Source organism: Streptomyces sp. NPDC050504, assembly GCF_044458065.1.
Lineage (GTDB): Bacteria > Actinomycetota > Actinomycetes > Streptomycetales > Streptomycetaceae > Streptomyces.
This window is the reverse complement of record NZ_JBITHO010000004.1, coordinates 230,017-285,622: the sequence shown is the minus strand read 5'-3', so window position 1 is coordinate 285,622 and position 55,606 is coordinate 230,017. Positions and strand designations below refer to the sequence as shown.

52 protein-coding genes (1 of these 52 cut by a window edge) are annotated in these 55,606 nt (G+C 71.9%); 24 read left to right on the top strand and 28 right to left on the bottom strand.

The genetic code is table 11. The annotated features are described in order from the left end of the window. Positions 1-96, top strand: partial view of an ATP-binding protein gene (locus tag ACIBNE_RS16580; protein WP_399272029.1) — the 3' end only. Its footprint begins 2,652 nt before the window's first position; 96 of the gene's 2,748 nt are visible here — the last part of the coding sequence; the start codon falls outside the window, past its left edge; the stop codon is at positions 94-96. A 69-nt stretch (positions 97-165) separates the two neighbouring features. On the opposite strand, the gene nucS is transcribed toward ACIBNE_RS16580, so the two are convergent. Next, a complete protein-coding gene (gene nucS, locus ACIBNE_RS16575; RefSeq protein ID WP_399272027.1) occupies positions 166-828 on the bottom strand; it encodes an endonuclease NucS in 663 nt (220 codons plus the stop codon). A gap of 211 nt (positions 829-1,039) precedes the next feature. On the opposite strand from nucS, the gene ACIBNE_RS16570 reads away from it, so the two are divergent. Then, positions 1,040-1,432 (top strand): SCO5389 family protein, encoded by a 393-nt coding sequence (locus tag ACIBNE_RS16570; protein ID WP_005311822.1) that lies wholly within the window; start codon positions 1,040-1,042, stop codon positions 1,430-1,432. 169 nt (positions 1,433-1,601) lie between these two features. On the opposite strand, the gene ACIBNE_RS16565 is transcribed toward ACIBNE_RS16570, so the two are convergent. Beyond that, complete coding sequence (locus ACIBNE_RS16565; RefSeq protein WP_399272025.1) at positions 1,602-2,636, bottom strand: LLM class flavin-dependent oxidoreductase; 1,035 nt, start codon at positions 2,634-2,636, stop codon at positions 1,602-1,604. A gap of 225 nt (positions 2,637-2,861) precedes the next feature. On the opposite strand from ACIBNE_RS16565, the gene ACIBNE_RS16560 reads away from it, so the two are divergent. Then, positions 2,862-3,191 (top strand): ATP/GTP-binding protein, encoded by a 330-nt coding sequence (locus ACIBNE_RS16560; protein ID WP_399272024.1) that lies wholly within the window; start codon positions 2,862-2,864, stop codon positions 3,189-3,191. Positions 3,192-3,210: 19 nt separating this feature from the next. Here ACIBNE_RS16560 and ACIBNE_RS16555 read toward each other — a convergent pair whose 3' ends face one another. The 7 genes from ACIBNE_RS16555 to mce all read right to left on the bottom strand — a co-directional run bounded on the left by ACIBNE_RS16555 (position 3,211) and on the right by mce (position 13,334). Beyond that, a complete protein-coding gene (locus ACIBNE_RS16555) occupies positions 3,211-4,065 on the bottom strand; it encodes an ABC transporter permease subunit (protein WP_399272022.1) in 855 nt (284 codons plus the stop codon). Beyond that, positions 4,062-5,228, bottom strand: a complete 1,167-nt coding sequence (locus ACIBNE_RS16550) for an ABC transporter ATP-binding protein (protein ID WP_399272020.1) — start codon at positions 5,226-5,228, stop codon at positions 4,062-4,064. Before ACIBNE_RS16550 ends, ACIBNE_RS16555 begins: the two co-directional genes overlap by 4 nt. A 155-nt stretch (positions 5,229-5,383) precedes the next feature. Further along, entirely contained in the window at positions 5,384-6,163 is a 780-nt protein-coding gene (locus ACIBNE_RS16545; RefSeq protein ID WP_399272018.1) for an ABC transporter permease, read from the bottom strand. Positions 6,164-6,166: 3 nt separating this feature from the next. Then, positions 6,167-7,159, bottom strand: a complete 993-nt coding sequence (locus tag ACIBNE_RS16540) for an ABC transporter ATP-binding protein (RefSeq protein WP_399272016.1) — start codon at positions 7,157-7,159, stop codon at positions 6,167-6,169. A gap of 287 nt (positions 7,160-7,446) precedes the next feature. Next, entirely contained in the window at positions 7,447-8,385 is a 939-nt protein-coding gene (locus ACIBNE_RS16535; protein WP_399272014.1) for a cellulose-binding protein, read from the bottom strand. A gap of 125 nt (positions 8,386-8,510) precedes the next feature. Next, on the bottom strand, positions 8,511-12,632 hold the full coding sequence (scy, locus tag ACIBNE_RS16530) for a polarized growth protein Scy (RefSeq protein ID WP_399272012.1): 4,122 nt from the start codon (positions 12,630-12,632) through the stop codon (positions 8,511-8,513). 264 nt (positions 12,633-12,896) lie between these two features. Continuing rightward, a complete protein-coding gene (mce, locus tag ACIBNE_RS16525) occupies positions 12,897-13,334 on the bottom strand; it encodes a methylmalonyl-CoA epimerase (protein WP_399272010.1) in 438 nt (145 codons plus the stop codon). Between the two features lie 139 nt (positions 13,335-13,473). Here mce and ACIBNE_RS16520 point away from each other — a divergent pair, with 139 nt between their 5' ends. Both ACIBNE_RS16520 and meaB read left to right on the top strand, forming a co-directional pair. Continuing rightward, positions 13,474-14,676 (top strand): acetyl-CoA C-acetyltransferase, encoded by a 1,203-nt coding sequence (locus ACIBNE_RS16520; protein ID WP_399272008.1) that lies wholly within the window; start codon positions 13,474-13,476, stop codon positions 14,674-14,676. 30 nt (positions 14,677-14,706) lie between these two features. Continuing rightward, a complete protein-coding gene (gene meaB / locus ACIBNE_RS16515) occupies positions 14,707-15,663 on the top strand; it encodes a methylmalonyl Co-A mutase-associated GTPase MeaB (protein WP_399272006.1) in 957 nt (318 codons plus the stop codon). Positions 15,664-15,688: 25 nt separating this feature from the next. Here meaB and ACIBNE_RS16510 read toward each other — a convergent pair whose 3' ends face one another. Then, on the bottom strand, positions 15,689-15,877 hold the full coding sequence (locus ACIBNE_RS16510) for a hypothetical protein (protein WP_399272004.1): 189 nt from the start codon (positions 15,875-15,877) through the stop codon (positions 15,689-15,691). Between the two features lie 134 nt (positions 15,878-16,011). After that, the gene (locus ACIBNE_RS16505; protein ID WP_399272002.1) at positions 16,012-16,560 is read right to left on the bottom strand and encodes a PepSY domain-containing protein; all 549 of its coding nucleotides are present in this window, start codon (positions 16,558-16,560) and stop codon (positions 16,012-16,014) included. A gap of 83 nt (positions 16,561-16,643) precedes the next feature. On the opposite strand from ACIBNE_RS16505, the gene ACIBNE_RS16500 reads away from it, so the two are divergent. Both ACIBNE_RS16500 and ACIBNE_RS16495 read left to right on the top strand, forming a co-directional pair. Then, on the top strand, positions 16,644-17,306 hold the full coding sequence (locus ACIBNE_RS16500; RefSeq protein WP_399272000.1) for a response regulator transcription factor: 663 nt from the start codon (positions 16,644-16,646) through the stop codon (positions 17,304-17,306). Then, positions 17,306-18,769, top strand: a complete 1,464-nt coding sequence (locus tag ACIBNE_RS16495) for an ATP-binding protein (protein ID WP_399271999.1) — start codon at positions 17,306-17,308, stop codon at positions 18,767-18,769. The genes ACIBNE_RS16500 and ACIBNE_RS16495 overlap by 1 nt, the downstream gene beginning before the upstream one ends. 191 nt (positions 18,770-18,960) lie before the next feature. On the opposite strand, the gene ACIBNE_RS16490 is transcribed toward ACIBNE_RS16495, so the two are convergent. The 3 genes from ACIBNE_RS16490 to ACIBNE_RS16480 all read right to left on the bottom strand — a co-directional run bounded on the left by ACIBNE_RS16490 (position 18,961) and on the right by ACIBNE_RS16480 (position 23,214). After that, complete coding sequence (locus tag ACIBNE_RS16490) at positions 18,961-20,922, bottom strand: galactose oxidase-like domain-containing protein (protein ID WP_399271997.1); 1,962 nt, start codon at positions 20,920-20,922, stop codon at positions 18,961-18,963. A 3-nt stretch (positions 20,923-20,925) separates the two neighbouring features. Continuing rightward, a complete protein-coding gene (locus ACIBNE_RS16485; protein ID WP_399271995.1) occupies positions 20,926-22,677 on the bottom strand; it encodes a glycosyltransferase family 2 protein in 1,752 nt (583 codons plus the stop codon). 189 nt (positions 22,678-22,866) lie between these two features. Continuing rightward, positions 22,867-23,214, bottom strand: coding sequence for a DUF3817 domain-containing protein (locus ACIBNE_RS16480; protein ID WP_399271993.1), 348 nt, complete (start codon positions 23,212-23,214; stop codon positions 22,867-22,869). Between the two features lie 201 nt (positions 23,215-23,415). On the opposite strand from ACIBNE_RS16480, the gene ACIBNE_RS16475 reads away from it, so the two are divergent. The 4 genes from ACIBNE_RS16475 (at position 23,416) to ACIBNE_RS16460 (ending at position 26,140) form a co-directional block, all read left to right on the top strand. Next, a complete protein-coding gene (locus ACIBNE_RS16475) occupies positions 23,416-24,048 on the top strand; it encodes an AIM24 family protein (RefSeq protein WP_399272941.1) in 633 nt (210 codons plus the stop codon). Then, complete coding sequence (locus ACIBNE_RS16470; RefSeq protein WP_399271991.1) at positions 24,048-24,698, top strand: AIM24 family protein; 651 nt, start codon at positions 24,048-24,050, stop codon at positions 24,696-24,698. The genes ACIBNE_RS16475 and ACIBNE_RS16470 overlap by 1 nt, the downstream gene beginning before the upstream one ends. After that, complete coding sequence (locus ACIBNE_RS16465) at positions 24,695-25,480, top strand: AIM24 family protein (RefSeq protein ID WP_399271989.1); 786 nt, start codon at positions 24,695-24,697, stop codon at positions 25,478-25,480. Before ACIBNE_RS16470 ends, ACIBNE_RS16465 begins: the two co-directional genes overlap by 4 nt. 156 nt (positions 25,481-25,636) lie before the next feature. Next, positions 25,637-26,140, top strand: coding sequence for a MarR family winged helix-turn-helix transcriptional regulator (locus ACIBNE_RS16460; RefSeq protein WP_399271987.1), 504 nt, complete (start codon positions 25,637-25,639; stop codon positions 26,138-26,140). Between the two features lie 54 nt (positions 26,141-26,194). Here the strand turns inward: ACIBNE_RS16460 and ACIBNE_RS16455 are convergent, their stop codons facing one another. Continuing rightward, the gene (locus tag ACIBNE_RS16455; RefSeq protein ID WP_399271985.1) at positions 26,195-27,217 is read right to left on the bottom strand and encodes a glycoside hydrolase family 6 protein; all 1,023 of its coding nucleotides are present in this window, start codon (positions 27,215-27,217) and stop codon (positions 26,195-26,197) included. Between the two features lie 146 nt (positions 27,218-27,363). Here ACIBNE_RS16455 and ACIBNE_RS16450 point away from each other — a divergent pair, with 146 nt between their 5' ends. From ACIBNE_RS16450 to ACIBNE_RS16440, 3 genes are all read left to right on the top strand, one after another. Continuing rightward, complete coding sequence (locus tag ACIBNE_RS16450) at positions 27,364-27,873, top strand: MarR family winged helix-turn-helix transcriptional regulator (protein WP_399271983.1); 510 nt, start codon at positions 27,364-27,366, stop codon at positions 27,871-27,873. A gap of 55 nt (positions 27,874-27,928) precedes the next feature. Continuing rightward, positions 27,929-28,258 carry a DUF3817 domain-containing protein gene (locus tag ACIBNE_RS16445; protein WP_399271981.1) on the top strand — a complete coding sequence of 110 codons (330 nt, stop codon included), beginning with the start codon at positions 27,929-27,931 and terminating at the stop codon, positions 28,256-28,258. Between the two features lie 75 nt (positions 28,259-28,333). Further along, complete coding sequence (locus tag ACIBNE_RS16440; RefSeq protein ID WP_399271979.1) at positions 28,334-30,034, top strand: methylmalonyl-CoA mutase; 1,701 nt, start codon at positions 28,334-28,336, stop codon at positions 30,032-30,034. Positions 30,035-30,109: 75 nt separating this feature from the next. Here the strand turns inward: ACIBNE_RS16440 and ACIBNE_RS16435 are convergent, their stop codons facing one another. Further along, positions 30,110-30,694: a helix-turn-helix domain-containing protein gene (locus tag ACIBNE_RS16435; RefSeq protein ID WP_399271976.1), complete on the bottom strand. Its 585-nt coding sequence runs from the start codon at positions 30,692-30,694 to the stop codon at positions 30,110-30,112. Positions 30,695-30,774: 80 nt separating this feature from the next. Here ACIBNE_RS16435 and ACIBNE_RS16430 point away from each other — a divergent pair, with 80 nt between their 5' ends. Continuing rightward, a complete protein-coding gene (locus ACIBNE_RS16430; RefSeq protein WP_399271974.1) occupies positions 30,775-31,188 on the top strand; it encodes a VOC family protein in 414 nt (137 codons plus the stop codon). A gap of 18 nt (positions 31,189-31,206) precedes the next feature. On the opposite strand, the gene ACIBNE_RS16425 is transcribed toward ACIBNE_RS16430, so the two are convergent. Next, positions 31,207-31,872, bottom strand: coding sequence for a TetR/AcrR family transcriptional regulator (locus ACIBNE_RS16425; protein WP_399271972.1), 666 nt, complete (start codon positions 31,870-31,872; stop codon positions 31,207-31,209). 262 nt (positions 31,873-32,134) lie between these two features. Here ACIBNE_RS16425 and ACIBNE_RS16420 point away from each other — a divergent pair, with 262 nt between their 5' ends. The 4 genes from ACIBNE_RS16420 to ACIBNE_RS16405 all read left to right on the top strand — a co-directional run bounded on the left by ACIBNE_RS16420 (position 32,135) and on the right by ACIBNE_RS16405 (position 36,519). Next, entirely contained in the window at positions 32,135-33,106 is a 972-nt protein-coding gene (locus ACIBNE_RS16420; RefSeq protein WP_399271970.1) for a tetratricopeptide repeat protein, read from the top strand. 669 nt (positions 33,107-33,775) lie between these two features. Next, entirely contained in the window at positions 33,776-34,408 is a 633-nt protein-coding gene (locus tag ACIBNE_RS16415) for a DUF6230 family protein (RefSeq protein ID WP_399271969.1), read from the top strand. Positions 34,409-34,505: 97 nt separating this feature from the next. Beyond that, positions 34,506-35,132, top strand: a complete 627-nt coding sequence (locus tag ACIBNE_RS16410; protein ID WP_399271967.1) for a DUF6114 domain-containing protein — start codon at positions 34,506-34,508, stop codon at positions 35,130-35,132. Then, on the top strand, positions 35,122-36,519 hold the full coding sequence (locus ACIBNE_RS16405) for a hypothetical protein (RefSeq protein ID WP_399272939.1): 1,398 nt from the start codon (positions 35,122-35,124) through the stop codon (positions 36,517-36,519). Before ACIBNE_RS16410 ends, ACIBNE_RS16405 begins: the two co-directional genes overlap by 11 nt. Before the next feature lie 78 nt (positions 36,520-36,597). On the opposite strand, the gene pyk is transcribed toward ACIBNE_RS16405, so the two are convergent. The 3 genes from pyk to pta form a co-directional block, all read right to left on the bottom strand. Continuing rightward, a complete protein-coding gene (gene pyk, locus ACIBNE_RS16400) occupies positions 36,598-38,025 on the bottom strand; it encodes a pyruvate kinase (RefSeq protein WP_399271965.1) in 1,428 nt (475 codons plus the stop codon). Between the two features lie 74 nt (positions 38,026-38,099). Continuing rightward, complete coding sequence (locus ACIBNE_RS16395; RefSeq protein WP_399271963.1) at positions 38,100-39,347, bottom strand: acetate kinase; 1,248 nt, start codon at positions 39,345-39,347, stop codon at positions 38,100-38,102. Next, a complete protein-coding gene (gene pta, locus ACIBNE_RS16390; RefSeq protein ID WP_399271961.1) occupies positions 39,344-41,419 on the bottom strand; it encodes a phosphate acetyltransferase in 2,076 nt (691 codons plus the stop codon). Before pta ends, ACIBNE_RS16395 begins: the two co-directional genes overlap by 4 nt. A gap of 331 nt (positions 41,420-41,750) precedes the next feature. On the opposite strand from pta, the gene ACIBNE_RS16385 reads away from it, so the two are divergent. Beyond that, the gene (locus ACIBNE_RS16385; protein WP_399271959.1) at positions 41,751-42,776 is read left to right on the top strand and encodes an ATP-dependent 6-phosphofructokinase; all 1,026 of its coding nucleotides are present in this window, start codon (positions 41,751-41,753) and stop codon (positions 42,774-42,776) included. 266 nt (positions 42,777-43,042) lie between these two features. On the opposite strand, the gene ACIBNE_RS16380 is transcribed toward ACIBNE_RS16385, so the two are convergent. Continuing rightward, complete coding sequence (locus tag ACIBNE_RS16380; protein ID WP_399271957.1) at positions 43,043-43,741, bottom strand: XRE family transcriptional regulator; 699 nt, start codon at positions 43,739-43,741, stop codon at positions 43,043-43,045. A gap of 582 nt (positions 43,742-44,323) precedes the next feature. Here ACIBNE_RS16380 and ACIBNE_RS16375 point away from each other — a divergent pair. Beyond that, positions 44,324-44,548: a hypothetical protein gene (locus ACIBNE_RS16375; RefSeq protein ID WP_399271955.1), complete on the top strand. Its 225-nt coding sequence runs from the start codon at positions 44,324-44,326 to the stop codon at positions 44,546-44,548. Between the two features lie 7 nt (positions 44,549-44,555). On the opposite strand, the gene ACIBNE_RS16370 is transcribed toward ACIBNE_RS16375, so the two are convergent. The 5 genes from ACIBNE_RS16370 to ACIBNE_RS16350 all read right to left on the bottom strand — a co-directional run bounded on the left by ACIBNE_RS16370 (position 44,556) and on the right by ACIBNE_RS16350 (position 50,324). After that, positions 44,556-45,386 carry a carbohydrate ABC transporter permease gene (locus ACIBNE_RS16370; RefSeq protein WP_399271952.1) on the bottom strand — a complete coding sequence of 277 codons (831 nt, stop codon included), beginning with the start codon at positions 45,384-45,386 and terminating at the stop codon, positions 44,556-44,558. A gap of 2 nt (positions 45,387-45,388) precedes the next feature. Then, complete coding sequence (locus ACIBNE_RS16365) at positions 45,389-46,291, bottom strand: carbohydrate ABC transporter permease (protein ID WP_399271950.1); 903 nt, start codon at positions 46,289-46,291, stop codon at positions 45,389-45,391. Beyond that, positions 46,288-47,703, bottom strand: a complete 1,416-nt coding sequence (locus ACIBNE_RS16360; RefSeq protein ID WP_399271948.1) for an extracellular solute-binding protein — start codon at positions 47,701-47,703, stop codon at positions 46,288-46,290. Before ACIBNE_RS16360 ends, ACIBNE_RS16365 begins: the two co-directional genes overlap by 4 nt. A 126-nt stretch (positions 47,704-47,829) precedes the next feature. Beyond that, positions 47,830-48,546 (bottom strand): response regulator, encoded by a 717-nt coding sequence (locus ACIBNE_RS16355; RefSeq protein ID WP_399271946.1) that lies wholly within the window; start codon positions 48,544-48,546, stop codon positions 47,830-47,832. Further along, entirely contained in the window at positions 48,543-50,324 is a 1,782-nt protein-coding gene (locus ACIBNE_RS16350; RefSeq protein ID WP_399271945.1) for an ATP-binding protein, read from the bottom strand. The genes ACIBNE_RS16355 and ACIBNE_RS16350 overlap by 4 nt, the downstream gene beginning before the upstream one ends. Positions 50,325-50,448: 124 nt before the next feature. Between ACIBNE_RS16350 and ACIBNE_RS16345 the strand changes: the two genes are divergently transcribed. After that, positions 50,449-51,801 (top strand): cation:dicarboxylate symporter family transporter, encoded by a 1,353-nt coding sequence (locus ACIBNE_RS16345; RefSeq protein WP_399271943.1) that lies wholly within the window; start codon positions 50,449-50,451, stop codon positions 51,799-51,801. Between the two features lie 396 nt (positions 51,802-52,197). On the opposite strand, the gene ACIBNE_RS16340 is transcribed toward ACIBNE_RS16345, so the two are convergent. Further along, entirely contained in the window at positions 52,198-53,052 is an 855-nt protein-coding gene (locus ACIBNE_RS16340; protein ID WP_399271941.1) for an NUDIX domain-containing protein, read from the bottom strand. A gap of 111 nt (positions 53,053-53,163) precedes the next feature. Beyond that, positions 53,164-53,625 carry a hypothetical protein gene (locus ACIBNE_RS16335; protein WP_399271939.1) on the bottom strand — a complete coding sequence of 154 codons (462 nt, stop codon included), beginning with the start codon at positions 53,623-53,625 and terminating at the stop codon, positions 53,164-53,166. 182 nt (positions 53,626-53,807) lie between these two features. Between ACIBNE_RS16335 and ACIBNE_RS16330 the strand changes: the two genes are divergently transcribed. Next, positions 53,808-54,911, top strand: a complete 1,104-nt coding sequence (locus ACIBNE_RS16330; protein ID WP_399271937.1) for a helix-turn-helix domain-containing protein — start codon at positions 53,808-53,810, stop codon at positions 54,909-54,911. 12 nt (positions 54,912-54,923) lie between these two features. Next, positions 54,924-55,496, top strand: a complete 573-nt coding sequence (locus ACIBNE_RS16325; RefSeq protein ID WP_399271936.1) for an HD family hydrolase — start codon at positions 54,924-54,926, stop codon at positions 55,494-55,496. The last annotated feature ends 110 nt before the right edge of the window (positions 55,497-55,606 follow it).

Genomic DNA, 55,606 nt, shown 5'->3' with positions numbered 1-55,606 from the left:
GCGAGCACGGCGAGCGCGGGCGGTACGACCACGGGCCCGAGCAGTCCCGGCGCCAGCAGCAGCTCAGCCAGGACGGGCCCGACCACGGCGGCCTGACACGGACGACGAACGGCCCCGGTCCCGCTCAGCGAGCGGGACCGGGGCCGTCCCCGTACGGAAACCGCGTCAGAACAGCCGCAGCTTGTCGTCCTCGATGCCGCGCAGCGCGTCGTAGTCCAGCACCGTGCAGCCGATGCCCCGGTCCGTCGCCAGGACCCGCGCCTGCGGCTTGATCTCCTGCGCGGCGAAGACGCCCCTGACCGGCGCCAGGTGCGGATCGCGGTTCAGCAGCTCCAGATAGCGGGTCAGCTGCTCCACGCCGTCGATCTCGCCGCGCCGCTTGATCTCCACGGCCACCGTCCCGCCGTCGGCGTCGCGGCAGAGGATGTCCACGGGGCCGATGGCGGTGGGATATTCCCGGCGGATGAGCGTGTAGCCCTCGCCAAGTGTCTCGATCCTGTCGGCCAGGAGCTCCTGGAGGTGGGCTTCCACGCCGTCCTTGATGAGACCGGGGTCGACGCCCAGCTCGTGCGAGGAGTCGTGGAGGATCTCCTCCATCGTGATGATCAGCTTCTCGCCCGCCTTGTTCACCACCGTCCAGACGCTGTCGTCGCCCTCCTTGAGCGTGCAGGGCGGCGACATCCAGTTGAGCGGTTTGTAAGCCCTGTCGTCCGCGTGAATCGAGACGCTGCCGTCCGCTTTCACCAGGATGAGGCGGGGAGCGGAGGGCAGATGGGCGGTGAGCCGACCCGCGTAGTCCACGGAGCAGCGGGCAATGACAAGGCGCATGGTCGACAACGCTACTCGACGGCCGGGCGTCCGCGCGATTCGCCCCGTAAGGGCCCGTTCGTTATTGGCCGGTTGTGGTTCCAATCTCCTGGTGCATGCCAGACAGCGCGCTTACCGTGGAAGCAGGAGGTCGCCGCTCGTGCACTCTGCGTCGTCGTCCTCTTTCCCTGCCCGTAAGGCCCCGCTCCCCGGGGCCGCGAGAGGAGAACCCATGTCGCTCGACGTCTCACCGGCGCTGTTGGAACAGGCCGAGCGAGGCGAGGTCGACGAAGCTGCCTTCGTCGACTGCGTCCGGACCTCCCTGCCGTACGCATGGGAGATGATCAGCTCTCTGGTGGCTCAGCTGAAGGTCGACGGCGGCGAGTTCGCCGACAACCAGACGCCTCCGCCGGACGAGCAGGCGCGCGGCCAGCTGCTGCGCGCGCTTGCCAGCGACGCGATCCGCGGTGCGCTCCAGCGGCACTTCGGAGTGCGTCTGGCGTTCCAGAACTGCCACCGCGTCGCGGTGTTCCCGCTGGACCCGTCGGTAGACGAACGCCTGGCCCGCTTCACTTCCATCAGGGGCCAACTGCTCAACCAGTCGCCCGAACTGCGCGACTGCTGACGCCTTTTGCCGCCGCGTCGCATCGCGGGAGGTGCGACTGATGCCGGGGCGACGGCACTGACCGCTCCAAGGCCCCGCCGGAGGCGCGAACGCCGCGCCGCGGGACGGCGGGGCCGACGGTCCTCGGGGCGCCCGGTACGACGGGCGCCCCGGCGGACCGCCCGACCGCTCAGCACAGCAGCGGCAGCACCTCGGCGCCGATCCGGCGCACGTTCTCCTCGGTCGCGGACAGCTCGCCCGAACCCTCCATCAGCAGCGCGAAGCGACTGATGCCCGTGCGCTCGGCCGTCGTCGCGATGCGGTCGGCGGCCAGTCGCGGCGGCCCCACCGGGTGCAGCCCGCACAGCAGCTCCGTGTACGCCACCGGATCGCGCATCGCGCGGTGCCTGCCGTCGACCGTCACATGGGCGTCGAGCCCCTGCTTCAGCCACCCCGGCATCGCCTTCACCAGCGTCTGCGCCGCGTCGGCCGCCCGGTCCGCGATCTGCGCCACGCCCGCCGACACGTGCCCCGGGTCCGCCACGAGCTCCGCCGGATGGCCCGCGGCCCGCGCCTCGGCCCGCCACAGCGCGACCATCTCCGCCTTGTCGTCGTCCCCGCAGTGCATCCCGAGGAGCATCGGCAGACCGTGCGCGGCCGCCAGCTTCACGCTCCCGGCCGAGGTGCACGCCACGACGACCTCGGGGCCGCCGGACAGCTCCTCGTCCAGCAGCTCGTCCGCCCTCGGCACGACCGCCACCTCGCGGAAGGCGTACCGCTCGCCGTCCGCCGCCACCCTGGGCTCGCGCAGCCAGCGCAGCAGCACGTCCAACGACTCGGGGAAGCCGCGCTCGTACGCCTCGATGCCCGCGCCGAACACCTCCAGGTCGACCCACGGGCCGCCGCGCCCCACGCCGAGCGAGAACCGGCCGCCGCTGGTCACGTGCAGCAGCGCGGCCTGCTCGCCGAGCGCCACCGGATGCTGGGTGGACAGCACGCTGACCGCCGTCCCCACCCTGATCCGGCGCGTGCGGCCCAGCAGCAGCGCCGCCAGCGTCACCGCCGAGGGACACACGCCGTACGGCACGAAGTGGTGCTCGGCCAGCCAGACGGAGTCCAGGCCGGCCTCCTCCGCCACTTCCGTGGTGCGCACTGCTCGATGCAGTGCCTCTCCCTGTCCCTGGCCGGGAAACTGGGCCGCCAGTACAAAAGCTCCTACGCGCATCGCCTCATGCCCTCCTCGCAGCCGACGCGGCTACCCCCTTACCGGCATCAACGTCTGACACGTGCCAAAGGCACGGTCCACCCGCGAAGTTGTTGTGATTGTCCGGTAACGGCCCCCCGTACCGGCCACGGTCTCATGCCGTGCGGGACGACTACCCGTGCCGAATGGCCCTACGCTGTTCGGGAAGTGCCCGTTCAGCCCCGTTAAGCCCCCGTGAGGTGTCACGTGTCCCCGCGCCGCAACCGACCCAAGGACGGCGACAGCCGCGCCGACGCAGCGAGCGACACGGGGGACCGCTACGGCGGTTTCGGCCAGCGCGAGAGCTGGCAGGGGGAGGAGTGGTCGGTGCGCCACGTCGCGGGCGCGAGCTCCATCGGCAAGCGCTACCGCTGCCCCGGCTGCGACCAGGAGATCCCCTCGGGCGTCCCGCACGTGGTGGCCTGGCCGGAGTACGGCGGCGTCGACGACCGCAGGCACTGGCACAAGGCGTGCTGGAACGCGAAGGACCGCCGCACCACGCGGGTGCAGCGGTCCCGTAACGCGCCGAAGTTCTGACCGCCCGGCGGGGCGGGCCCTACACGTCGCGCTTGGCCAGCAGGGCGAAGGCGGCGGCGACGGCGACGGCCGTGACGACGGCCAGCACCGCGAACTGCGCGCCGCCCTCGGCGCCCTCCTCCATGGCCAGGCCGTAGATCGTGGAGATCGAGTTGGGCACGTTGTACTCCGCCATCTTCTCGCCGACCTTGGCGGTGGACTCCGAGATGCTCAGGAACCCGGCCATGATCGGCGGGAGCAGGACCACGCCGAGCATCGCGGTGATCGCGCCCGCCGAGTGCCGCAGCATCGAACCGACCGCGACGGCCAGCAGACCCAGCGTCGAGATGTAGGCGGGAGCCGCGAGCACCGCGCGCGCCCAGTCGCCGCCGGTCAGCTCCGGGACCTCGGGGCCGCTGTGCATCCCGGACGAGGCGAGCACCACCAGCGCCACGCCCGCCGCGGTCACCACGAACGCGAGGACGAAGAAGACCAGCATCTTCGCCGCGAGCACGCGCCAGCGCTGCGGGCACGCGGTGAGCGTGGTGCGGATCATGCCGGTGCCGTACTCCGACGACACCACCAGCACGCCGAGCGTGATCACGCAGATCTGGCCGAGCATCAGTCCGAACACGCCGGGGACGCTGACCGGGGTGTCCAGGTAGTCGGAGTCGGCCGTCTGGGCGGCGACCAGCAGGCCGATGCCGATCTCCAGCAGGAGCAGCACGCTCAGCGTCCAGGTCGTGGAACGGACCGACTTGATCTTCGTCCACTCGGAGGCGAGCGCGTGGCCCAGGTGCGTCGAGCGGACCGGGATCGGCGAGACGTACCCGGCGTGCTGCGGGGCGAACTCGGGCGCTGCCGCCGGTGCCTGCGGCGGGTAAGGGGTGCTCATCGGGCGTCCTCGGGCTTGGTCAGGTCGGCGGGCGCGGCCGCCGGAGGCTGCGGGGCGGCGGCCGGCGCCGCCGGTGCCTGCTGCGGCGCGGCCGCGTACGGGTTCTGGCCGGGTACGGTGCCGGGCGGCGGGCCCGCTCCGGGCGGCGGCGGGGCGTACCAGTTCTGCTGGGGCGCCTGGAAGTCGGGTCCGGGGCCCTGCGGGTGGCCGCCGGGGTGCGGCTGCTGGAGCCCGGCGCGCTGGTCGGCGGTGGAGCGGTAGTCCACGGCGCCCTGCGTCATCCGCATGTACGCCTCCTCCAGCGACGCCTGGTGCGGGGACAGCTCCCAGAGCCGTACGTCCGCGTCGTGCGCCAGGTCGCTGATCTTCGGCAGCGGCAGACCGGTCACGCGCAGCGCGCCGTCCGGCTCCGGCATGACCTGGCCGCCCGCCTCGGTGAGCGCGGCGGACAGCTTCTCGCGCTGCGCGGGCTCGGTCTGCGGGGTGCGCACCCGGGCGAAGTCCGCGGAGTTCGTCGAGATGAAGTCCTTGACGCTCATGTCGGCCATCAGCTGGCCGCGGCCGATCACGACGAGGTGGTCGGCGGTGAGCGCCATCTCGCTCATGAGGTGCGAGGAGACGAAGACCGTACGGCCCTCGGACGCCAGCTTCTTCATGAGGTTGCGGACCCAGAGGATGCCCTCGGGGTCGAGGCCGTTGACCGGCTCGTCGAAGAGCAGCACCTGCGGGTCGCCGAGCAGCGCGGCGGCGATGCCCAGACGCTGCCCCATGCCCAGCGAGAAGCCCTTGGAGCGCTTCTTCGCGACCTCCTGGAGGCCGACGACCCCCAGCACCTCGTCGACCCGGGCGGCCGGGATGCCGGAGAGCTGGGCGAGCGAGAGCAGGTGGTTGCGGGCGCTGCGGCCGCCGTGCACGGCCTTGGCGTCGAGCAGCGCGCCGACCTGGCGCGGCGCGTTCGGCAGCTGGGCGAAGGGCCGCCCGCCGATCGTGACGCTGCCCGACGTCGGCTGGTCGAGGCCGAGGATCATGCGCATGGTGGTGGACTTGCCCGCGCCGTTGGGGCCCAGGAAGCCGGTGACGGCACCGGGCCGCACGCGGAAGGAAAGGTTGTACACGGCCGTCTTGGCGCCGTAGCGCTTGGTCAGGCCGACTGCCTCGATCATTCTCCAGAGCCCCATCGACTGATGTCGTCGTCGGGGCCCACGCCAGTCAGCCGTACGCCCCCGTAAGAGTTAGGAGGATAACCAGCCCTTGACGGTTCCGGCCAAACCGCGCGGGAGGCCGGGGCGGCGGACCGGAGGGAGCGCGGGCGGGCGGCTCAGGCGTCGCGCTTCTTCAGCACGAGGCAGCCGCCCAGCAGCGCGAGCGCCACCCAGCCCACCATGATCGCCAGACCGCCCCAGGGGCCGTACGGCGCCGGGTCCGAGCCCATCGCGTCCGGCACCACCTGCATGATCTTCGAGCCCGCCTGGTCGGGGAAGTAGCGCGCGACGTCCTTGGCGCCCGGGACCGCCGAGAGGATCTGCGAGATCAGGAAGAAGAACGGCATCAGGATGCCGAGCGACAGCATCGAGCTGCGCAGCATCGTGGCGACGCCCATCGAGAAGACCGCGATCAGCGCCATGTAGAGGCCCGCGCCGACGACCGCCCGCAGGACGTTCGGCTCGCCGATGCCCACCCGGTGGTCGCCCAGCAGCGCCTGACCGAGGAAGAAGGAGAGGAAGCTGGTCGCGAGGCCGACCGCCAGCGCGAGGCCGCCGGCCACCGCGACCTTGCTGAACAGGAACGTGGCGCGCTGCGGCACCGCGGCGAGCGAGGTGCGGATCATGCCGGAGGTGTACTCCGTGCCGACCACCAGCACCCCGAAGACCACCATCGCGAGCTGGCCCAGCATCATCCCCGAGAAGCTCACCAGCGTCGGGTCGAAGGTGAGCTGCTCCTCCTTGGAGAGGTCGTCGAACGTCGACTTCATCAGCGCGCAGAGCGCGGCGCTCATCGCGACGGTCACCACGAAGGCGCTGACCAGGGTCCAGACGGTCGAGGAGACCGTACGGATCTTGGTCCACTCCGACTGGAGGACGGCCGGTACGGATGCCATGGGTCAGGCCCCCTCGTTCTTCTGCTCGGCCCGGTAGCTCTGGCCCCACTGCGGGCCGGGTGCGGCGGCGGTGGGCGCCGCGCCGGAGGGCGTGCTGTGCGCGTGGTACTCGACCGAGCCCGCCGTCATCTGCATGAACGCCTCTTCGAGCGAGGCCTGCTGGGGGCTCAGCTCGTGCAGCACGATCTGGTGCTGCGCGGCGAGCTCGCCCAGCTGCTCGGTGGAGGCGCCGTCGATCTCCAGCGTGCCGTTGCCCGCCTCGACGGCGACGAGGCCGCTCTGGTGCAGGACGTCGCGCAACCGCTCTTGTTGCGGGGAGCGCAACCGCACGTAACTACGGGAGTTCTGGCGAATGAATTCGGCCATGGATGTATCGGCCAGGAGTCTTCCCTGGCCAATCACGATGAGATGGTCGGCGGTGAGCGCCATTTCACTCATCAGATGACTGGAAACGAAGATCGTCCGGCCTTCCGCGGCAAGTGCCTTCATCAGATTGCGGATCCAGTGAATTCCCTCTGGGTCCAGACCATTGACGGGTTCGTCGAACATCAGGATCTCGGGATCGCCCAGCAGCGCGGATGCGATTCCCAGGCGCTGGCCCATGCCGAGGGAGAAGCCCTTGGACTTCTTGCGCGCGACGGCGGTGAGGCCGACCGTGTCCAGGACCTCGTCGACCCGGGCCGCCGGGATGCGGTTGCTCTGCGCGAGGCACAGGAGGTTGTTGTACGCGCTGCGGCCGCCGTGCATGGACTTCGCGTCCAGCAGCGCGCCGATGTACTTGAGCGGCTCGGCCAGGTCGCGGTAGCGCTTGCCGTCGATGCGGACCTCGCCGTGCGTGGGGGTGTCCAGATCGAGCATCATGCGCATGGTGGTGGACTTGCCCGCGCCGTTGGGGCCGAGGAAGCCCGTCACCACACCGGGTCTCACCCGGAACGAGAGGTGGTCGACCGCGGTCTTGGCACCGTAGCGCTTGGTCAGGCCGTCGAGCTCGATCATGCGGTCACGTTAAGACGGAGCGCGGGCGCTCGCCACCGGGGCGGGGCGGCGGGGTGGGCCGGGGCGCGCACCTGTGCTTGACGGCCCCGTCCAGCTCAGGCCACCCAGGGGCGCGGGGAACTGCGCGAGCAATTGGATACCGGCCCGCGCCTGCCCCACGCACCCCGAGCGGGCTCGCCACAAGGCACCCCGCCCGGCCCCCGCCCCGCCCCCGCCTCGCGCACGCGAAAGGGCGCCCGCCCGGTCTCCCGGGCGGGCGCCCTCCTCACGACGTACGCGGCAAGCGGTCAGCGCGTCTGCTGCGCCGGCACCCCGCGCGAGATCGGCTCGTCGTCCGCGGGCGTACCCGCCGCCGCGACCGCCGCACCGGTGAGCGTCGCGAGCATCTCGCGGACGTTCGTCAGCTGCGCGTTGATCGAGTCGCGACGGTTCGTCAGCGCCGCCAGCTCGCGCTCCGATTCCGAACGGATGCGGTCGGCCTTGGCGTTCGCGTCGGCCACGATGTCCTCGGCCTGGCGCTGCGCGGTCTCCACCGTCTGGCGCGCCCGGCGCTCCGCGTCGGTCCGCAGCTTCTCGGCCTCCAGGCGGAGCTGCTCCGCGCGGTGCTCGATCTCCGCGAGGCGCTTCTCGGCCTTGGCCTGACGCGAGGCCAGGTCGCGCTCCGACTGCTCGCGCCGCTTGGCGAGGTTCGTCTCGAAGTCCGCGGCGGCCTGGGCCGCCTTCGCGCGGGTCTCCTCGAAGAGCGCGTCGGCCTCCTCGCGCTTCGACTGCGCGTCCTTCTGCGCCTCGGCCCGCAGCGTCTGGGCGTCGCCCTTGGCCTTCTCGACGATCCGGACGCCCTCGTCCTCGGCCTTCGCCTTGCGCTCCGCCGAGAACGACTCGGCGTCGTTGCGCACCTGCTGGGCCGCCGACTCGGCGAGCTCGCGGTGCTGCTCGGCGGCGCGACGGGCCTCCTCGCGCAGGTCCTTCGCCTCCTCCTCGGCGAGACGGAGGATCTTCTCGACGCGCGCGCCGAGCCCGGCGTACGACGGCTCCGCGTCGCTGACCTGGGCCTGGGCGTTCTGCGTTTCGAGGTGCAGCTCCTCGATGCGCTTTTCCAGAGAGGTGATTCGGGCCAGAGCACTGTCACGGTCGGCGACGAGCTTGGTAATGCGGTCGTCCACCTGACCGCGGTCGTATCCACGCCGCACGAGCTCGAAGCCGAAGGGGGAGGAAGTGTCGCTCATGGGGTTCCTGGGTTCCTGTCGAATGAAGACCGGGCTGAGGTGTTAGGGGGAATCCTAGGGGCCAAAGCGGCGTGTCATCGAGCGTATGCCCGTTTGATCTGGAGAATGTCCAGCCTTTTGAGTGGCTAGCCCTCGGAGGACTTGCCACTCGAACGAGTTCCCCCCGCTCCTGCCCCGGCCTTGACGCCGCTGTCCTTGCCGCCGCCGCTGGACGGGGCCTCAAAAGACTCCAACGCCTCAAGTACGTCCTGGACACGGGAGATTTCGGCCTGGATGTCCTCGCGCCTGCGTACGAGCACGTCCAGTTCCTTGCGGCCCTCCGCGATCATCCGGTCCGCCTCGCGCGCCGCGTCGGACCTGATGGTCTCGGCCTCGCCGACCAGCTTGGCCTTCTTCTGCTCGGCCTCCTTGAGCAGCGCCTCCGCCTTCTTCACCGCGGCGATGCGCACCTTGCTCGCCTCGGTCGAGGCCTCCGACACCAACTGCTTGGCCTTGGCCTCCGCCTCGGCCTGCTGCTCGGTCGCCGCCTTCACCAGCGCGTCGCACCGCTCGCCCGCCGTGCGCATCTGCTCGGCGGACTCCCGGCGCGCACGCTCGTGCAGCTCCTCGATCTCGGCCGTGATGCGGTCCCGCTGCTCCTCGGAGCGCTCCCTTATGGCGGTCGCGTCCCGGCGCGCGCCGACCAGCAGCTCGTCGGCGTCCGTACGGGCCTTCTCCACCAGGGAGTTGCCCTCGACCTTGGCCTCGGCCGCGATCCGCTCGGCCTCCTTGCGGGCCGCGCCGACCATCGTGTCGGCCTGCTCCTCGGCCTCGGTGGCCGCGCGCAGCGCCTCCTCCTGGGCCTTGGCGACCAGTTGGTCGGCCTGCTCGGCGGCGTCCGCGCGCCGCTTCGCCGCGGCCTCGCGCGCCTCGTCGAGCGCGCGGTCCGCCTCGTCGCGCGCCTGCGCGCGCATCTCCTCGGCCGCCGCCTCGGCGGCCGCCTTGAGCTTCTCGGACTCCGTACGGATCCGTTCGGCCGCCTGCTGCGCGGAGCCGACGGTCTCGGCGGCGTCCGCCCGCAGCCGCTCCGCCTCGCCCGTCGCGTCCGACACCAGCCGCTCGGCCTCGCCGCTCGCCTCCGTGACCAGCTGGTCGGCCTGCTCGGCAGCGTCCGCGCGCCGCTTGTCGGCGGCCTTGCGGGCCTCGTCGAGGGTGCGCTCCGACTCGGTGCGGGCCTCGTCGAGCGTGCGCTCGGACTCGGTGCGCGCCTCGGTGAGCGTGCGCTCGGACTCCGTACGCGCCTCGGTGAGCGTCCGCTCGGCCTCGGCACGCGCCTCGCCCAGCGTGCGGTCCGCCTCCGCGCGGGCCTCGCCGAGCACCTGCTCGCCGTCCGCGCGGGCCTCCGCGCGCAGCCGCTCGGCCTCCGCCTCGCCGTCCGCCTTGACCTGCTCGGCCGCGACCTTGACGGCCTCGGCCTCGGTGTCGATCCGCTCCGCCTCGCCGCGCGCCTCGCCGATCAGCAGATCGGCCTGGGCGGCGGCGTCCGAGCGGATGCGGTTGGCGTCCTCGCGGGCCTCCGCGCGGGCCCGCGCCGCGTCCTGCTCGGCCGACGCGATGGCGTCGGACGCCTCGGTACGGATCCGCTGGGCGTACTCCGCGGTGTCCGTACGGACCCGCTCCGACTCGGCGATCGCGTCCCCGACGGTCCGCTCCGCGAGCGCCTTCGCGGCGTCCGACTCCTCCTGGGAGCGCGCGCGGATCCGCGCCGCGTCCTCGGCGGCCTTCTCCCGCTCCGCGTGCGCCTCGGAGCGGACCCGGTCCGCCTCCTCCTGCGCCTCGGTCGTCGTGCGCTCCGCGGCGTGCTCGGCCGCCGAGCGCAGCCCGGCGATCTCCTGCTCGGCCTGCTCGTGCAGCCCGGCCACCGCGTCCCGTACCGACTGGGCCTTCGCCTCGGCGGCCGAGACCAGCTCCTGCGCCCTGCGGTCCGCCTCCTCGACCAGGCGCTGCGCCTCGGCCTGCGCCTCCTCGACCCGCTTGCGGGCCGACGCCAGCAGCTCCTCGCTCTGCTCGTGGGCCTGCGCCCGCTCCTGCTCGGCGTCCGCGCGCGCGGCGGTCAGCAGCTCCTCGGCCTCCCTGCGGCGCCGGTTCGCCTCCTCCTGCGCGGCGGCCAGCGCCTCCTGCGCCTCGGCGCCCACCCGCTCGGCCGCGGCCGCGGCCTCCGCGCGGACCCGGTCGGCCGACTCCTGCGCCTCGGTGCGCAGCCGCTCCGCCTCCGCGGCGGCCTCGCCCCGCAGCCGTACCGCGACGGCCTCCGCCTCGGCCCTGGACTGCGCGGCCTCCGCGGCCGCGTCCGCGCGCAGCCGCTCCGCCTCGGTCTCGGCCTGCTCGGCCAGCACGCGCAGCCGCTCGGCGGACTCGGCGCGCTGGCGCTCCGTCTCGTCGGCGGCCTCCTGGCGCATCGCCCCGGCCTCGCTGCGGGCGTCGGACAGCGCCTGGTCGGCGGACTTCAGGCGGGCGTCGGCCTCGCCGTGCAGCCGGGTCAGCTCCTCGGCGGCCTCCGTACGGCGGGCCTCGACGGCCCGCTCGGTCTCCTCGCGCAGCGCGGCGGCGGCCTCCTCGGCGGCCGTCCGCACCGCCTCGGCCTGCTCCTCGGACTCGACGCGCAGCGCGTCGGCCTCGGCGCGGGTGCGCTCCAGGGTCTCCTCGGCCTGCTTGCGCAGCTGGGCGGCGCGCTCGGCGGCCTCCGTGCGGACCCGCTCGCTCTCGGCGCCGGCGGCGGTGCGCTGCTCGTCGGCGTCGGTGCGGGCCTTCGTCAGCAGCTCCTCGGCGGTACGGGCCGCCTCCTCGATCTGCTGGACCGCCTCGCGCCTGGCCTCGCCCCTGATGCGCTCGCCCTCGGCGACCGCCTCGGCGCGCAGCTGCTCGGCCTCGCCGCGCAGCCGCCGCGCCTCCTCCTGGAGCTCGACGGTCTTGGCGCGGTACTCCTTGGTGTCGTCCTTCGCCGCGCCCTTGAGCGCGTCCGCCTGCTCCTCGGCCTCGGCGCGCAGCCGCTCGATCTCCGCCTCGGCCTCGCGGCGGATCCGCTCGGCCTCCTCGGACGCCTTGCGGGTGGTCTCCCGGGCGTCGTCGGACGCCTTGGTCAGGATCTCCTCGGCGCTGCGGGCCGCCTTGGCGAGCTGCGCCGCCGAGTCCTCGGCGGCCGCCGTACGGGCGTTCTCGCCGGCCTCCGTGACCAGCCGCTCCGCCTCCGCGCCGGCGTCGGCGAGCTTCTGCTCGGCCTCCGCCTTGAGCGCCTCGGCCTCCTTGGTGGCCTCGCCGACCAGCCGGGCGATCTCCGACTTGGCGGTGCGGGTGCGCTGCTCGTTCGTCGACTCGGCCGTCGCCAGCTGCTTGGCCGCGCTCTCCTTGGCCTCCGCGAGGAGCTTCTCGGCCTCGGCGCGGGACTCGCGCAGCCGGGTGTCGGCCTCCTGGACGCGCTGCTCGGCGGCGCGGCTCAGCTCGGCGGCCTGCTGGCGGGCCTGGTCGGACTCGGCGGTGGTCGTGGAGCGCAGCTGCTCGGCGTGGGCCGTGGCCTCCTGCGCCTGCGTGGAGGCGGCGGCCAGCAGCCGCTCGGCGTCCTTGCGGGCGCGCAGCAGCGTCGCCTCGGCCTCGGCGCGGGCGCCCTCCGCCTCCGACGCCATGCGCTGACGGGTCTCCTCGGCGACCCGGGTCGCCTCGGCGCGGGCCGCGGCCAGGGACTGCTCGGCCTCGGCGCGGGACTCCTCCATGAGGCGGCGGGCCTGCGCCTCGGTGCGGGCGCGCAGCTGCTCGGCCCAGGCGACGTTCTCGTTGACGTGCGCCTCGACGGTCTGCCTGCGCTCGTTCAGCTCCTGGTCCAGGCGCTGGCGGCGCTGCACCGCCTCGTTGTGCAGCTCGGTCTGGAGCCGCGCCTGGTGCTCGGCGTGCTCCTGGAGGATGCGCTGCGTCTGGGCGCGGGCCTCGCGCAGTTCGCGCTCGGCGTCGCTGCGCAGCTGATCGGCCTGGATCTGGGCGTTGCGCAGCATCTGTTCGGCCTGGTAGCCGATGTCCGCGCTGTCGTACGCGGGCCGCGCCGCGATCGTGCGGCGCGCCTCGTGGAGCTTGGCGCGCAACACTTCGACCTGGTAACCGAGGTCCTCGGCGTGCTGGACGGCCTTCTCCCGCTCGGTCCTCAGCCGGTCCATCTCGGCCTCGAACCGCGAGAGATGGTCGTCAGCCGGCTGGCTCTCCTGGCGTTCGTAGCCCCGCACTGCGCGGTCCCATCCGTCCCCTGGTCGCGAACTCTTCCCGTACAAGCACCGTCCCTGGCGCGGACGGCCCCCCGGGAATGGTGTCAGATCCTCAGATCCCGTGACTGGCCCCGGCCCGGAAGCGCCCACTCTACCGGCCCGGGTATGCGGAGGTCAGTGCTCCGGGTCAGCCGGGAGGAGCGGCCCTTCCTTGTACCCCGCCACATCCCGGGTAACCCACTTTCGCGACTGGTTTCCGGCCAGATTCCGGCCGATCGGCACCGTTCAGTGCTGAGCGGGCTCCTGCGCGGACGTCACCAGCTCGGTCAGCACGCCGTGGCAGTCCTTGGGGTGCAGGAAGGTGATGCGCGAGCCCATCGAGCCGGTGCGCGGCTCGTCGTACAGGACCCGCACGCCCTTTCCGCGGATGTCCGCCGCCTCGGCGTCGACGTCCGCCGTGCCGAAGGCGATGTGGTGCACGCCCTCGCCGTTCTTGGCCAGCCACTTGCCGACCGCCGAGTCCTCCCTGGTGGGCTCCAGGAGCTGGAGGTAGGAGGCCCCGCCGTCGGAGGTCTCGTTGATCTTGAGCATGGCCTCCCGCACGCCCTGCTCCTCGTTGACCTCGGTGTGGAACACCTCGAAGCCGTACGTGGCCCGGTAGAACTCGACGGTCGCGTCGAGGTCCCTGCAGGCGATTCCGATGTGGTCGATGCGCGTCAGCATGCTGCCAGTGCAGCGCTCCGAGGGGTGGTTACGCAACGTGCGCGCGATCACACCGGCTGGCCGGTGACGGGGCCAGTACCGCTCAGTACATTCTGGTTAACCCTCATTCACTTCTCCCAGCCAAGGGGCCGTGACGCGTATGTCTGGCATTTCTGGAACCACGTCCGTGATCGTCGCCGGTGCCCGTACCCCCATGGGGCGGCTGCTCGGCTCCCTCAAGTCCTTCTCCGGCGCCGAGCTGGGCGGCATCGCCATCAAGGCCGCGCTGGACCGGGCCGGCATCGGCGGCGACCAGGTGGACTACGTGATCATGGGGCAGGTGCTCCAGGCGGGCGCGGGCCAGATCCCGGCGCGCCAGGCCGCCGTCAAGGCAGGCATCCCGATGAGCGTCCCGGCGCTCACGATCAACAAGGTGTGTCTCTCCGGCCTCGACGCCATCGCGCTCGCCGACCAGCTGATCCGCGCCGGTGAGTTCGACGTGGTGGTCGCGGGCGGCCAGGAGTCCATGACCAACGCGCCCCACCTGCTGCCGAAGTCCCGCGAGGGCTACAAGTACGGCGCGATCGAGATGCTCGACTCGATGGCGCACGACGGTCTGACCGACGCCTTCGACGGCGTCGCGATGGGCGAGTCGACCGAGAAGCACAACGCCCGCCTGGGCATCGGCCGCGCCGCGCAGGACGAGATCGCCGCCGCGTCCCACCAGCGGGCCGCCGCCGCGCAGAAGAACGGCGTCTTCGAGGCCGAGATCACCCCCGTGGAGATCCCGCAGCGCAAGGGCGAGCCGGTGGTCTTCGCCAAGGACGAGGGCATCCGCGCCGAGACGACCGTCGAGTCGCTGGGCAAGCTGCGGCCCGCGTTCGCCAAGGACGGCACGATCACCGCGGGCTCCGCCTCGCAGATCTCCGACGGCGCCGCGGCGGTCGTGGTGATGTCCAAGGCCAAGGCCGAGGAGCTGGGCCTGGAGTGGATCGCCGAGATCGGCGCGCACGGCAACGTCGCGGGCCCGGACAACTCCCTCCAGTCGCAGCCGTCCAACGCGATCGCGCACGCCGTGCGCAAGGAGGGCATCGCGGTCGAGGACCTCGACCTCATCGAGATCAACGAGGCGTTCGCCGCGGTCGCCGTGCAGTCAATGAAGGACCTCGGGGTCTCCCCGGAAAAGGTGAACGTCAACGGCGGCGCGATTGCCCTCGGCCACCCGATCGGCATGTCGGGCGCGCGGCTCGTGCTGCACCTGGCGCTGGAGCTGAAGCGGCGCGGCGGCGGCGTGGGCGCCGCGGCGCTGTGCGGCGGCGGCGGGCAGGGCGACGCGCTGATCGTGCGCGTACCGGGCAAGTAAGTTTCGTACCGCTGACCGAACGGAGCTGTGATGGTGGACGTCCCCCAGCTGGTGGCCCAGGCCCGGGAAGGGCGGCCGCGCGCCGTCGCCCGGCTGATCTCGCTGGTGGAGGGGGCGTCCCCGCAGCTCCGTGAGGTGATGGCGGCGCTGGCGCCGCTGACCGGCGGGGCGTACGTGGTGGGGCTCACCGGGTCGCCGGGCGTCGGCAAGTCGACGTCGACGTCCGCGCTGGTCGGCGCCTACCGGCGGGCCGGGAAGCGGGTCGGCGTCCTGGCCGTCGACCCCTCGTCGCCCTTCTCCGGCGGCGCGCTGCTCGGCGACCGGATCCGGATGGCCGACCACGCGTCCGACCCCGGCGTCTACATCCGCTCGATGGCCACCCGCGGCCACCTCGGCGGGCTCGCCTGGGCGGCCCCGCAGGCGATCCGCGTGCTGGACGCGGCGGGCTGCGACGTGGTGCTCGTCGAGACGGTCGGCGTCGGCCAGTCCGAGGTCGAGATCGCCTCCCAGGCCGACACCTCGGTGGTGCTGCTCGCGCCCGGCATGGGCGACGGGATCCAGGCGGCGAAGGCCGGGATCCTGGAGATCGGCGACGTGTACGTGGTCAACAAGGCGGACCGGGACGGCGCGGACGCGACCGCGCGCGAGCTGAACCACATGCTGGGCCTGGGCGAGTCCCGGGGACCCGGCGACTGGCGCCCGCCCATCGTGAAGACCGTCGCGGCCAGGGGCGAGGGCATCGACGAGGTCGTCGAGGCGCTGGAGAAGCACCGGGCGTGGATGGAGGAGCACGGGGTGCTCGCGGAGCGCCGGCGCGCGCGCTCCGCGCGGGAGGTCGAGACGATCGCGATCACCGCGCTGCGCGAGCGCATCGGCGACCTGAGCGGTGACCGCCGCCTGGACGCGCTCGCCGAACGGATCGTGGCGGGCGACCTCGACCCGTACGCGGCGGCGGACGAGCTGGTCGCGGGGGTCACGGAGGGGTAGGCGGGGGCCGCCCCCGCGGTGCCCCTCACGTGATGACGCGCCCCGGCTCGTCGGACGCGGGGGACGGCCCCCAGCTCCGGTCGCTGTACTCGTGGTGGTGCTTCCCCGGGTGGTCGGAGCGGCGCGTGCAGAACACGGTGGGGCGGTGCGGATGGAGCTCCGCGCAGCGCGTGACCGCGGACTCGGGGTAGTTCGTCACCGTCGTCAGTCGCATGCCGCGCTCCGTTCTCCGGGGGCGGCAGGGCCCGCCCGTACAACCAGCGGTGCCCACGGAGGCCCGGGTCAGACGGCGGGCCCCCGTCGACCACCCGACCGGACGCACGGGAGGGGATGCGTTCGACCTCGGCGTCAGTCGTCGGTGTCAGCGCCGTCGTCGTCGGCCTGCCGCGCCGGGGCGGCCTTGCCCGTGGCCGCGTCCACCCGCACCTCGTGCTCCTTGCCGCTGCCGGTCCTCAGCTCCACCTCCCAGACCCCGTCCTCCAGCTCGGCCGACGTCGCCCTGTCCTTCGTCGCCCGCTCGGCCCTGGCCACCGCCTCGGCGAGGGTGACCTTCGGGGCGGCGGGCGCCGCGGCGTCGCCGGAGCGCTGCTCCTCGTGGTCGCGCACGACCTCCGTGCCCTTCGCGTCGACCGTCACCTCGTGCCACGTGCCGTCCTTCGCGTAGACGTCGACCTCCCACTCGCCGCCCTCGCCGTCGTCGTCCAGCTCCGCCCCCGCGACCGTGCCGGGGACCTTCGAGAGTGCCGTTTCCACGGCCTTGTTCGCCGTGGCGCCCGCCAGGGGCCGCGGGGCGGGGGCCCCGTCGTGGGTGAGGGCGAACGCCGTGGCGGCGCCGCCGCCCACCAGTACCGCCGTCGCCGTCGCGATCGCCAGGTTGCGCTTCGTGGGTTTCTTCATGCCCCCACTCTCGGGCGGCGACGCTGAACCCAGGCTGAAAGCGCCTGAAGGCCTCTTCAGGTTCCATTTGGGACCCTGGCCCCATGCGCCTGTTGATCGTGGAGGACGAGAAGCGTCTGGCCACCGCCCTCGCCAAGGGCCTCACCGCCGAGGGGTACGCCGTCGACGTCGTGCACGACGGCCTGGAGGGGCTGCACCGCTCCGGGACCGTTCCCTACGACCTCGTCGTCCTCGACATCATGCTGCCCGGCATGAACGGCTACCGGGTGTGCGCCGCGCTGCGGGCCGCGGGGAACGACGTGCCGATCCTGATGCTCACCGCCAAGGACGGCGAGTACGACGAGGCCGAAGGGCTCGACACCGGGGCCGACGACTACCTGACCAAGCCGTTCTCGTACGTCGTGCTCGTCGCGCGGATCAAGGCGCTGCTGCGGCGGCGCGGCGCCACCGCGTCGCCCGTGCTGCGGGTGGGGGAGCTGACGCTCGACACCGCGGCCCGGCGCGTCCACGTGGGGGAGACCGAAGTCGTCCTCACCACCAAGGAGTTCGCCGTGCTCGAACAGCTCGCCCTGCGGCCCGGCGCGGTCGTCAGCAAGGCGGAGGTCCTGGAGCACGTCTGGGACTTCGCGTACGACGGCGATCCCAACATCGTCGAGGTGTACGTCAGCACCCTGCGCCGCAAGCTCGGCGCCGGGCTGATCCACACCGTGCGCGGCGCCGGGTACCGGCTGGCGGGGCGGCGCTGATGCGGTCCGTACGGGCGCGGGCCGCGCTCGGGGCGACCGTCGTGGTGGCCGTGGCGCTCGTGGCGGCGGGGCTCGCGGTCCTGCGGGTGCTGCACACCAACCTCATCGACCAGGCGGACCTCCAGGCCGAGGTCACCGCGCGGAGCGTCGCCTCGCAGGTCGCCCTCGACGTCCCGTACGGGGAGCTGCGGCTGCCCGACGACGAGAACCACCCCGTGCAGGTCGTGGGGGCCGACGGGCGGGTGGTCGCGGTCAGCGAGGACCTGGAGCGGATCTCGGGGACGGGGAGCGGGAGCGTGCGGGCGGTGCGGCCGGCCCCGGAGGAGCGGGAAGGGCCGGGGCGGGGCGGCGACGGGGAGGAGGACGGGGACGGCGACGAGCCCGAGCGGGGGCAGGTCGACGGGGGCGCGCCCGGCTTCTCCTCGGGGACCGCCACCGTCGACGGCGACAGCGCGGACTACCGCTTCGCCGCGGTGCGCGCGACGGACGAGGACGGGCGGACCGTCACCGTGTACGCGGGCGCCCCGCTCGCCACCGAGCAGGGCGCCGTCGCGACCGTGCGCGAGGCGATGCTCGTCGGGCTGCCCGTGCTGCTCGTGGTCGTCGCCGGGGTGACCTGGCTCGTCACCCGGCGCGCGCTGCGGCCCGTCGAGGGCATCAGGCGCGAGATGGCGGCGATCACCGCGTCGGAGGACCTGAGCCGGCGGGTGCCCGAGCCGGGGTCGCGGGACGAGGTCGCGCGGCTCGCCCGTACGACCAACGAGACGCTCGCCGCGCTTGAGGCGTCCGTGGAGCGGCAGCGGCGGTTCGTCGCGGACGCCTCGCACGAACTGCGCAGCCCGATCGCCTCCTTGCGGACGCAGCTCGAAGTGGGCGCCGCGCACCCGGAGTTGCTGGACGTTCCGGGCGCGGTCGAGGACACCGTACGGCTCCAGCGCCTCGCCGCCGACCTGCTGCTGCTCGCCCGGCTGGACGCGGGGGAGGGCGGCGGGCGCGGGGCGTCGGAGCGGGTGGACCTGGGGGAGCTGGTCGCGGACGTGCTCGCGCAGCGGGCGGCGGGGCCGGGGCCCGGTTCGGGCGAACGGGTCCCGGTGACCGCCGAGTTGGCGGACGGCGTGGAGGTGACCGGCTCGCGGAACCAGCTCGCGCGGGTGCTCGGCAACCTCGTGGACAACGCGCAGCGCCATGCGCGCGGCTCCGTCGTGGTGACGGTGCGCGCGGGGCGCGGTGGGGGCGGCGGCGTGCTGGTGGTGGAGGACGACGGGGGCGGGGTGCCCGAGGGGGAGCGGGAGCGGATCTTCGAGCGGTTCGTGCGGCTCGACGACGCGCGGAGCCGGGACGAGGGGGGCGCGGGGCTCGGGCTGGCGATCGCCCGGGACGTCGTGCGGCGACACGGGGGGACGCTGGGGGCGGGGGCGTCGGAGCGGCTCGGCGGGGCGCGGTTCGTGGTGACGCTGAGGTAGGGGGGTGCGCGAGGGGGGTACGTCCGCGTCGGGGCGCCGTTGCCCGGGGGCGCCGCCTTTCGCCTGCGGCGGGCTGCACCCCACCCCGCCCCTTCCCGAAACCCTGCCGGGGGCGTTCAAAAGATCGCGCAGTTCCCCGCGCCCCTAAAAGGGGGCGCGGGGAACTGCGCGAGGGTGGGGCACACCCCGCCCTACTCCACCCGCACCCACTTCGCCACCGACGGAGTCCCCTCCTCGTCGACCGCGAACAGCATGTACCAGCCCGGCGGCACCAGCGCCCGGTCGTCCGGGGCCGTCACCGTCACCGCGTTCGCGCTCTTCTCCAGGTCCAGTTCGATCGAGCGCTGTTCCACGTCCGTCGTGTGCGTGACCGCGCTCGGCCGCATCAGGCGGGCCTTCACGATCCGCGCCGCGTCCTTCGTGCGGAACGTCGCCCTGCCCTTCTGGTCGAACTCCTCGGGGCCGTCGCCCAGGACCGGCCGCTCGTCCTCGTCGCCCCGGTGGAGGTAGGGCGGCGTGAAGACCTCCACGCGCTGCTCGAACGTGCCGAGCTTCGTGTTGTCCGCGTCGTCGAACAGCGGGTCCGAGCCGAACGTCGCGACCCGCCCGTCGGGCAGCAGCAGCGCCTCGGAGTGGTAGTTGCGCCCGATCGTCGGCTCGGCCGCCGCGCGGAAGTCGTTGGTCTTCGGGTCGTAGAACTGCGCCTCCAGGACGTCGCTGCCGCCGCGCCCCCGGTAGTCGCTGGAGCCGCCGCTGGTGAACACCGTGTCGTCGGGCATCAGCACGCTGCTGAGGTAGCGGGTGGCGCCCTGCGGCAGGTCGGGGCCGGTCTTGAAGACGGGCGTGTCCGCCTTGAGGTCGACGATCGCGGTGCGCGCCGTCGCCTTCGCGGACTCGCCGACCCCGCCGCCGCCCAGCACCATCACCTTCTGGTCCTGCGCGGGCGGCAGGATCAGCGAGGCGGAGGTCTCCAGCTGGTCGGTGTCGGTGAGGCCCTTGACCTTCTGGAAGGTGTTCTTCTCGATGTCCCACAGGCCGGGGTCGCGGCCCTTGGTGGCGGGGCCGTAGCCCGCGTTGGAGCCGGTGTAGAAGAGCTTGCCGCTCTGGGTGAGGAAGAGCGCGGGGTACGTGGGGAAGTAGCGGAAGGGGCCCTTGGTCCACTTCTTGCTCCCGGGGTCGTAGACCTCGTTGTCGCCGGGCACGACGTCGCCGACGTCGTTGAGGCCGGACACGGCGAGGACCCTGCCGTCCTCCAGCGTGGTGAGCGTGGGGTACCAGCGGGCGTCCTTCATCGGGGCGACCGGGACGTACTTCTCGGCCTTCGGGTCGAACTCGTACGCCGCCTTGATGCCCTGGAAGTCCTGCTTCTCGGTGGTGATCTTCTGGGCGAGGCCGTAGACGTTGTCGGCCGCCTCGCCCTTCAGCCCCTCGATCTCGTACTGCGCGGCCTCGGTCGTCAGGGCTTCGGGGCCCTCCTTGACGGCCTCGACGAAGACCCGCGCCTCGGACGCGGTGACCTTGGTCTTCCAGGGGCGCATCTGGCCGCTGGCGAAGTACGAGATCTCGAACTCGCGCTTCGCCTTGGGGACGGTGACGTCGAACTTGGAGGCGTACTCGACGCCGGAGGGGGAGCGGAAGACCGTGCCCTTCTTGAGGGTGTAGGACCGGTCGGGCGACTCGTTCTTCACGCGCATGCCGCCGCCCGCGCGCGTCACCTCGCCGTCCAGGACCTCGTAGCGGGCCGTGCCGCCCGCCACCAGGAGGCGTCCGTCGGGGAGTTGGGTGTGCCCCGAGCAGAAGAAGTCCTCGGGGGTGGGGATCTTCTTGAAGGTGTTCTTCGCCGGGTCCCACAGGACCGTGTCGAAGGTGCCCGCGTCGAACTTCTCCTGGTCGTTGCCCGATCCGGCGATCAGGAGCACCTTGCCGGTGTGCAGCAGCGCCGCGTGCATGGCGTTGAGCCGGAAGCCCTCGGGCACGTCCAGCTCGTCCCACGAGCCGCGGTCGGCCTTGTAGCCGGGCTGGTCGATCTTGTACGCGTGGTACTTCTCCTCGGCGAAGGAGAGCGCGGCCGGGGCGTTGAGCGCCGCGAGGACGACCACGGCGCCGCCGCCGAGGAGGGTCTTCTTCATCCGCTTGGAAGGCCGGTAGCCCATGGGTCAGTTGCCTCCGGTCGTCGTGGCGAAGGCCGGTTCGGCCTCCTCGCTCGCTGCTGCCGCCGCCGCGCGTCTGGCCCGGCTCCTGCCGCGCACCGACGTGCAGCACCACACCGCGATCGGGGAGAGCGCGATGACCAGGGCGAGCACGGCCCAGGTGCGCATGGCGACGTGGGTGTGGCCGTAGTGCACCGACGCGACGAGCGAGGCGATCAGCACGGCGGCCCAGAAGAGGTGGATGCGGAAGGTCAGCAGCCGGTCGGGGCTGGCCTGGCCGCCCTTGGGGGTGACCACGAAGCGTCCCCTGGTGCGCAACAGGGCCGAGCCGAGCGACTTCAGGTAGATCGGCGCGGACAGCGCGGACATGCCCATGCCCGCGATGCCGCCCGAGCCCTCGGGCTCGTGGGGGGAGACGTTGTGCCGCCTGTTCCAGAGGTAGAGGCCGATCTGGAGGGCGGCGGCGTCGCTGTAGAGCATCAGCCAGAGGGACGCGGAGACCTCGGTGCCGGACGCGCCGAACCAGAGGAAAAGCACGCAACTGAGGATGCCGAGCAGCCAGTTGACGGCCGTCATCGGGTAGTAGGCCAGCATCAGCGTGTAGTTGAAGAGCCGGCCGGGCGGCACCCTGAACGGCGCCTTCCAGTACTGCTTGAACAGCGTCTCGTACGTGCCCCTGGACCAGCGCAGCTGCTGGGTGAAGAAGTCGGTCCAGGAGGCCGGGCCCTCGCCGACCGCCAGTACGTCGGGCGTGTAGACGGAGCGCCAGAAGTGGCCGGTCTTCGGGTTCTTCCTGCGGTGCAGCTCGAAGCCGGTGGCCATGTCCTCCGTGATGGAGTCGTAGAGCCCGCCGATCTGCTTGAGCGCGTCGATGCGCACCACGTTGTTGGTGCCGACGAACATCGGCGCGTGGTAGCGGTTGCCCGCGCGCTGGATCAGCGCGTGGAAGAGGAACTGCTGGGACTCGGCGGCCTTGGTGACGGCCGCCGTGTAGTTGCCGTAGACCTGCGGGCCGACGACGAAGGCGGTGTCGGGGTCGCGGAAGTAGCCCATCATCCGCTCCAGGAAGTTCGGGAGCGGGACGTGGTCGGTGTCGACGGAGGCGAAGAAGTCGTAGTCGTCGCCGTGCATCGCGAGCCAGGCGTTGTAGTTGCCGTGCTTGGTGCGGGCCTTGTGGGCGCCCTTCTTGCGGTTCCACTCGGGGACGCCCTTGCGGGTGAAGTGGCGCACGCCCAGCTCCGCGCAGAGCGCCTTGGCGCCGTCGTCGTCGCCCTCGTCGAGCAGCCACACGTCGAGCGGTCCGGTGTGCCGGATCCGTACGGCCCCCTCCAGGGTGGCGCGGACCATGGAGATCGGTTCCTTGCCCGGGACGTACGTGGTGAGGAAGGCGACCTTGGTGCCGGGCTCGGCCGTCACGGGTATCGGGTCGCGGGCCACCAGCGTGGCGTGCGCCACCGAGACGACGTTCACGACCATGAAGAACATGATCAGCCCGATCGAGCAGAGCATCACGGTGTCGAGCGCGACCAGCCACCGGGCGCCGCCCTCGCGGGTGGTCCAGTGGGTGGGCCAGACCAGGTACGCCAGCAGCAGCCCCGCGAGCACGGGGGCGAGCAGGCCCAGCAGGACGGCCCGTATTCGATGGGGTTCGACCGAGAGGAGACTGCGGTAGCGCACCTTGTAGGCCTTCTCGTCGGGCTCCGTGAGCGGGCCTGCGAGGTGGCTGTAGGCGTCGTAGTCATAGCCCTCGGGCGGCACGTGTCCTCCAGGGTTGAACAGGTCGATATCACCACAAAAGTGGACATTCGACGGCGTGTCGACCCGGAGTCGGCCGTGCGGGGGGTTTCGGCGGGGCCCGTCGCGGAGGGTGGCGGGGCGCGCGGACGCGCGGGAGCCCCCGGACCGGTGCGGTCCGGGGGCTCCCGGGGAGTGCGGGTGCGGGGCGGGTCAGCCCGTCTTCACCGTGCCCTCGCGGCGCGCGCGGCCCGCGATGACCGCGTCCTCGGCGGCGCGCTTCAGCTTGCGCTCCGCGTAGAAGCCGCCGAAGGGCAGCACGGACAGGACGAAGTACAGGGCGGCGGTCTTCAGGTCCCACTTGGTGCGGTTCCAGGCGTCCGCCCACAGCAGCACGTACAGGATGAAGAGGATGCCGTGGATCATGCCCATCACCGGCACCGCGTTGAAGTCGGTGGTCCGCTTGAGCACCGAGCAGACGATCAGCAGCAGGAACGAGACGGCCTCGGGGGCGGAGACCAGGCGGAGTCGGTGGAGGGCGGAGGCGGTCTTGATGTCCACGAGGCAGGCACCTTCGTCGGGGGCTGGCGGGGCGGCGCGGCCGGGGAACGGCCGGGCGATCTTGTGAACGCATGCACAAGCGTCGATCCATTGTGGCACCGGGCTTTTCCGGATCTTTACCCGGGTCGGCGTCGGGTCGGCCACGATCGCCCAGGGGCTCTGTTCCGTGCCGATTTCGGCGGCTAACGTCGCTCCGTGGCAATGTTCCGGCTCCAAGGGAGCAAGGTGCTCGCCGTCGACATGACGGGCGACGCCGTGAAGGCGAAGAACGGCTCCATGGTCGCGTACGACGGCCAGATGTCGTTCAAGAAGATGACCGGCGGCGGTGAGGGCATACGCGGCATGGTGACCCGGCGCCTCACCGGGGAGCAGATGGCCGTGATGGAGGTGAAGGGGCAGGGCACCTGCTTCTTCGCCGACCGCGCGAGCGAGATCAGCCTCGTCGCGCTGCACGGCGACAAGCTCTACGTGGAGGCGAGCAACCTGCTGTGCGCCGACGCCGCGCTGCGCACCGGCACCACCTTCACCGGGGTGCGCGGCGGCGCGAGCGGCAACGGCCTGTTCACCACCACCGTCGAGGGCACGGGCCAGGTGGCGATCATGTCCGACGGCCAGGCGATCGCGCTGCGCGTGACCCCGCAGTACCCGCTCTCCGTCGACCCCGGCGCGTACGTCGCGCACCAGGGCAACCTCCAGCAGCACTTCCAGTCGGGCGTCACCTTCCGCACCCTCATCGGCGAGGGCTCGGGCGAGGCGTTCCAGATCCGCTTCGAGGGCGACGGCGTGGTGTACGTCCAGCCCAGCGAGCGCAACACCATCGGCGGTGACGTCTGATGCCGTTCACCGAGGTCAACTCCCGGATGGTCAGCGCGACCCTCGTACCGGGACAGAAGATGTTCAGCCAGCGCGGCGCGATGCTGGCCTACCAGGGCGACGTCTCCTTCACCCCCAACATCCAGGGCGGCCAGGGCGGCGTCATGTCGATGATCGGCCGCCGCGTGGCGAACGAGGCGACGCCGCTGATGACGGTCGAGGGCAGCGGCACGGTGATGTTCGGCCACGGCGGCCACCACATCCACGTCGTGAGCATGGCCGGGGACACCCTCTACGTCGAGGCCGACCGGCTGCTCGCCTTCGACGGCACCCTCCAGCAGGGCACCATGTTCATGGGCTCGCAGGGCGGGGTCATGGGCATGGTGCGCGGCCAGGTCACGGGACAGGGCCTGTTCACCACCACCCTCAAGGGCCACGGCGCGGTCGCCGTCATGGCGCACGGCGGCGTCGTCGAACTGCCCATCCACCCCGGCCGCCCGATCCACGTCGACCCGCAGGCGTACGTGGCACACCGCGGCGACGTCCGGAACAAGCTCTCCACCGCGCTCGGCTGGCGCGACATGGTGGGCCGCGGCTCGGGCGAGGCGTTCCAGCTGGAGCTGAGCGGCAGCGGCACGGTGTACGTCCAGGCGTCGGAGGAGAAGCTGTGAGCACGCCCGTGATCTTCGACCCGATGACGCTGCCGAGCGACGACAACGTCAATCCGTACGCCTTCTGCGTGGAGCTCAAGGGCTCCCAGTGGTTCCTGCAGAAGGGCAAGATGATCGCCTACTACGGCTCCATCGAGTTCAACGGCATCGGCCACGGCCGCTTCGACCGGCTGCTGCGCACCTCCTTCCACTCCCCGCTGCACGCCAGCGACTGGGTGGTGGCCGAGGGCAGCGGCAAGATGCTGCTCGCGGACCGGGCGTTCGACGTGAACTCCTACGACCTGGAGGACGGCAACCTCACCATCCGCTCCGGCAACCTCCTCGCGTACCAGCCCTCGCTGGCGCTCAAGCAGTCGATCGTGCCGGGCTTCCTGACGCTGATCGGCACCGGCAAGTTCGTCGCCGCCTCCAACGGGCCCGTCGTCTTCATGGAGCCGCCGATCCGGGTCGACCCGCAGGCGCTGGTCGGCTGGGCCGACTGTCCCTCGCCCTGTCACCACTACGACCACGGCTACATGACGGGCGTGCTCGGCGGGCTGCGCGCGATGACCGGGTTCGGCGGACAGTCCGGCGAGGAGCACCAGTTCGAGTTCGTCGGGGCGGGCACGGTCCTGCTCCAGTCGACCGAGGCGCTGCTGGCCGAGGCGGACACGGGCGCGGTGCCGCACCAGGCGGGCGTGCCGGGCGGCGGCGCGGGCGGCCAGGCGCGGCCGGGCCAGCCCGCGGGCGCGCCCCGGCTGCCGGGCCAGCTCGGGGACCTCCAGCGGCGCTTCGGTTTGTGAGCGGTAGTCTGCGGAGTGTGACGCCGAACGCCCGTGCCGTGCCGGCTCGGGCGTACGAGGGGTGCTCCCGCGCGACGAGGCGCGGGGCGTCCCGGGTGCCGGGCGTCACACTCCCCCGTATAGTCCGGATTTCAACTTCTTAGGTAGAATCCACATATGGAGACTGAGACGGCGACTCTTCCCCAGGCCTCCCCCGAGGGAGCCCCCTGGCTGACCGATGCCGAGCAGTGCGCGTGGCGGACGCACCTGGACGTCAACCGGCTGCTGATGTACCAGCTGGAGAAGGACCTCCAGCCGTTCGGGCTGACCAACAACGACTACGAGATCCTCGTCAACCTCTCCGAGGCCGACGACCACCGGCTGCGGATGAGCGACCTCGCCGCGGCCACGCTCCAGTCCAAGAGCAGGCTCTCGCACCAGATCACCCGCATGGAGAACGCGGGACTGGTCCGCCGCGAGCACTGCGAGTCCGACCGGCGGGGGCTGTACGCGGTGCTCACCGACCTCGGCATGGAGACCATGCGCAAGGTCGCGCCGCACCACGTCGCCTCCGTGCGCCGGCACTTCATCGACCTGCTCACCCCCGAGGCGCTGGCCCACCTGCGCGCCTCGCTCACCCCCGTCGCCGAACACCTGAGGTCCCAGCGCGGCAAGCCCTGAGCCGGGCGGGGCCCGCGGGCCCGGGGGTCCGTGGGTCCGGGGGTCCGGGGGGGGCTACGCCTTGGCCCTGCGGGCCAGGCCCAGCGCGTAGTCCGGCCACCACGTCCCCGCGTCGGGCCCGCCCCGGCACGGGCCGTCCGAGTCTCCCGGGCGCTTGATCCAGAGGTACGAGTCGAGCAGCGCGTCGCCCGTCGAGGTCGTCGGCGGGGTGCCCAGTGCCCGCCCCGGCGGGTTGCACCACGCCTGCTGCCGGTCGCCCGGCAGCGGCCCGTCGCCGTTGCGGCTGGTGTCGACCACGAAGTGGACCCGCCCGCCGAGCAGCCCGGAGAGCCGGGTGCCGTACGCCTTCACCGCCTCCGTCCGCTGGAAGTTCGAGACGTTCAGCGAGAAGCCGTCGGCCTTCGCCACGCCCGCCCGCTTCAGCGGCTCCACCAGCTTGCCCGGGTCGTCGATCCACGCCGGGTTCCCCGCGTCCAGGTACACCTTGGTCCGCGGGTTCGCCTTCAGCGTCCCGATCGCCTCCGCGAGCAGCCGCTCGCGCTCCGCGTGGTGCTGCGCGGGCGTGCAGCCGTCCACGATGTGCGAGACCGCGTCCGGCTCCAGGACCACCGTCGCGGGCGCGTCCCCGATCGCCGCCGCGAACTCCCCGACCCAGGCCCGGTAGGCCGCCGCGTCGTGCGCGCCGCCCGCCGAGTAGAGGCCGCAGTCGCGGTGCGGGATGTTGTACGCGACCAGCAGCACCGTCCGCCCGTCGGGTGCCGCGCCCCGCACCGCCTTCTCGATCCCGGGCCCCGGCCTGTCGCCCGCCGGCCAGTCCGCGACCGGGCGCGTGGAGATGCGCCGCAGCGCCTTCGCGTCGGCGGTGCGGCCCTGCGCCTCCCACGCCCGCACCTGTCGGGCCGCGTCGCTCTCCGGGTCCACCCAGTACGGCGAACCCGCGCTGGGCGCGGCGGGCTCGGGGTTCGACCCCGGGGGAGCGGACGACGACGAGCCGCCGGAGCAGGCCGCGGTCAGGGCGGCGCAGGCGGCGAGCGAAGCGGCGATGAGCGTGCGGGTCAGCGTTCTGCGGCCGGGCATCCGGTCCCCTCGGGCACTGGGTGACGTACGGAACCGCTCAATCGTCACATGCCGGGCAATTCGCCACGGGTCGCGACACCGGCCAGTGCGATGCCGAGCGGCGAGAAGGGGCTGACCAGCATATGACCAGTGGGTAAGGTCTACGCGTGCCGAAGCCCCTCAGTCTCCCGTTCGACCCCATCGCCCGCGCCGACGAGCTCTGGCAGCGGCGCTGGGGCCCCGTGCCCTCCATGGCGGCGATCACCTCCATCATGCGCGCGCAGCAGATCCTGCTCGCGGAGGTGGACGCGGTCGTCAAGCCGTACGGACTGACCTTCGCGCGGTACGAGGCGCTGGTGCTGCTCACCTTCTCCAAGGCGGGCGAGCTGCCGATGTCGAAGATCGGCGAGCGGCTGATGGTGCACCCCACGTCCGTCACCAACACCGTCGACCGGCTGGTGCGGTCGGGCCTGGTCGCCAAGCGGCCCAACCCCAACGACGGGCGCGGCACGCTCGCCTCCATCACCGACAAGGGCCGCGAGGTGGTGGAGAGCGCCACCCGCGAGCTGATGGCGATGGACTTCGGGCTGGGCGCGTACGACGCGGAGGAGTGCGCGGAGATCTTCGCGATGCTCAGACCGCTGCGGGTGGCGGCCGAGGACTTCGAGGAGTCGTAGCGCGCGACCGGGCCCGCGCGAAGATCGCCCGGAGTGCCCGGTTACGCTCGAAGCCATGAAAGAGAATGTGCTGACCCGTTACCGGGCCATGGCCTACGTCACCGCCGTCTGGCTGCTCGTCTTCACCGTCGCCATCATCGCGAAGTACGCCTTCAAGGTCGGCGACACGATGCTGATCTCCCAGATCCACGGTGTGCTCTTCATCATCTACGTGGTCTTCGCCTTCGACCTCGGCTCCAAGGCGAAGTGGCCGTTCGGCAAGCTGCTGTGGGTCCTCGCGGCGGGCTGCATCCCCGTGGCCAGCTTCTTCGTCGAGCCGAAGATCACCCGCGAGACCCGAGCGCTGATCGCGGGCAAGGCGGACCCGGCGGCCGCCCAGGCGTGACCCCACCGCCGCGCCCTGCGGGGCGCGGCGGTCGGCCATCGACATTTACTAGGACGTCCTAGTAAATTCGATTGCATGGACGCCGACGCGATCGACGAGGGCCGCCAGCGCTGGCAGGCCCGTTACGACAAGGCCCGCAAGCGGGACGCGGACTTCACCACGCTCTCCGGGGACCCGGTCGAGCCGGTCTACGGGCCCAGGCCCGGCGACACGTACGAGGGCTTCGAGCGGATCGGCTGGCCGGGCGAGTACCCCTTCACGCGCGGCCTCTACCCGACCGGATACCGGGGCAGGACCTGGACCATCCGCCAGTTCGCCGGCTTCGGCAACGCCGAGCAGACGAACGAGCGCTACAAGATGATCCTGGCCGCGGGCGGCGGCGGCCTCTCCGTCGCCTTCGACATGCCGACCCTGATGGGCCGCGACTCCGACGACCCGCGCTCGCTCGGCGAGGTCGGCCACTGCGGCGTCGCCATCGACTCCGCCGCCGACATGGAGGTCCTGTTCAAGGACATCCCGCTCGGCGACGTCACGACGTCGATGACGATCTCGGGCCCCGCCGTGCCCGCCTTCTGCATGTACCTGGTCGCGGCCGAGCGCCAGGGCGTGGACCCGGCGGTGCTCAACGGCACGCTCCAGACCGACATCTTCAAGGAGTACATCGCGCAGAAGGAGTGGCTCTTCCAGCCCGAGCCGCACCTGCGCCTCATCGGCGACCTGATGGAGCACTGCGCCAAGGGCATCCCGGCCTACAAGCCGCTCTCCGTCTCCGGCTACCACATCCGCGAGGCCGGGGCGACGGCCGCGCAGGAACTGGCGTACACCCTGGCCGACGGCTTCGGCTACGTCGAGCTTGGCCTCAGCCGCGGCCTGGACGTCGACGTCTTCGCCCCCGGCCTCTCCTTCTTCTTCGACGCGCACCTCGACTTCTTCGAGGAGATCGCCAAGTTCCGCGCCGCGCGCCGGATCTGGGCGCGCTGGCTCAAGGAGGTGTACGGCGCGAAGACCGACAAGGCGCAGTGGCTCCGCTTCCACACGCAGACGGCGGGCGTCTCGCTCACCGCCCAGCAGCCCTACAACAACGTGGTGCGCACGGCGGTCGAGGCGCTGGCCGCGGTCCTCGGCGGCACCAACTCGCTGCACACCAACGCCCTCGACGAGACCCTGGCGCTCCCCAGCGAGCAGGCCGCCGAGATCGCGCTGCGCACGCAGCAGGTGCTGATGGAGGAGACCGGCGTCGCCAACGTCGCCGACCCGCTGGGCGGCGCCTGGTACGTCGAGCAGCTCACCGACCGCATCGAGGCGGACGCGGAGAAGATCTTCGACCAGATCAAGGAGCGCGGACTGCGCGCCCACCCGGACGGCAAGCACCCGATCGGGCCGATCACCTCGGGCATCCTGCGGGGCATCGAGGACGGCTGGTTCACCGGCGAGATCGCCGAGTCGGCGTTCCAGTACCAGCAGTCGCTGGAGAAGGGCGACAAGCGGGTCGTCGGCGTCAACGTCCACCACGGCTCGGTCACCGGCGACCTGGAGATCCTGCGGGTCAGCCACGAGGTGGAGACCGAGCAGGTGCGGGTGCTCGCCGAGCGCAAGGCCGGGCGCGACGACGCGAAGGTGCGCGCCTCGCTGGACGCGATGCTCGCCGCCGCGCGGGACGGCTCCAACATGATCGAGCCGATGCTGGACGCGGTGCGCGCGGAGGCCACGATGGGCGAGATCTGCAACGTGCTGCGGGACGAGTGGGGCACGTACACCGAGCCGCCCGGCTTCTAGCCGTACGACGGCGGGAGGGGCGGGACCCGCACGGGTCCCGCCCCTCTCCTCCGTTCAGGCCCGCAGCGACTGCGTTCAGGCCCGCAGCGACTCCAGCAGACGTCCCAGCGCGGCCCTGGTGTCCGCCAGGTCCCGCCCGGGGTCCTCGGACTCCGCGAGCCACAGCGCCGCCTCGTTCATCGCGCCCGACAGCAGCCGCGCCAGCGGGGCCACCGGCTGCGGGGCGAGCGTGCCCTCCCGCACCAGCTCCGTGAGCGCGTCGGCCAGGTGGCGGGCCGACGCCTCCTCGTCCAGGGCGCGCCACCGCGCCCAGCCCAGCACGGCGGGGCCGTCGAGCAGCATGATCCGCCGTACGTCGGGCGCGGTGGCCGCGGCCAGGAACGCCCCGCAGCCCGCGACGAGCCCGTCCCACGCGCCCGCCTCCGCGTCCGCCGCCCCGGCGACCCGCTCGCCCACCTCCCGCTGCACCTCGGCCAGTACGGCGCCGAACAGCTCGGCCTTGCCCGCGAAGTGGTGGTAGAGCGCGCCCTTGGTGACCCCGGCGGCGGCGACGACCTCCGCGAGGCCCACCGCCCCGTACCCCCGGTCGGCGAAGAGCTCCCTGCTGACGCGCAGCAGGGTCCGCCTGGTCCGCTCGCGCTGCTCGGCCCTGCTGGTCATGGCACGCCCCTCCATTGACATACCGATGGTATGCGAACTACGTTCTTTCGCATACCGATGGTACGCGAAGGAGTCTCGCCATGCTGCTGACCAGCTTCTATCCCGTGATCTGCACACCGGAGATCGCGGCGTCCAAGGACTTCTACACCTCGCTGCTCGGCTTCGACGTGACCTTCGAGGCCGACTGGTACGTGAGCCTGAAGCGCACCGGACCCCTCCCGTACGAGCTGGCGCTGCTCGACCACACCCACCCGACGCTCCCGGCGGCGTACCGCAGGCCGGTGGCGGGGCTGCTGCTCAACTTCGAGGTCGAGGACGTCGACGCCGAGTGGGAGCGGCTGGTCGTCCGGGGCGGCCTCCCGGCCGAACTGGAGATCCGCACCGAGGACTTCGGGCAGCGCCACTTCATCGTCGCCGACCCCTCGGGCGTCCTGATCGACGTCATCACCCCCACCGAACCGGTCGGCGGGTTCGCCGCGCAGTACGTGTCCTAGCCCTGCGCGGTACGCGTCCTAGCTCTGCGCCGCCGCGCCCAGGCCCGCCAGCAGCAGGACCGTGAAGCGGCGGGCCCACTCCTCGTCCACCGGCTCCGCGCTCACCAGCGCCCGGTGGACCACCGCGCCCGCGATCACGTCGAAGATCAGGTCCGCGGTGCGGGCCGCCGACTGCTCGTCCGCCTCCGGCGGCAGCTCGCCGCGCGCCTGGGCGCGCTCCCGGCCCGTCAGCACCAGGCGCTTCTGCCGGTCGACGATCGACACCCTGATGCGCTCGCGCAGCGCCTCGTCGTGCGTGGACTCGGCGACCACCGCCATCAGTGCCGTCTTGGTCTCGGGGCGGCCCAGCAGCGCCGCGAACTGGAGCACCACGCTCTCGATGTCGGCCGTGAGCGAGCCGCGGTCGGTCAGCTCCAGCTCGTCGAAGAGGACCGCGACGGCGTCCACGACCAGCTCGTTCTTGGACGGCCAGCGGCGGTACAGGGTCGTCTTGGCCACCCCCGCGCGCGTCGCCACGTCGCCCATCGTCAGCCTGGACCAGCCGAGTTCGACCAGGGCCTCCCTGGTCGCCTCCAGGATCGCGCTGTCGGCCGCGGCGCTGCGCGGCCGCCCGGGACGGGACGCGGCCCCGGCGGCGTCGAGGCCGGTGGGGCCGGTGGGGTCAGAGGGGTGGTGGCTCGGCATGGACGAGACCATACCGGCCAGTAGGTGATCGGGATCACCGGGGAAATCTCACACGGGCGGCCGTCGATGAAGTTACGCTACGACTCGTAGCGAAAGGCTTCGAACAGCCTCAGCGACAACCACAGGCACCGGGTGGGGACCCGGAGCCGCACTCAGGTCCTCCTCGGGACCCGGCCCCCGCGGTCCGACCCGCATGCCCCGCAATCCGGCGGGGGGTGACGGACGGGCGCGGTTCGCACACGGCTTGGGGGAGGATGTACCCATGCAGCCTAGGAACATGTCCATGAGCGGCGTCGTCGACCTCGCCGCTGTGAAGGCCGCCAACGAGGCCAAGGCCAAGGCGGAGCAGGCCCGTGCGGAGTCCGCCCGCAACGGCGGCGGCGGCGCGGTGGCGCCCTCCGCCCTGGTGATCGACGTCGACGAGACCGGTCTTGAGCGCGACGTCCTCCAGCGCTCGACCGAGGTGCCCGTCGTCATCGTCTTCTGGGCCGACGCGAGCGAGCCTTCCAAGCAGCTGACCGAACTCCTGGAGCGGCTGGCCGTCGAGGCCAACGGCCGCTTCGTGCTGGCCCGTGCCGACGTCGCCGCCAACCAGCTGCTGGCGCAGCAGTTCGGCGTGCGCGGCATTCCCGAGGTCTTCGCCGTGGTGGCCGGCCAGGCCCTGCCGCTGCTCCCGGGCCCGGCCCCCGAGCAGCAGGTCCGCGAGGTGCTCGGCCAGCTGGTCCAGGTCGCTGAGGAGCGCTTCGGCCTCACCGGCATCACCGTCGACCCGGACGCGGCGGGCGAGGCGGCCGGACCCGCCCCGGTCCCCGCGGGGCCGTACGACGCGCTGCTCGAAGCGGCCGTCGTGGCGCTCGACGCCAACGACTTCCCCGGTGCCATCCAGGCGTACGAGAACGTGCTGGCCGACGACCCGGGCAACACGGAGGCGAAGCTGGGTCTGGCCCAGGCCGAACTCCTCTCCCGCGTAAGGGACATGGACCCGCAGCAGGTGCGGGCGGAGGCCGCGGCGAACCCGGCCGACGTGCGCGCCCAGATCGCCGCCGCCGACCTCGACCTGGTCGGCGGCCACGTCGAGGACGCGTTCGGACGGCTCGTCGAGACCGTGCGCAGGACCGTCGGCGACGACCGGAACGCGGCGCGGGTGCGACTGCTCGAACTCTTCGAGGTCATCGGCCCCGACGACCCCCGGGTCGCGGCGGCGCGCGGTGCGCTGGCGAGGGTTCTGTTCTGATCCGTACGCCTTCGTCCGGTACGGGCCCCGCCCGTACCGGATGACCTTTGTGCCGAGGTGACAACACGGCCGTGGCGCCCCCAGGGGCACCACGGCCGATTTGGCGACACGGCGACAATAACTCCCCCTGCTTTACCAAATCTTGATAAAGCCAAGCCCTGTTACTCGCAGTAAATCGAGGGCAGGGTTCTGTCCATTTCTGGGCGACAATCACCCCTTTCTCCGCACCGGTCGGCTACACCCTGTGTGCACGCGCGGCGCCGCCCGGCCGCGCCTCGGTTATCGGGCCGTTACTAGCGAGTAACGAACCCCCTTGTGCACCGGCCCGTAATGCACCACGATCGGCCACGCTCGGTCCAATACCGCTTCAGCCCGGCAGCCAGCCGCGCCGCGGCCTTTGGGTCCCCACCGAGTGAGTCGGCGGCAGAGGCGCCGGCTGCGGACAGGGGGGTTCCTGCTGAACCGCAGGGCCTGTCCGGCAGGTTGTGCGTGATGCGTGTCAGGCGCGACCAGTGGTTGTCGCTCGGGGGTGATCGCCGGTGGATTCGGGCGCGGTTCGCGCCCGTGTGTCCCGGGCGCTCTCCTTCCCGAGGACGTAGCACTTCTCCCATCCCAGGACGGGTCCCCGCGACCCGGACCGGAGATGTACGTCCGAGAAGGAGGAAACTCATGGAGTCCCAGGTTCGTGGCGGGACCAGATGGAAGCGGTTCGCCGTCGTCATGGTGCCGAGCGTGGTCGCGACGGCCGCGGTCGGCGTGGCGATAGCACAGGGCGCGCTGGCCGCGTCGTTCAGCGTCTCCGGCCAGAGCTTCAAGGTCAGCGCCGACATGCTCGACGGCACGGGCTTCGTCCAGTACGGCGGCATCGCCGAGGGCACCGACCTCAAGGGCAACAAGGCTGCCCACCCGGTCGCGGTCTCGGGGTTCAAGACGGCCAAGATCTACGGCATGTGCCAGTCGGTCGTCACGCCGAACGTGCCGTTCTTCGGCAACGTCACGCTCCAGCTCAACGCGGGCGGCGGCGGCAAGCCGGTGGTCGGTGAGAACCTCTACCTCGACGTCGAGGACCTCGACGCCGACGCGGAGTTCACCAACCTCGACATCGGTGTCGCGGCGGGCAAGGCCGACAAGGGCCCCGGCATCCAGAAGGGCACCGAGGCCAACCCGTACGGCTTCGCTCAGCAGGCCGACCGTGCCGTGCTGACCGACGTGCGGCAGAAGGCGTGGTCGACCACGGCCGGCACCTTCAAGCTCAGCGGCCTGAGCATGCGCCTGCACAAGGGCGTCAAGGAGTGCTACTAAGCACTCCCCGGCGGGCGGGGCACGGCCGAGGCCGGCTCCGCCCGCTCCCTCTCCCTTTCTTCTGTACAGCAACACCGGTTCCAGGGAGCTGTTTTCCATGAGCGTGAGTGTCAGCGCCCACTCGTCCGGCAACGACCACGGATTCCACCACTGGCGAGCGCGCTTCCGCGCCTGGCGTGGCACCCGGCCGTTCTGGGCCGGCCTCTTCGCCGTCAACGGCGGCGGCTGGATCATCTGGTTCGCGTACTCCGACATCAAGTTCGGGCAGCTCGCCATGAACATGGGGACGACCGGCGGCGCGGGTGCGCTGATCATCGGGGTGCTGCTGGTGACCCTCGGCCTGACGATGTGGTACCAGCAGGCCGTACGCATCTTCGCGGGCGTGGCCTCGATCCTGCTCGGCATCGTCTCGATCCCCTCGTCGAACCTGGGCGGCTTCTTCATCGGCTTCGTCTCCGCACTGATCGGCGGAGGCCTGGCCATCGCCTGGGCGCCGGGCAAGCCGGTCCCGGCGGCCGGGGGCCAGGCCGATCCGGCCGCCGCGATCCCCGCGCCGTCGCCCGCCGCCGATGCCAAGGCCGCGGCCTGGGACGACGCGATGCGGACCATGCCACTGGCACGTACCGAGCCCGCGCCGCCGCGGCCCGGACACGCCCCGGAGCCGGGGGCGAACGCAACGGACACTTCTTTTGACGCCGATGGCGGGAGGAACAGTGCGGGGTGACGAGGCTCGGACGAACGAGGACGAGGGACGCGGCGCCCGTGTGAGAAGAGGGCCGCGGCACGCGGCACCCCGCAAGTCCCTGCTGGCCAAGTTCCAGATGCCGGCGAGCAAGGCGCTCGCGCTGGCCGCGATGCCCACGGCGGTCTTCGTCGGGATGAGCCTCACCCCCAAGCTCGCGATCGCCGACGAGCCGGGCAAGGCGGCCGCGGGGCCGTGCGTCACCCGCGAGGACGTTCCCGACCCGGACGCGTCGAAGGCCCCGGACGGGAAGAAGCCGGACGAGAAGCCCACCGAGAAGCCCGACGCGGACAAGGGCGACGGGGCTGGGAAGCCGGAGGAGAAGCCGACCACCGCTCCCTCGGCCGGTGCGACCGGCGACGCGGCGAAGCCCGCCGAGAAGCCCGCTGCCGGTACGGGGGCCAAGGCCCCGGGGACCGACAAGGCCGCGCCGACGCCCACGCCGACGAAGAGCGTCAACCCGCTGGACCCGCTGGGTGTCGGCGACGCGATCAAGGACTTCCTCACCGGCGGCAAGGGCGAGGAGCCGACGCCCGACCCGAAGGAGACGGCGCCCGTCCCCGCGGACACCACGAAGCCCACCGAGCCCGCCGGGCCGAAGCCCGGCACGGACGACAAGGCCGACGACGGCAAGGCCGACGACGGCAAGGCCGACGACGGCAAGGGCGGGGAGTCGGGCACGGCGGAGAAGGACGCCGAGGCCGAGCGGAAGAAGGCGGCCGAGCGGAAGAAGGCCGAGGAAGAGAAGAAGGCCGAGGAGAAGAAGGCCGACGAGGAGAAGAAGGCCGAGGACGAGAAGGCCGACGACGAGCCCCTGACCGAGGCCGAGAAGGTCAAGAAGGCCATCAAGGACGAGGCCGCCAAGCGCGGCATCGAGGTCGAGGAGTTCGAGGAGGGCTCCCCGCCCTGCGTCGACGCGGAGGGCGTCGAGCAGGGCATACCCGACCTGCCCGACGACCCCTGGATCCTGCACTCCTCGCAGCTGACCCTGCGCGGCCTCGACTACGAGGGCAAGGTCAAGGTCAGGACGGGCAGCGGCAAGGTCAAGGAAGTCCTGAAGTTCACCGCGAAGGAGACGGACATCCACGACCTCCACCAGACGGTCGCGGGTCCGGGCGACAACACGACGCACGTCCAGGCGCGCAAGGGCTCCAATTCGACCATCCGCAACGGCACGGTGACGATGTACACGGAGTCGCTGAAGGGCAACCTCTTCGGCATCTTCCCGGTCGTGTTCAGCCCCGCGAGCCCGCCCCCGCTCAACGTGCCGATCGCGATGTTCACCGAGGTGACCGTGGTCCAGGCGGGCCAGTTCGGCGGCACGCTCACGGTCCCGGGCCTGCACAACTACCTCACCCGCGGCAGGTAGTCCCACCGACCCTTCCGGGAGCCGCACGCGAAGGAGCCCCGGGCCGATGGCCCGGGGCTCCTTCGCGCGTGCCGTGCGTCAGGCGGTTTCGCCGCCCAGGTGGTGGACGCGGACCATGTTGGTGGTGCCGGGGATGCCGGGGGGCGAGCCGGCGGTGATGACCATGGTGTCGCCCTCGTTGTAGCGCTGGAGCTTCAGCAGCTCCGCGTCGACCAGGTCGACCATCGCGTCCGTGTTGTCCACGTGCGGGACGACGAAGGACTCCACGCCCCAGCTCAGCGTCAGCTGGTTGCGGGTGCCCGCGTCCGTGGTGAACGCCAGGATCGGCTGGCAGGCGCGGTAGCGGGAGAGGCGGCGGGCGGTGTCGCCGGACTTGGTGAAGGCGACCAGCGCCTTGCCGTCCAGGAAGTCCGCGATCTCGCAGGCCGCGCGGGCGACCGAACCGCCCTGCGTGCGCGGCTTCTTGCCGGGGACCAGCGGCTGGAGGCCCTTGGACAGCAGCTCCTCCTCGGCGGCCTCGACGATGCGGGACATCGTCTTGACCGTCTCGATCGGGTACGCGCCCACCGAGGACTCGGCGGAGAGCATGACCGCGTCCGCGCCGTCCAGGATCGCGTTGGCGACGTCGGACGCCTCGGCGCGCGTGGGGCGGGAGTTGGTGATCATCGACTCCATCATCTGGGTCGCGACGATCACCGGCTTGGCGTTGCGGCGGCACAGCTCGATGAGGCGCTTCTGCACCATCGGGACCTTTTCGAGCGGGTACTCGACGGCCAGGTCGCCACGGGCCACCATCACACCGTCGAACGCCATGACGACGCCCTCCATGTGCTCGACGGCCTGCGGCTTCTCCACCTTGGCGATGACGGGGACCCGGCGGCCCTCCTCGTCCATCACCTTGTGGACGTCCTTCACGTCGTCGGCGTCCCGCACGAAGGAGAGCGCCACCAGGTCGCAGCCCATGCGGAGCGCGAAGCGGAGGTCCTCGACGTCCTTCTCGGACAGGGCCGGGACGTTGACCGCCGCGCCGGGCAGGTTGATGCCCTTGTGGTCGGAGACGACACCGCCCTCGATGACGATGGTCCTGACCCGGGGGCCCTCCACCGAGACGACCTTGAGCTCGACGTTCCCGTCGTTGATCAGGATCGGGTCGCCCTTGGAGACGTCGCCCGGCAGGCCCTTGTAGGTCGTGCCGCACATCGACTTGTCGCCGGGGACGTCCTCGGCGGTGATGACGAACTCGTCCCCGCGGACGAGCTCGACCGGACCCTCGGCGAACTTCGCCAGCCGGATCTTCGGGCCCTGGAGGTCGGCGAGGACGCCCACCGCCCGCCCGGTCTCCTCGGCGGCCTTGCGCACCAGGTCGTAACGGCCCTGGTGCTCGGCGTGGGTGCCGTGGCTGAAGTTGAATCGGGCCACGCTCATGCCGGCCTCGATCAGAGCGACGAGCTGCTCGTGAGAGTCGACGGCGGGGCCCAGTGTGCAGACGATTTTGGAACGGCGCATGAGGCGGATCCTATCGGTTTGTTTCACTACGGAATATTCCGTCTGGCGGAATATACAAATGGGCGGGGCGGTGCTCAGTTGGTGCTTTCTTCTACGGCTGCGTTCGTCACCAATGCGAAGGTCTGGTCGGCGATTTCCAGCTCCTCGTCGGTCGGGACGACGGCCACCGCCACCCGTGCGTAGTCCGGCGAGATGAGCCGCGGCTCCCCGGACCGTACGGAATTGAGGTCCGAGTCCACCGCGAGGCCCAGCTCCTCCAGGCCCGCGATCGCAGCCTCCCGCACCGGGGCCGCGTTCTCGCCGACCCCCGCCGTGAACGCCACCGCGTCCACCCTGCCGAGCACCGCCGAATAGGCGCCGATGTACTTCTTCAGCCGGTGGACGTAGATGTCGAAAGCGAGCCGCGCGGACGCGTCGCCCTCGTCGATCCTGCGCCGGATCTCCCGCATGTCGTTGTCGCCGCAGAGGCCGACCAGACCGCTCTTCTTGTTGAGCAGGGAGTCGATCTCGTCGATCGACATTCCGGCGACCCGGGAGAGGTGGAAGATCACCGCCGGGTCGGCGTCCCCCGACCTGGTGCCCATTACCAGGCCTTCGAGCGGCGTGAGCCCCATCGAGGTGTCCACGCACCGGCCGCCCTCGACGGCCGACGCCGACGCGCCGTTGCCCAGGTGCAGCACGATGACGTTCACCTCGGACGGGTCCTTGCCCAGCAGCTCGGCCGTCTTGCGCGAGACGTACGCGTGCGAGGTGCCGTGGAAGCCGTAGCGCCGGATCCGGTGCGCGTCGGCCGTCTCCACGTCGATCGCGTACCGCGCCGCGTGCTCCGGCATCGTCGTGTGGAACGCCGTGTCGAAGACCGCGACCTGCGGCAGGTCGGGGCGCAGCGCCCGCGCGGTCCTGATGCCGGTGACGTTCGCCGGGTTGTGCAGCGGGGCCACCGGGATCAGCCGCTCGATCTCCTTGAGCACCTCGTCCGTGACGACGGTCGGCGCCGTGAACTTCAGGCCGCCGTGCACCACGCGGTGGCCGATCGCCGCCAGGTCGGGCGAGTCCAGCCCGAGCCCGTCGTGCGACAGCTCGGCGGAGACCGCCTTGAGGGCCGCGTCGTGGTCGGCGATCGGGCCGGTGCGCTCGCGCCGCTCGGCGCCGCCGCCGGTCAGCGGGGTGTGCTCCAGGCGGGACGTCTCCTCGCCGATGCGCTCGACCAGGCCGACGGCGAGACGGGAGCCGTCGGCCATGTCGAGGAGCTGGTACTTCAGCGAGGAGGAGCCGGAGTTGAGGACGAGGACGCGGGTGGGTGCGCCGGTGGTGCCGGTCATGCGGAGGTCTCCTGGGCCTGGATCGCCGTGATGGCGACGGTGTTGACGATGTCCTGGACGAGGGCGCCGCGCGAGAGGTCGTTGACCGGCTTGCGCAGGCCCTGGAGCACGGGCCCGACGGCGACCGCGCCCGCCGAGCGCTGCACGGCCTTGTAGGTGTTGTTGCCGGTGTTCAGGTCGGGGAAGACCAGCACCGTCGCCTGGCCCGCCACCTCGGAGCCCGGCAGCTTGGTCGCCGCGACGGACGGCTCGACCGCCGCGTCGTACTGGATCGGGCCCTCGATGCGCAGGTCGCCGTGGGCCGCGCGGACCAGCTCGGTGGCCTCGCGGACCTTGTCGACGTCCGCGCCCGAGCCCGAGGTGCCCGTCGAGTACGAGAGCATCGCCACGCGCGGGTCGACGCCGAAGCGCGCCGCCGTCGCCGCCGACTGCACCGCGATGTCCGCCAGCTGCTCGGCGTTCGGGTCGGGGTTCACCGCGCAGTCGCCGTACACCAGCACCTTGTCGGCGAGCAGCATGAAGAAGACCGAGGAGACGATCTTCGCGTCCGGCTTGGTCTTGATGATCTCGAAGGCCGGGCGGATGGTCGCGGCCGTGGAGTGCACCGAGCCCGAGACCATGCCGTCGGCCAGGCCCTCCTGGACCATCAGGGTGCCGAAGTAGTTGACGTCCGCCACCACGTCGTACGCCAGCTCCACCGACACGCCCTTGTGGGCGCGCAGCGCCGCGTACTGCTCCGCGAAGCGCTGGCGCAGCTCGGACGTGGCCGGGTCGATCAGCTCGGACGCCGCCAGGTCGATGCCGAGGTCGGCGGCCTTCTTGCGGATGGCGTCCGTGTCGCCCAGCAGCGTCAGGTCGCAGACGTCGCGGCGCAGCAGCACGTCGGCGGCGCGCAGCACCCGCTCCTCCGTGCCCTCGGGCAGCACGACGCGGCGCCGGTCGGAGCGGGCCTGTTCCAGGAGGTCGTGCTCGAACATCATCGGCGTGACGCGGCCGCTGCGGGCCACCGACATCCGGGCCAGCAGGTCGGCGGTGTCCACGTGCCGCTCGAAGAGGCCGAGCGCGGTCTCCGCCTTGCGGGGCGTCGCCGCGTTCAGCTTGCCTTCGAGGGCGAACAGCTCGGCGGCGGTGGGGAAGGAGCCGCCCGCGACCGAGACGACCGGGGTGCCGGGCGCGAGCCGGGAGGCCAGCGTCAGGATCTCGGGGGCGGGCCGCTCGTCCAGCGTCAGCAGGACGCCCGCGATCGGCGGGGTGCCCGCGCTGTGCGCGGCCAGCGAGCCGACGACCAGGTCGGCGCGGTCGCCGGGGGTCACCACCAGGCAGCCGGGGGTCAGCGCGTTCAGGAAGTTCGGCAGCATCGCGCCGCCGAAGACGAAGTCCAGCGCGTCGCGCGCCAGGCCCGCGTCGTCGCCCAGCAGCACCGTGCCGCCGAGCGCGTGCGTCACCTGGGCGACCGTCGGCGCGGAGAGCGTCGGGTCGTCGGGCAGGACCGGGCAGGGGACGGGGAGGCGCGCCGCGAGGCGCTCGGCTATCTCCGCGCGGTCGCCGGGGGCGACGCGGTTGACGACCAGCGCGAGGACGTCGCAGCCCAGGCCGTCGTACGCCCGGTAGGCGTTGCGCGCCTCGGCCCGCACCGACTCCGCCGTCTGGCCCTTGCCGCCGACCACCGGGATCACGGACGCGCCGAACTCGTTGGCGAGCCGTGCGTTGAGCGCCAGCTCGTCGGGGAGCTGGGTGGCCGAGAAGTCCGTGCCGAGCACCAGCACGACCTCGTACTCCCTGGCCACGGCGTGGAACCGGTCGACGAGCCGGGAGACCGTCTCGTCGGTGCCCAGCTCGGCCTGGAGCGCGGAGGCCTCGTGGTAGTCCATGCCGTAGACCGTCGCCGGGTCCTGCGTCAGCCGGTAGCGGGACCTGAGCAGGTCGAAGAGGCGGTCGGGCCCGTCGTGCACCAGGGGCCGGAACACTCCGACCCGGTCCACCTGGCGGGTCAGGAGCTCCATGACTCCCAGCTCGATGACCTGGCGGCCGTCTCCTCGGTCGATCCCGGTCACGTACACGCTGCGCGTCACGCGTGCTCTCCCGTCTGCTCTGGAACAGTGCGTCTGTTCTGTAATAGTGGGCGGGGGCGGGGCGGGCGGAAAACGCCCCGTTAGGGTGGCATTGCCCTCTTGACAATACCTCTGTGCCTGGATAGGGCGCCCGCCGGACGAAGGTCCCCCGGACCAGGGTCCAAGGGCCCCGGAAGTCCCTGACACGCCCCGGGCACGGAGCCTCGGTGAGTGTCAGGTCCAGACCTCTCGTGGGACACTTGGCGAGGCTCACGTTACGGGGGAGCCGGGGCTCGCCTCCCGGTACGGCAGCACAGCATTCAGCGAGCAAGCGAGCAGGAGACACAGCACGATGCGCATCGGAATTCTCACCGCAGGCGGCGACTGTCCTGGCCTGAACGCAGTGATCCGGTCGGTCGTGCACCGGGCCGTCGTGGGTCACGGCGACGAGGTGATCGGCTTCGAGGACGGCTTCAAGGGCCTGCTCGACGGGAACTTCCGTTCCCTCGACCTGAACGCGGTCAGCGGCATCCTCGCCCGCGGCGGCACCATCCTCGGCTCCTCCCGCCTGGAGCGCGCGCGGCTGCGCGAGGCCTGCGAGAACGCCGTCGACCTCTCCCGCGAGTACGGCATCGACGCCCTGATCCCGATCGGCGGCGAGGGCACCCTCACGGCCTCCAAGATGCTCTCCGACGCGGGCCTGCCGGTCGTCGGCGTCCCCAAGACCATCGACAACGACATCTCCGCCACCGACCGCACCTTCGGCTTCGACACCGCCGTCACGGTCGCCACGGAGGCCATAGACCGCCTCAAGACCACCGCCGAGTCCCACCAGCGCGTGATGGTCGTCGAGGTCATGGGCCGGCACGCGGGCTGGATCGCGCTGGAGTCCGGCATGGCGGGCGGCGCGCACGGCATCTGCCTGCCCGAGCGGCCCTTCCAGGTCGACGACCTGGTCAAGATGGTCGAGGAGCGGTTCGCGCGCGGCAAGAAGTTCGCGGTCGTCTGCGTCGCCGAGGGCGCGCACCCCGCCGAGGGCTCCATGGACTACGGCAAGGGCGAGATCGACCAGTTCGGCCACGAGCGCTTCCAGGGCATCGGCACCCGCCTCGCCGTCGAGCTGGAGGACCGGCTCGGCAAGGAGGCCAGGCCGGTCATCCTCGGCCACGTCCAGCGCGGCGGCACGCCGACCGCGTACGACCGCGTGCTGGCGACGCGCTTCGGCTGGCACGCGGTGGAGGCGGTGCACCGCGGCGAGTTCGGCCACATGACCGCGCTGCGCGGCACCGACATCGCGATGGTGCCGCTCGCGGACGCCGTGACGCAGCTGAAGACGGTGCCGGAGAACCGGATGTACGAGGCCGAGTCGGTCTTCTGAGACCGCGCTCGGGCACGGACGTACGGGCTGCGGGCTCCGGGCTTCGGGGCCGGGATCACGGGCTAAGGGCGTACGGGGCCGGGCTCACGGGCTTTGGACTTCAGGGCCTGCGGGGCGGCGGGCCGGTCGGACTTCCGGCGCGCCGCTTTCGGACCTCCGACCCGGCGGGCAGGGCCGAAAGCCCCGACTTGGCCCGCCTCGGAGCGGCCCGAACCCGCTTCCGCGCCCGGCTTCCGCACTTCGCTTCCGCGCCCCGCTTCCGCGCTCTAGCTCCGCGCCAGCGCCCAGAAGTGCTCCAGGATCCGGTCCAGGAACTCCCGGCCCGCCTCGCCCGTGTCCACGGCGCCGCTCGCGCCGCCCCAGTTCAGCGTGGACGCCATCCGCGACTGGTAGCCCGAGTGCAGCCGCTCCAGCGCGTCGTTCAGCCGCCGCCGGTCCAGGCCGAGCAGCTTCGCGGCCGGGCGCACGTACGCCTGCCAGCGCGTCGTCACCGCCGAGCGCAGCAGCTCCGCCAGTTCCTCGTCCCTGCCGGTCGCCGTCACGAAGTCCGGCAGCGGCAGTCCGAGCACCTTGGCGAGCGCGGCCGTCTGCCGGTCGGTGCCGCGCCACCTGCCCGACTCCTCCATCCGCAGGTAGGCGGCGGTGTCCAGGCCCACCTTGCGGGCCAGGTCCTCGGGGGCGATGCCGCGCAGCAGCCGGTGCTCGCGCAACGTCCGTGCGGTGGCGAGCAGTTCGCCCGGCGAGCACCACAGCACGCCCGCGAGCGCGGTGAGTTCGCGGGCGGTCGGCGAGGACAGGCCGCGCTCCCAGGAGGTCACCGTGTCCGGGGTGATCCGCAGCCCGTACTGCGCGGCGAGCCCGTGCGCGACGTGGCCCGGCGCCATGCCCAGGGCCTCGCGGAGCCGACGCGCGGCTGCCGCGTTGAACGGAGGGGCCTGGCCGGCCGGGTCGGACTGCACGCGCACAAGGTAAGGGCGGAGCGGGTGCGGTGGCTACGGTGCGTTCGCACAGCGAATCGGCTGGGAGGAAGGTCCGAGCGGCCTGGTAGCGTCCTCGGGCGGATCTTGGTCCGGACGAACACGGGGGGCGTGTGTGCGCAGGCGTTGGTGGGTGCTGGGCGGAGTGCTGTTGGCGGTGGTCGCCGCCGGGGCGGGCGCCTGGACCTGGCAGCGCGGCGAGCAGCGCTCCGCGAACGAGGCGCAGTTGGAGCGCGCCTGCGCGGGACTGCTGCCGCAGGGCCACCTCCGCGGGTACCTGTCGGCCGACTCGGCGGGCGACCTGGTGGAGTACGGCACCCTGCTGGACCGCTCGCGGCAGAGCCGGGCGCTCCTGGACTGCAAGCTGACCTGGGGCCGCGACGCCGACGCGTGGTACCCGGACGCGGAGGTCACCGTGCGCGCCGAGGCCCTGCTGGGCGCCGCGCGCACCGCCCCCGGCGACCACGACGCCGCGTTCCCGAGGCCGCTGCCCCCGAACGCCACGGGCAGCACCCGCATCGACGACCGGGCCCACGGCGAGAAGCAGGCGTACGCCACGCTGCTCGTCCAGTGCCCGAAGCCGCTGGCCGGCCGGGTCAGGCCCCGGGGAAGGGGCCGAGCGGCCCGCTGCCCAAGGGCGGGTTCTGGGCGAGCGGCACGTGCGGGGCGCTCTACACGGTCCGGCCGGCCGCGGAGGAGGGCAAGAGCGATCCCGCGTACGGGCGGGCCGCGCTCAAGGCGTTCGCCGAGCGGTCGGCGCGCGACCACGAGTGCGGCCCCGTGCAAGCGCCCTGACGGACCGTCACCCCTTCACGGCGCCGCCCAGCGCGAAGCCGCCGCCGAGCCTGCGGGCGATCAGCACGTACAGCACCAGCACCGGCGTGGAGTACAGCACGGAGAAGGCCGCGAGCTGCCCGTAGATCACCGATCCGTAGTTCCCGAAGAAGTTGAAGATCGAGACGGACGCGGGCAGTTCGTCGGGGCTGAGGATCAGCATGAACGGCACGAAGAAGTTCCCCCACAGCATGATGAAGGTGTAGATCGTCACCACCGTCACGCCGGGCCCCATCAGCGGCAGCACGATCCGCACCAGCGTCTGCGGCATCGACGCGCCGTCCGTCCAGGCCGCCTCCTCCAGCGCGGTCGGCACGCTGTCCATGAAGTTCTTCATCAGCCAGATGGCGAACGGGAGTTGGGAGGTGGCCAGGAACAGGGCGGTGCCGTACGTCGTGTCGATCAGGTCGACCCGCACGAAGAGCCCGTACACCGGGACCATGATCGCGGTGATCGGCAGACAGGTGGTGAAGAGGACCGTCAGGAGGTACGGGCGGTTGAACCGCGAGCGGTGGCGGGAGAGCGGATACGCGGCGAGCGCCGCGCACGCCACCGTGACGACGGTCGCCCCGCCGCACAGCAGCAGGCTGTTGAGCATCGGCGTGAACGTGATCTCGTCGGTGAGCACCGCGTCGAAGTTGTCCGCGGTCACGGAGTCCGGCACCCGCACCCGCATGTCCGCGTCCGCGTCCACGGACGCCAGCACCAGCCAGCCGAGCGGCAGTGCGAACGCGGCGGCGACCAGCAGGAGTGCGGCGTCGGCCGCCGTGCGGCGCCGGGCCGCGCGGCTGCGCTGCATGCTCACACCTCCACTTTCATCAGGCGCAGGTAGACCACCGAGAACAGTGCGCCGACCAGCAGGAGCAGCAGCGCGACCGCCGTGCCGTAGCCGATCAGGCTGTTGGTGAACGCCTGGTCGTACATGAAGACCGGCAGGGTCTGGCTGCGATTGCCGGGGCCGCCGCGCGTCATCGCCCAGATGAGGCCGAAGACGGAGAGCGTGGAGAGGGTGTTGAGCATCAGGTTGGTGCCGATGGACCGGCGGATCAGCGGCAGCGTGATGTGCCACAGGCGGCGGACGCCGCTCGCCCCGTCGACCTCCGCCGCCTCCTTGACGTCCTGCGGGACGTCGGCGAGCGCGGCCGAGTAGATCAGCATCGAGAAGGCCGTGCCGCGCCACACGTTGGCGAACGACACCGCCAGGATCGGCAGCGTGAACAGCCAGTTCTGGGAGGGGAGGTGGAGGAGGTCCAGGACGGCGTTGAGGGTGCCCTCGCGGCGGAAGAAGGCGTACAGCAGGAACGCCGCGACGATCTCCGGCACCACCCAGGCCGTGATGACCAGCGCGCCGGTGAGCGTGCGGACCGGGCGGGACGCGGAGCGCATCAGCCCGGCGAGGGCGAGGCCCAGGGTGTTCTGGCCGACGACCGCCGAGACGAAGGTGAAGACCAGGGTGAGCCAGACGGCGTTGCGGAAGTTCTCGTCGGCGAAGGCGCGGCGGAAGTTGGCGAGGCCGACGAAGTCCGTGGTGTCGGAGCCGGTGAGCTGGGCGTTGGTGAACGCGATCCACACGCAGTAGCCGATCGGCCCGGCGAGGAAGAGGGCGAGCAGGAGGGTGGCGGGGGCGATCGGCGCCCACCGCAGGACCGACCGCCGTACGGAACGGGGGGCGGCCCCGCGGACGCGGCCGCCGCTTCGCCTCACCGCTCCACGACCGCGTCGCCGACGATCGACTTCAGCTTCTCGTTGTAGCTCCGCGTCGCGTCGGCCGTGCTCCCGCCCGTCGTCACCTTCTCCATCGCCTCGCCGATGGCCGTCGACACCTGCGGATAGACGGGCAGCGCGGGCCGGTAGTGGGTGTACCGCACGAGCCCGGTGAAGAACTCGATGCCCGGCATGGAACCGAGGTAGCGCGGGTCCTTCGCCCCGTCCTTCCGCACGGAGATCTGCGCGCCCTTCACGTACCACTCGACCGCGTTCCGCGGCGTCTGGAGCGTCTTGACGAACTCCCAGGCCAGATCGGGGTTCTTGGCCTTCGAGGGGATCGACCAGGTCCAGCCGCCCGACATCGACACCCGGCCGGGCGGCTGTCCGGTCCGCGTCGGCATCGGCGCCTGCCCCAGGTCCTCCTTCCAGGACGGCCACTCCTTGGGCCCGCCCTCGACCCAGTTCTGGCCCAGCCACGAGCCGTCCAGCGAGATCGCCAGCTTCCCCTCGGGGAACCACTCCGTCGCCACGTGCGTGCCGACGTTCGCGTCGAGCGCGTCCGACACGTCGGGGCCGAGCTTCTCGCCGTACACCGTGCGGACGAACTCCAGGGCGTCCTCGAAGCCCTTGCCGCCCGCCACCCACTTCTTCGCCGCCGGGTCGTAGAGCGGATCGCTCCCCGTCCCGTACAGCAGCATCTCGAAGCCCTGCATCACGGCCGCCTCGCCCGGACCCTTGCCGGTGTAGACGTTGAGCGGGATGACGCCGGGCACCTTCGCCTTGACCGCGCGCGCCGCCGCCAGCACGTCCGCCCAGGTCCCGGGGCGCCAGTCGGCGGGCAGCCCCGCCTTCGCGAAGATCTTCCTGTTGAACCACAGGCCCCGCGTGTCGGTCCCGTCGGGCACGCCGTACGTCTTGCCGTCCTGCGCCCGCGCCGCGCTCTTCGCCGTCTCCTCGAACCGCGGCCACTGGTCCCACGTGGCGAGGTAGTCGTCGATCGGCTTCAAGTACCCGGCCTTGATGTCGGAGTTGATCCGGAAGGTGTCCTCGTAGACCAGGTCGGGCGCGGTCTTCGCGGACCGCATCATCTGCTGGACCTTGGTGGCGTAGTCGTTGTCCGGCGCCTGGATCGGGATCAGCTTGACCTTCTTGCCCCCGTGGGCCCGCTCGAACTGCTTCTTGACGCCTTCGAGGTACGTGTCCTGGAACCGGATCTTGTTGTCGGTCGAGCGCTTGTAGGCGATCTTCACGGTGTCCGGGTCGCCGTCCGAGCCGTCGCCGCAGGCGGCGAGCGGGCCCGCCGCGACGAGGGCGGCGACGGCGAGGGCGAGGCGGGCGGAGGGGGAGCGGCGGGCGGAGGCGGAGGGGGAACGGCGGGCTGTGGGGGAGCGGCGGGCGGTGGGGCGCATGGCACGACCTCCTCTGAGCCACGAGGGCTGCGGCTGCCGTGACCGTAGGTCCGGCCCCGGAACAAGGTCAATGCCCGTGCAGGGTGAACGAGTCGGCTGCCCGCGTGCCCGAACGGCCTTGCCCGTTCAGCGAGTTGACCGGCCGCGCAGCCAGCGGTACTGGAGTTCGGGGCGGCCTATCTGGCCGTACTGCGGGGCCCGTTCGGCGGCGCCCGTCTCCACCAGGTGCTCCAGGTAGCGGCGCGCGGTGATCCGCGAGATGCCGACCGCGGCCGCCGCCGCGCCGGCCGTCACGCCGGTCGCGGAGTCCTTGAGCGCACGGGTCACCGCCGCCAGCGTCGGTGCGCTCAGCCCCTTGGGCAGGGCGGCGGGCCCCGGTGCGCGGAGCGCCGCGAGCGTACGGTCCACCTCGTCCTGGCCGCTGGCCTCGCCGGTCGCGGACGCGGCCCTGAACTCCCCGTACCGCACGAGGCGTTCGCGCAGCGTGCCGAAGGTGAACGGCTTCAGCACGTACTGCACGACGCCCAGCGAGACGCCCTCCCTGACCACCGCGAGGTCGCGGGCCGAGGTGACCGCGATGACGTCCGCCGAGTGGCCCGAGGCGCGCAGCGAGCGCAGCAGGTGCAGGCCGTGGCCGTCCGGGAGGTGCAGGTCGAGCAGGATCAGGTCCACCTCCGCGCGCTCCAGCACGCGCACGGCGGCGGCGCGCGAGTGGGCGACGCCGGCGACGGCGAAGCCGGGCACCCGCTCGACGTACAGCCGGTGGGCGTCGGCGGCGACGGGCTCGTCCTCGACGACGAGCACGCCGATGGGGCCGGGGGACGGGGTGGACGCGGCGGTCACGGGGTCACCTGCTCGGGTACGTCGGGGAGGGGTTGTGGGGGCGCGCGGTGCGGGGCGGGCCTTCCCGGTGCGTCGGGATTCCCCGGTACGCGGGACTCTTCGTGTGCCCCGGGCTCCCCGTGCGCATCAGGCCCCCCGTGTGCGTCGGGCTTCCCTGAGGCGTCGGGCTCCCCGTGCGCCCCGGGCGCGTCGAGCGGCAGCAGTACCGTGAACTCGGCGCCGCCCTCCGGACCCCGGTCCAGGGTCACGCTCCCGCCGTGCCGCGCCACGGCCATCCGTACCAGCGCCAGCCCCAGCCCCCGGCCCGCGCTCTTCGTGGACCAGCCCAGCTCGAACACCGCGTCCACCGCACCGGACTCCACGCCGGGCCCCGAATCGGCGACGGCCAGCAGCAACCGCCCCGCGTGCGCCTCCAGGGTCACCGTCACGCTCGCCCCCTCGCTGCCCTGCGCCGCGTCCACCGCGTTGTCGATGAGGTTGCCCAGGATCGTCACCAGGTCGCGCGGCGGCAGCGAGGCGGGCAGCACGCCGTCCTCGATGCTGCTGCCGTCGGTCAGGACCAGCTCCACGCCCCGCTCGTTGGCCTGCGCCGCCTTGCCCAGCAGCAGCGCGGCCAGCACCGGCTCGCCGACCGCCGTCACCACCTGGTCGGTCAGCGCCTGCGCCAGCTCCAGCTCGGCCGTGGCGAACCCCACGGCCTCCTCCACCCGCCCCAGCTCGATCAGCGAGACCACGGTGTGCAGCCGGTTCGCGGCCTCGTGCGCCTGCGCGCGCAGCGCCTGCGAGAAGCCGCGCTCGGAGTCCAGCTCGCCGGAGAGCGCCTGGAGCTCGGTGTGGTCGCGCAGGGTCACGACCGTGCCGCGCCGCTCGCCCCCGTACACCGGCTGGGTGTTCACCACCACGACCCGGTCGGCCGTCATGTGCACCTCGTCCACGCGCGGCTCGCTCGCCAGCAGCGCGCCGGCGAGCGGGCGCGGCAGGTCGAGCTCGGTCACCGGCCTGCCGACGGCGTCCCGGCCGAGGCCGAGCAGCTCGCGCGCCCCGTCGTTGAGCAGCGCGATGCGCCGCTGCCCGTCGAGCATCAGCAGCCCCTCGCGCACCGCGTGCAGCGTGGCCTGGTGGTAGTCGTGCATGCGGCTCAGCTGCCCGGCGTTCATGCCGTGCGTGTGGCGGCGCAGCCGGGCGTTGATGACGTACGTGCCGACCCCGCCGAGCGCGAGGGCGAGGGCGGCCATCACGCCGAGCGCGGCGAGTTCCTTGCGGACCTGCTCGCTGATCGTGTCGATGGTGATGCCCGCGCTGACCAGCGCGACGACCCGGCGGTCGGCGGGGGCGCCCGCGAACACCGGGGCCACCGTGCGCACCGAGGGCCCCAGCACTCCCAGATGCGTCTCGCTGAACGTCTCGCCGCGCAGCGCGGGCGCGGTCCTGCCCAGGTACGTCCGGCCGATCTCGCCCGGCACCGGGTGCGTCCAGCGCGTCCCGTCCGGCGCCATGACCACCACGAAGTCCACCCCCGCCACGGTGCGCAGCCGCTCCGCGTACGCCTGGAGCCGCGCCGTCGGATCGGCGGACCCCGCCGCCTCGACCACCGAGGGCGACATGGCGACGGCGGTCGCGGTCGCGGTGGCCTGGCGGCGCGCGGTCTCCTCGGCCTGGTCGCTGGTCGTGACGTAGCCGAACAGCGCGCACCCGGCCACGATCGCGGCCACCAGCACGACCTGCATGGCGAAGAGCTGCCCCGCGAGGCTGCGGGGACGGGGCACGGGGAGGCGCATGGGACCAGTCTGCTGGCTGGTTCCGCGTGAACGTAATGCACGCAAGGGTGACCGGGGTCACACCGTCGTGGATAGTGGCGCGCGGCCCTCAGGGACGGGGGCCGAAGGGAAAGAGGAGGCCACCGTGGCAGCGCCAACCAGCGAGGCGCCCGTGAAGACGGGCCGGGACCGCACGCACTACCTGTACATCGCCGTGATCGGCGCGGTGGTCGCCGGCGTCGTCGTGGGCCTCGCGGCCCCGGACTTCGCCAAGGAGCTCAAGCCGATCGGCACGGGCTTCGTCAACCTCATCAAGATGATGATCTCGCCCATCATCTTCTGCACGATCGTGCTGGGCGTCGGCTCGGTCCGCAAGGCCGCGAAGGTCGGCGCGGTCGGCGGGCTCGCGCTCGGCTACTTCCTCACGATGTCGGTCGTCGCCCTCGGCATCGGCCTGATCGTCGGCAACCTCCTGCACCCGGGCAGCGGCCTGGACATCACGGACGCGGCGCGCGCGGCGGGCGAGAAGCAGGCGGCGGGCGCCAGCGAGGGCACGGCGGACTTCCTGCTGGGGATCATCCCGACCACGATGGTCTCCGCGTTCACCGAGGGCGAGGTCCTCCAGACGCTGCTGATCGCGCTGCTCACCGGCTTCGCGCTACAGGCGATGGGCCCGTCGGGCGAGCCCGTGCTGCGCGGCATCGGCCACGTCCAGCGGCTCGTCTTCCGGATCCTCGGCATGATCATGTGGGCCGCGCCGGTCGGCGCGTTCGGCGCGATGGCTGCGGTGGTCGGCGAGACCGGCACGAAGGCGCTCCAGTCGCTGGCCGTCATCATGATCGGCTTCTACATCACCTGCGCGCTGTTCGTCTTCGTGGTGCTGGGCGGGCTGCTGCGACTGGTGACGGGCGTCAACATCTTCCTCCTGCTGAAGTACCTCGGCCGGGAGTTCCTGCTGATCCTCTCCACGTCGTCGTCGGAGTCCGCGCTGCCCAGGCTCATCGCGAAGATGGAGCACCTGGGCGTGAGCAAGCCGGTCGTCGGCATCACGGTCCCGACCGGTTACTCCTTCAACCTCGACGGCACGATGATCTACCTGACGATGGCCTCGCTGTTCATCGCCAACGCGATGGGCGACCCGCTGAGCGCGGGCGAGCAGATCTCCCTGCTGCTGTTCATGCTGGTCGCGTCGAAGGGCGCGGCGGGCGTGACCGGCGCGGGCATGGCGACGCTCGCGGGCGGCCTCCAGTCGCACCGCCCCGAACTGGTCGACGGCGTCGGCCTGATCGTCGGCATCGACCGCTTCATGAGCGAGGCGCGCGCCCTGACCAACTTCGCGGGCAACGCGGTGGCGACGCTGCTGGTCGGGACCTGGACGAAGGAGATCGACCGGGAGCGGGTCGGGAAGGTGCTGGCGGGGGAGCTGCCGTTCGACGAGAAGACGTTGGCGGCGGAGGAGGAGCCGGTACGGCTCGCGAAGGAGCCGGCGCGCGTTTGAGGGTCCCGTTGCACGGGGGCGGCGTTTTTTGCGCAGTTCCCCGCGCCCCTGGGTGGATGGGGTGATTCGGTCACTGGGGTGATTGCCCGGGGGGCCGGGGGCGCTCCAGGGTGCACTCCTCGGATCACGAGCCGGAACCGTCTCGACCCCTGGATAGCCCGGGTCTTGGCTCGTGCTCCTGCGGGGAGCACCCTTCCGACCCCCACCCCGGGGTACCCATACGATCCCGGTGTGAACGGGCCCCGTCAGGGGCGCGGGGAACTGCGCGAGGGTGGGGCAGGTGCCGCGCGTACCCAACCCCGCGGCAGTGGGCTCGCCACCGGCGGGTTTTCGGGAAGGGGTGGGGAGGGGCCTGCCCGCCGCAGGCGAAAGGCGGCGCACCCGGGGCGCGCCCGCCTACACCCGGGCGGGTGCGCCGCGCTGGTAGAGCGGCAACCGCATCCCGAACTCGTACGCGCGGGCGGCTGCACGGATGCGGGCGGCCTGGTACGGCAACGCGTGCTTGTCCAGGTCGCCCATGGGCACCCACCGCAGCGCGGACAACTCGGTGACGGCGCTCTTGGGGAGCCGTACGGCACGGGCCTCCTGGGGCGTCAGGATGCCCCCGTCGACGACGATGTTGATCCCCTCGGCACTGGTGCCGTCCTCGCTGGCGGGCATCTGGTCGATCATCAGCGCGTGGGAGATGTGCCGCTTGAGGCCGGTCTCCTCGTACAGCTCCCGCGCGGCCGCCGCCGCCACCGTCTCGTCCGGATGCGCGCCCCCACCGGGGAGTTGCCACCCGAGGCGGCTGTCCGCGTGCTTGTACGTCGGCTTCACCAGGAGGACGGATCCGTCCTGGTCGCGGATGAGGACGACGGCGCCGATGCGGCGGCGGGGCGGGTTGGCAGGGTCGATGTCGGCATGAGCCATGGATGTTCCGTTCTCGTGGAGGGTCGGGAAGTCCCGCAGCCTGGTGGGTACGGGGAGCAGATGACCGCCGGGGTGGTCGGCGAACAGTTCGCACGGCGCTCCGCAGGGGTCCATGACCTGGACACGGGTGTCGGTGTGCTGCCAGCGCACCCACACCGCACGCCCGGAGGGTCCGGGCAGGAACAGCAGGTGCGCCGCGTGATCCGCGTCGCCGTGCCGGGTCAACTCGCACTCCACGGACGGCAGTACGTCCTGTGGTACGGCATCGCCACCGGCGAGTTCGACGGCACGGCCCACCACCGGGGGCGAGTAGAAGAAGCGTTCGGAGCAGCGGTTCACGAAGGGTCCCCCAGGGACTTCATGGGCGTACGAGGGGTGCGGCGAGGAGCCAGCCGATCGCGGCCCACGCGGCGAACGTGGCCGCGAAGACGAGCGCGGTACGCAGGTACTTCACGTGCGGACGGGGCGCGGGATGCAGAGTGTTCGGCGGTACGCCCGTATCGGGGGCACGGCACCCACACGTACGGCATGCAGCACGTACGTCCCGGTGTGATCGGTGACCGTGGCGGTGACGGGCAGCCCGTGGCGCAGCCGCTCGTACGCCACCTGCCGACTCGCCGGATCCGCGCACCACGCCCGCAACTCGGCTGGCGCGCTGGGAAGTTCGTTCAGCGCGGGACTGGTCACCAGTACGCCCCGCTGCGCGGGCTCGACCCAGTGCGCGTCCGGGCCGGGATCGAGCCCGTCCGCCACCCGGTGCGCCTGCGCGAACAGCCACCCCACCGCCATCCCCACGTACGGAGTACGGAAGACCCCGAGCACGACCCGCACCGTCCCGTCGTGAACAGGCCCGGTGGCGGCCACTTCGGCGCAGTACTCCTGGTGGGACGGATTTTCGGACCTCGTGGTCATGGTGTCCTTCCGAGGTATGGACCGCCCGGCCTTACGAGGCCGGGTGTTCTCCTCTGCGGCGTCGGCGCCGAGCGCTCAGGAGCTCCGTGTCGATTCCGCGAATCGAACCTACGGAGAGGTCGCATGCGTTAGGACTGACCGTGGGTACGTGTTTGGTGGCTGACCGCACGCGGGGGAGCAGGATGAACGGCAGGGAACCCTCTCGCCGACGTGCGACGAACGGTGCGATTGCGGGCTTCGTCCTGCGCCTGGCCCGCGAGAGCATTCCCTTGACCCAGGCAGGCTTTGCCGAAGTCCTGCGGGTTGATCTGGCCACCGTCCAAGGCTGGGAGTCCGGACGCCGTCCAGTCGCGAACATGAAGGTGGGGGCACTCCTGGCCCTGCGTAGGCGGCTGCCTGCGCTCGGCAGCGCCCCGCTCATCGTCGCTCTGCTGGACCCCGCGATGGACGCGGACCGCATCGTCGGGGCAGCTTTGGACCAAACCAGTGCTCCGCACCCGCTCACAGAATGGGTGCATACCCGTACCACTGCCCACATGATCGCCTGGGCGGCGAACGGCACCGCCCCGCCAGGACTCGCCGATCGTCCGGTCCCACCGCGTCGTGGAGCCGTTCCTACGGCGCCGCTCCTGGCCACGGGGGATCGCGTCGTGTTCTTCGACCACTTGCGCATGGCGGCGGAGTCCGCCGACCGGACAGGGGAACGCGGTGTCCTTCTGCACCGCCAAGCCCTGTACCTCAGCTCGTACGACCGCTCTCCGGATGCAATGCTGTGGACGGCGCAGGCTCTCCATGCTCGCCGGGACGTGCTGGCCGCCCGTGGCTGGACACCGCGCTGGGCCGAGGCCCGATCGACGGCCGCAGCCCTTGCCCGGCTTGGTGACCCCGATCCGCTGCTCACGTTCATCGAGCGGGCCTTGGTGGACGACGACGTTGCCGAGGCCGCGAACCTCAACTACCTGGCGTACTGGCTCGGAGCGTTGCCGCAGGCGCAGGCAGACGATCGCTTCATGGTCGACCGCACTCTCTCGGCGTTCGACCCCGTCACGTTGCTGCGGCGCCTCAATCGAGGGCTCCACCAGGCGCCCGGATACGTCGACCTCTACGTCCACAGCCTGTGGGCCTTGTTGACTGCCCACCCGTGGCTTCCGCTCGCGGCGCCGGAAAGCGCGGACCTCCTCAGGGAGCAGACTGCCGAACTGCTCGACGGCGGTCGCACCTCCAGCCGCGCCAAGCGCGAACTCGCCCGTGTGCATTACGTTCTAGGCGAGAGCCGCAAGGGATAGACGGAGGGCCACATGGCGGACGGTACGGCAAAAGGCACCGCGTGCTTCCTGCTGGAGATGGGGATGCTCAAGCGCGCCAAGCGGTCCGGATGGTGGATCGCCGGGGTCAAGGACCCTGAAACGATCGCGGAGCACAGCTTCCGCGTCGGCCTCCTCGGTTCCGTGCTCGCCATGATGGAAGGCGCCGATCCGGCCAGGGCCGGTCTCCTGGGTCTGTGGCACGACACTCAGGAAACCCGTATCGGCGACATCCCGCACATCGGCAGGCGCTACTTGAAGGCCGCGACGAACGAACAGGTGACCGCGGATCAACTCTCCGCCGCGCACCCGGCGGTGAGGACCGGGGCCCAGCGGATCGTCGAGGAGTACGAGGAGGGCAAGACCCTCGAAGCGGTCTGCGCCCACGAGGCCGACAAGCTGGAGTGCCTGATCCAAGGCGTCGAGTACAGGGAACAGGGATACGCCAACGTCCAAGGCTGGATCGACTCCAGCGCCAGCAAGCTGAAGACGGATTCCGCGAAGGAACTCGCCGAAGCGGCACAGAACATGTCCTCGGTGGAGTGGCAGCAGGTCTACCTTCCGTAGGGCCTCCCCAACCCTGACGGGGCACACGTGGCCCCGCGCGAGGGCCGTGTCCTCCGGGCGCCCCGCGTCGCGCCGGGGTGGGGGTCGGAAGGGTGCTCCCCGCAGGAGCA

Bases quoted from the DNA above. Each gene is read 5' to 3' on its own strand.
- ACIBNE_RS16395 (WP_399271963.1), bottom strand. From the start codon at position 39,347: ATGACCGGCACCACCGGCGCACCCACCCGCGTCCTCGTCCTCAACTCC.
- ACIBNE_RS16385 (WP_399271959.1), top strand. From the start codon at position 41,751: ATGCGCATCGGAATTCTCACCGCAGGCGGCGACTGTCCTGGCCTGAAC.
- ACIBNE_RS16570 (WP_005311822.1), top strand. From the start codon at position 1,040: ATGTCGCTCGACGTCTCACCGGCGCTGTTGGAACAGGCCGAGCGAGGC.
- ACIBNE_RS16495 (WP_399271999.1), top strand. From the start codon at position 17,306: ATGCGGTCCGTACGGGCGCGGGCCGCGCTCGGGGCGACCGTCGTGGTG.
- ACIBNE_RS16540 (WP_399272016.1), bottom strand. From the start codon at position 7,159: ATGATCGAGCTCGACGGCCTGACCAAGCGCTACGGTGCCAAGACCGCG.
- meaB (WP_399272006.1), top strand. From the start codon at position 14,707: ATGGTGGACGTCCCCCAGCTGGTGGCCCAGGCCCGGGAAGGGCGGCCG.
- ACIBNE_RS16475 (WP_399272941.1), top strand. From the start codon at position 23,416: ATGTTCCGGCTCCAAGGGAGCAAGGTGCTCGCCGTCGACATGACGGGC.
- pyk (WP_399271965.1), bottom strand. From the start codon at position 38,025: ATGCGCCGTTCCAAAATCGTCTGCACACTGGGCCCCGCCGTCGACTCT.
- ACIBNE_RS16555 (WP_399272022.1), bottom strand. From the start codon at position 4,065: ATGAGCACCCCTTACCCGCCGCAGGCACCGGCGGCAGCGCCCGAGTTC.
- ACIBNE_RS16435 (WP_399271976.1), bottom strand. From the start codon at position 30,694: ATGACCAGCAGGGCCGAGCAGCGCGAGCGGACCAGGCGGACCCTGCTG.
- nucS (WP_399272027.1), bottom strand. From the start codon at position 828: ATGCGCCTTGTCATTGCCCGCTGCTCCGTGGACTACGCGGGTCGGCTC.
- ACIBNE_RS16325 (WP_399271936.1), top strand. From the start codon at position 54,924: ATGGCGGACGGTACGGCAAAAGGCACCGCGTGCTTCCTGCTGGAGATG.
- ACIBNE_RS16410 (WP_399271967.1), top strand. From the start codon at position 34,506: ATGAGCGTGAGTGTCAGCGCCCACTCGTCCGGCAACGACCACGGATTC.
- ACIBNE_RS16535 (WP_399272014.1), bottom strand. From the start codon at position 8,385: ATGAGCGACACTTCCTCCCCCTTCGGCTTCGAGCTCGTGCGGCGTGGA.
- ACIBNE_RS16335 (WP_399271939.1), bottom strand. From the start codon at position 53,625: ATGACCACGAGGTCCGAAAATCCGTCCCACCAGGAGTACTGCGCCGAA.
- ACIBNE_RS16370 (WP_399271952.1), bottom strand. From the start codon at position 45,386: ATGCAGCGCAGCCGCGCGGCCCGGCGCCGCACGGCGGCCGACGCCGCA.
- ACIBNE_RS16550 (WP_399272020.1), bottom strand. From the start codon at position 5,228: ATGATCGAGGCAGTCGGCCTGACCAAGCGCTACGGCGCCAAGACGGCC.
- ACIBNE_RS16420 (WP_399271970.1), top strand. From the start codon at position 32,135: ATGCAGCCTAGGAACATGTCCATGAGCGGCGTCGTCGACCTCGCCGCT.
- ACIBNE_RS16360 (WP_399271948.1), bottom strand. From the start codon at position 47,703: ATGCGCCCCACCGCCCGCCGCTCCCCCACAGCCCGCCGTTCCCCCTCC.
- ACIBNE_RS16490 (WP_399271997.1), bottom strand. From the start codon at position 20,922: ATGGGCTACCGGCCTTCCAAGCGGATGAAGAAGACCCTCCTCGGCGGC.
- ACIBNE_RS16440 (WP_399271979.1), top strand. From the start codon at position 28,334: ATGGACGCCGACGCGATCGACGAGGGCCGCCAGCGCTGGCAGGCCCGT.
- ACIBNE_RS16350 (WP_399271945.1), bottom strand. From the start codon at position 50,324: ATGCGCCTCCCCGTGCCCCGTCCCCGCAGCCTCGCGGGGCAGCTCTTC.
- ACIBNE_RS16500 (WP_399272000.1), top strand. From the start codon at position 16,644: ATGCGCCTGTTGATCGTGGAGGACGAGAAGCGTCTGGCCACCGCCCTC.
- ACIBNE_RS16445 (WP_399271981.1), top strand. From the start codon at position 27,929: ATGAAAGAGAATGTGCTGACCCGTTACCGGGCCATGGCCTACGTCACC.
- ACIBNE_RS16505 (WP_399272002.1), bottom strand. From the start codon at position 16,560: ATGAAGAAACCCACGAAGCGCAACCTGGCGATCGCGACGGCGACGGCG.
- ACIBNE_RS16455 (WP_399271985.1), bottom strand. From the start codon at position 27,217: ATGCCCGGCCGCAGAACGCTGACCCGCACGCTCATCGCCGCTTCGCTC.
- ACIBNE_RS16510 (WP_399272004.1), bottom strand. From the start codon at position 15,877: ATGCGACTGACGACGGTGACGAACTACCCCGAGTCCGCGGTCACGCGC.
- ACIBNE_RS16415 (WP_399271969.1), top strand. From the start codon at position 33,776: ATGGAGTCCCAGGTTCGTGGCGGGACCAGATGGAAGCGGTTCGCCGTC.
- ACIBNE_RS16520 (WP_399272008.1), top strand. From the start codon at position 13,474: ATGTCTGGCATTTCTGGAACCACGTCCGTGATCGTCGCCGGTGCCCGT.
- ACIBNE_RS16460 (WP_399271987.1), top strand. From the start codon at position 25,637: ATGGAGACTGAGACGGCGACTCTTCCCCAGGCCTCCCCCGAGGGAGCC.
- mce (WP_399272010.1), bottom strand. From the start codon at position 13,334: ATGCTGACGCGCATCGACCACATCGGAATCGCCTGCAGGGACCTCGAC.
- ACIBNE_RS16330 (WP_399271937.1), top strand. From the start codon at position 53,808: ATGAACGGCAGGGAACCCTCTCGCCGACGTGCGACGAACGGTGCGATT.
- ACIBNE_RS16425 (WP_399271972.1), bottom strand. From the start codon at position 31,872: ATGCCGAGCCACCACCCCTCTGACCCCACCGGCCCCACCGGCCTCGAC.
- ACIBNE_RS16430 (WP_399271974.1), top strand. From the start codon at position 30,775: ATGCTGCTGACCAGCTTCTATCCCGTGATCTGCACACCGGAGATCGCG.
- ACIBNE_RS16470 (WP_399271991.1), top strand. From the start codon at position 24,048: ATGCCGTTCACCGAGGTCAACTCCCGGATGGTCAGCGCGACCCTCGTA.
- ACIBNE_RS16545 (WP_399272018.1), bottom strand. From the start codon at position 6,163: ATGGCATCCGTACCGGCCGTCCTCCAGTCGGAGTGGACCAAGATCCGT.
- ACIBNE_RS16565 (WP_399272025.1), bottom strand. From the start codon at position 2,636: ATGCGCGTAGGAGCTTTTGTACTGGCGGCCCAGTTTCCCGGCCAGGGA.